Here is a 57,542-nt window from a genome sequence, read left to right on the forward strand (position 1 = left end):
ATAGACCTGCTCCACCGTGGCCGGCGTATAGCTGACATGGATCACCTGGGGTCCGTGCGGTCCCATGATGAAGGGCGGCTTCTCTACGGTGTCGTGACCGATGGCGATGATCAGGTCGGCCTGGTCGATCGCATCATGCACATAGTCACGCTCGGACAACGCGGTTGTTCCCATGTACTGGCTGGTGCCGCCGGGCACCGTCCCCTTGCCCATCTGCGTCGTGAAGAACGGGATGCCGGTGCGCCGCACGAAACCAGCGATACCGAATGTCGATCGCGGTCGGCTTGCCGCCGCACCCAGCATGATCAACGGCCGCTTTGCGGCCAGAATGATCTCAGCCGCGCGATCGAGCGCAGCGCGGTGCGCGACCGGAATATCGATCGGGTGGATCGGCACCATCGGGACCGGTTGGACCTCGTCTCCGGCAATGTCTTCAGGGAGCTCGAGAAGCACCGGTCCTGGCCGCTCCTCCATCGCAACACGGAATGCATCGCGGACCAGCGTCGGAATGCTCGCAGCGCTGACAATCTGCCGTGACATCTTGGTGAGCGGCTTCATCGACGCGATCACGTCTACAATCTGGAAGCGCGCCTGGCGGCTGCTCATGATCGCTTTTTGCCCTGTCAGCATCAGCATCGGCATGGCGCCGAGATGCGCATAGACCGCCCCAGTCGAGAAATTGAGCGCGCCGGGGCCGAGCGTCGCGATGCACACGCCCGGACGGCCGGTGAGCCGGCCATGAGTCGCCGCCATGAACGCCGCAGCCTGCTCGTGCCGGGTAAGCACCAGCTCGATCTTCGAGTTCCTCAGCGACTCCACAACATCGAGATTTTCCTCGCCCGGCACCCCGAAGATGCAGTCGACGCCTTCATGCTCCAATGCAGCGACCAACAGGTCAGAGCCTTTTGTCATTCATCCACTCCCTGCTGTCGATCGATCCGCCACGGCGAGATGCCAGCGCTCGAGCGACGGTTTCGTCCATTGCAAAAGGCGGCCCTGCGTCGTGCAGGTGCCGCGAACAGCCGCACGGGCCACGCGTTCGCACAGCCCAGGTGGTTCATGCCGCGAGGCGCTTGATAACAGCATTGGCAAAATCGGCGGTCGACACCTTGCCACCAAGGTCAGCCGTCCGCACGTTGTCGATCTGCAAGGTCTGCTCGATGGCGGTTCGCAACCTGGTTGCCTGATCGTCCCTGTTGACATGTTTGAGCATCAAGCCCGCAGCCAACAGCAGCGCCAGCGGATTGGCGATACCCTTGCCCGCAATGTCCGGAGCCGAGCCGTGCACTGCTTCGAAGATCGCGGCCTTTTCACCGATATTGGCGCCAGGTGCCATACCGAGTCCGCCGACGAGGCCAGACATCTGGTCGGACAGGATGTCGCCGAACAGATTGGTGGTGACGATGACGTCGAACTGCCAGGGATTCATCACGAGCTGCATGGCGCAGGCGTCGACGATGCGGTCGTCCATCGCGACGCGCCCCTCGTACTCCTTGGCGATCTCGCGGCCGGCCTGCAGGAACAGCCCGGTCAGCGCCTTCAGCACGTTCGCCTTGTGCACCACGGTGACCTTCTTGCGCCCGTGAGCCAGCGCATATTCGAATGCAAAGCGGACGATCCGTCGCGCTTCCGCGTGCGTGTTGACGCCGGAAGAGATCGCAACCGCATGTGGGTCATCGCCAACGGCGATGAAATGCTCGAACGCTACATAGAGACCTTCGATGTTCTCGCGGACCAGAACGAGGTCGATATCCTCGTAGCGACCGCCTGGCACCATGGTCTTCACCGGCCGCAGATTGGCGTAGAGCTCGAACTCTTCGCGTAATCGAACGTTTACCGAGCGAAAGCCGCCACCAACGGGCGTCGTCAGTGGTCCCTTCAACGCGAGCTTGGTGCGGCGGATGCTGTCGATCAATGCCCCCGGAAGGGGATCGCCGGCGCTCTGGATACCAGCCATGCCGCCCTGCTGCACGTCCCATTCGAACGGCGAGCCCATTGCATCGAGAATGCGCGTCACCGCTTCCGTGATCTCTGGACCAATCCCGTCACCGGGTATCAACGTCGCTGGAATTTTGCCTGACATCTTTGTTTCCTCAGAGTTATCGAGGTGCGTTCGATAGGATCAGCGGCTTATCACGCCGCAAGCTGACGCAGCACGTAAGGCAGGATGCCGCCGTGCTTGTAGTAGTTGAGCTCGTCCAGCGTATCGATGCGGCAGGTGACCGGCACCCGCATCACTGAGCCGTCGCCCGTCGTGACGTCGACCGTCATGCGCTGGCCGGGCGCGATGTCGGAGAGCCCTGTGATCGAGACCTGTTCGCTGCCGGTCAGGCCGAGGCTCTTCCAGGAGGCACCCTCGTCCAGCACGAACGGCAGGATGCCCATCCCCACCAGGTTGGAGCGATGGATGCGTTCAAAGCTCTGCGCAATCACGGCGCGGACACCGAGCAGCTTGGTGCCCTTCGCGGCCCAGTCACGCGACGAGCCATTGCCGTATTCGACGCCAGCGAACACGACGAGCGGAACGTTCTCGCGCTGGTAGCGCATCGCAGCATCGAAGATCGACATCCGCTCGCCGGACGGCTGATGCACGGCCCAGCCGCCCTCGGGCGTGTTGCCGCCCTCGTCCTTGACGGAGAAATTCCTGATGCGGATATTGGCAAAGGTGCCGCGCACCATCACTTCGTGATTGCCGCGCCGCGTCCCGTACTGATTAAAATCCTCCTGCCGCACCTGGCGGCCGCGCAGGAATTCGCCAGCCGGCGATGACGCCTTGATCGAGCCGGCCGGAGAGATATGGTCGGTCGTGATCTTGTCACCGAACAGGCCAAGGATCCGCGCGCCGACGATGTCACCGGTCGGCACCGGGGTCATCGTAATGCTCTCGAAATAGGGTGGGTTCTGCACATAAGTCGACGACATGTTCCAGCGGTAGGTCATGCCGGTGGCGACCTTGACGGCCTTCCAGTTGGCATCCCCCTCGAAGACGTCTGCATATTTGCTCACGAACATCTCGCGGGTGACATTCTCGCGAATGAACTGCTCGATCTCGGCATTTGAGGGCCAAATGTCCTTCAGATAAACCAGCGTACCGTCCGATCCCGTCCCTAGGGGCTCGGTCGCGAGATCGATCTGCATTGAGCCTGCCAGCGCATAGGCGACCACGAGCGGCGGCGATGCCAAATAGTTCGCCTGCACGTCAGGCGAGACGCGCCCTTCGAAATTGCGGTTGCCGGACAGCACCGCGGCGCCGATCACGCCGTTGTCGTTGATCGACTTCGATATCTCGCGCGGCAGCGGGCCGGAATTACCGATGCAGGTGGTACAGCCGAAGCCGACAAGATAGAAGCCGAGGGCGTCGAGATCCTTTTGCAGCCCGGACTTTTCGAGATACTCGGCCACGACCTGCGAACCCGGCGCGAGCGAGGTCTTGACCCAGGGTTTTGCGGTGAGACCCCTCTGCGCCGCGCTTCGTGCCAGGAGACCGGCACCGATCAGGACCGACGGATTTGACGTATTGGTGCAGGATGTGATCGCCGCGATGACGACGTGACCGTGGCCAAGCTTGAAATCCTTGTCTTCGACGCCAAATTGCTTCGCCGCCTGCCCCTGCTTGCCATACTCGCTCTCGAGCGCCGCAAGGAAATTGGCCTTGGCGACGCTGAGGCCGACCCGACCCTCTGGACGCTTCGGACCGGCGAGGGACGGCACGACATCGTCGAGATTCAATTCAAGCGTATCGGTGAAGACGGGATCCGGCATGCCCGGCGTCCGGAACAGGCCCTGCGCCTTGGCATAGGCCTCGACCAGCGCGATGCGGTCGCTGGAGCGGCCTGAGAGCTCGAGATAGTTCAGCGTCTCCCGGTCGACCGGGAAAAAGCCGCAAGTCGCGCCATATTCCGGCGCCATGTTGCTGATGGTGGCACGGTCGGCGAGCGTCATATGGTCGAGGCCTGGCCCGAAGAACTCGACGAACTTTCCAACCACCCCCTTCTTGCGCAGCATCTGGGTCACGGTGAGGACGAGATCGGTTGCGACCACGCCCTCGCGGAGCTTGCCCGACAGCTTGAAGCCGATCACCTGCGGCACCAGCATCGACAGCGGCTGGCCAAGCATCGCCGCCTCGGCCTCGATGCCGCCGACCCCCCAGCCAAGCACAGCGAGGCCATTGGCCATGGTGGTGTGGCTGTCGGTGCCAACCAGCGTATCAGGATAGGCGATGGTCTCGCCGCCCCGTTCCATGGTCCAGACCGTCTGCGCCAGATATTCGAGGTTGACTTGATGACAGATGCCGGTGCCGGGCGGCACCACGCGGAAATTGGCGAAGGCGCCTTGTCCCCATTTTAGGAAATTGTAGCGTTCGCCGTTCTGCTCATATTCCCGGGTGACGTTGTCCTGCAACGCATGCGCATTGCCAAAGTGATCGACCACGACTGAATGATCGATCACGAGATCAACCGGCACCAGCGGATTGATCCGTGACGGATCGCCGCCGAGCCTCTCCATGCCGTCGCGCATCGCGGCAAGATCGACGACGGCGGGCACGCCGGTGAAATCCTGCATCAAGACCCGTGCGGGGCGAAAGCCGATCTCGGCGCCGGCCGATCCACGATCCTCGGTCCATCGCACCAGCGCCTCGATGTTGGCGCGCGTGACCGAGCCGCCGTCCTCGAACCGCAGCAGGTTCTCGAGCAGCACCTTCAGCGAGAACGGCAAGCGCGACATGCTCGCGAGGCCGTTCTTTTCGGCGTCAGGCAAGGAAAAATAGGTGTAGGTCTGGCCGCCGACGGTCAACGTCTTCCGGCATTTGAAGCTGTCAAGACTGTTCATGGGTCAACCAACCTTTCACGCAGACGAACTTCGACGAGAGCCGCTTGATGCGGCGCACGAGTTATTTCAGGTAGCCCATGATAAGCAGGACCACCGTGACGGTAACCGCGCCGCCGATCCGGGTGGCGATCTGGGCAAACGGCATCAGCTGCATGCGGTTGGCTGCGGTCAGAATGGCGACGTCGCCGGTGCCGCCCTGCCCGCTGTGACAAGCATTCACGATCGCCGTTTCGATCGGATACAAGTTCATGAACTTGCCGACCGCAAATCCGGTCGCCATGATCGTAACCACGGTCGACACGATCGTGACGATATTGGCGAAATGAAACGCCGCGACCAACTTGTCCCATGGCGTCAACGCGACACCGATCGCAAACAGCAGCGGATAGGTCATGTTGGTCCGTACGAACTCGTAGACCACCAGTCCGCCGCGCTGCAGCTCCGGCGACACCGCACGGGTCAGCTTGGCCAGCACCGCCAGGAACAGCATCGCGACCGGCGCCGGCAGGCCGAACAGATGATGGCAGAGCACGCCGAGCAGATAGAGCATGATCGCGGTCAGGCCCGCCGCAGCAATCGTGCTCACGCCGACATGGCCGACACCCTGCTCGGTGCCGCCCTCCTCGTGCACCGCCTGCACATCGATGTCATCGTCGTGATGCGGCTGGAGGCGGCCCTCACCGGTGAGACTCGGGTATTTCTTGCCGACGAAATTGAGCGTGCCGGCGAGCAGGATGGCCGTCAGGCTCCCCAGCATGACCGGCGGAAGGACCTGCGCAAAGACCTCGCCCTGCGGTATGCCCGTCAACGCCGCATATCCGATCGACAGCGGAATTGCGCCCTCGCCAACCCCGCCTGCCATGATGGGCACGACCACGTAGAAGAATGTGTGCGAGGCGCCAAGTCCGAGTGCCGTCCCAACTGCGGTCCCGACAGCTGCGGCTGCGACGGAGCCGACCGCGAGCGGCACGAAGATCTTCAGAAAGCCACGGATCAAGACCTCACGGTCCATCGCAAAGATGCTGCCGACGATGATCGACGCGATGAATAGGTAAAGGAAGTTGGTCGACTTGGTGAAGTCGATGATGGATTTTTCGACCTGCGCCGGGATCAGGTGATAGAAGGCCAGCGCCGACGGGATGAAGGTGGCGAAGATCGCACCAGCGCCGATGCTACGCAGCACCGGGATCCGCTTGCCGATCTCGGCGCAGGTGAAGCCGCCGAGCACCAGCACCACGATCATCGTCGGCCCGTCCGGCTTGATCTCACCGGTGTAGACCAATGCGGCAACGAGAACGATGAGCAAGGCATAGATCGGAACCGGCACTATTCCGATCCGGATATCGGTCAGGCGCCACCATCCCTCAGGCCAGAAACGGTGCACAGGGTCCGCCGAACTCTCGGCGACCGACCGCACTGTGCTCTCATGGTGCGAAGCAATTCCGCCTGCGTCCTGCGAGGCCATGTCCGCTCTCCTCCCGGTATTTTTGCCAGATATCGACGGACCCCCGCCACGCAGGGGATGAATGTCGTTCCGGTCGTGTTATCGGGCGGCAGCATAAGTCGGCCAACCTGTCAGCAAGCTGTCACGTTGCGTCATCCGCGATGGATCTGTCGTGGCATACGGAAAACCACGATCAATGCACTGCGCTCGCTGCTGGTGATCCCGACGGCGCTTACCGGCTCTGCTCAGCGCCCGTGAAGTGACTCTTTCCAGTCCTTCAGGAAGCGATGACGCTTGGCCTGATCGAGATAGGTCATGAGATCGATGCTCAGCGCGATCGGCCGCAACGCTTGGGCCCCATCGGCATAGCCGGGAATGGCGCCCTTCATGTCGCTGCGAACGGACCCCAGCGAATGCCCGGCCAACAGGGTCTGGCCACTGCGTGACAGCAAGAAATCGACGAAGCGGCGAGCCAGCTCCGGCTGCGGCGCCGATTGCGGGATCAGCGCGATCCGTGACAGCAACAGCATGTAGTCGGAGGGAAGGACGACGCCAAGATCGGGATCGCGCTTGGCACGTTCGAGCGCGTAGGAGCCTAGCACGTTGTAGGCCAGCAGCAGCTGGCCGCTGCTGACACGGTTGATCATCGGGTCAGACGATGCATAGAGCTCGACTCCAGCCTGTCCCATCGCTGTCACCAGCTTCCAGGTCTGGGTCGTGACACGCACGTCCTGGGTAATGAACAGCAGGCCGGTGCCGCTCAACTCGGGATCATAGGTCGCGATCTTGCCGCGGAACACCGCTGGATGATCGGTCAGCAGGCGCAACAGGTCGGCATGGTCTTTCGGCACCAGACCGTCCTGCAGCAGACGCTTGTTGTAAACCATCACTACCGGCTCGGCCGTGACGCCGTACGCACGATCCTTCCAACGCGCCCAGTCGAAAATCCCGTCGGCTTCAGGCGAGCGGTACTCGGCCGCATATCCATCATTGGCTAGCTTGATCTGGAGGTCCATCGCCGAACTCCAGGTCACATCGGCCGTACCTCGTGCCCCCGAATGCCTGACGACATCATCGAACAGTTCCGTCGACGACACCTTTGAATACTGAACCAGAACGTCAGGGTTCCGCTTCATGAATTCAGTCAGGAGATCGGCGACTTCGGACCTGTCGGTCGTACCTTGCACCGCAAGACGAAGCTGCGCGCGGCCGGCATTGTCGGTCGCCTTGGCACCGGTCTCGGCGCGGAGCGCGGCGGTGCCAAAAAGGAGAGACACGGCAAGCCCGCACAGGCTGGCGATTAGACGATACGCCGGCAAGCGTGGTGACAAATTCACTCGGATGATGCGCAATCTTTTGACCTCGTGACGCATCTGAACTTACATTGCCGCGTTTGGCAACGCCCGCCGCTCCGGCTCGAGGTTCATCGTCGTGCGTATTCTAATCGTTGAGGATGACACGTCGTTGGTCGAAGGCCTCAAGAAGGCCTTGGCACCTTCGGGCTTTGCCATCGATCACGAATCGAGTGGATCGGACGCAGTCGAGATCGTACCATCCGAAGCCTACTCGCTGATCGTGCTGGACCTCGGCCTGCCCGACATCCCGGGCCAGGAGGTGCTGCGCAGGCTGCGCGGCAATGGGTGCGAGGTGCCGATCCTGATCCTTACTGCGCTCGGTGAGGTAAAGGACAAAGTCAAATGCCTCAACCTTGGAGCCGATGATTACCTGACCAAGCCATTCGACCTCGATGAATTCGAGGCCCGGGTCAAGGCTTTGGTGCGGCGCGGCAAGGGCCGCCTCGATCCGATCCTGCGATGCGGGTCTTTGATGCTGGACACTTCGTCCGCGACAGCCATGATCGACGACCTGCCATTGCCGCTGCGCCGCCGCGAAGTGACGGTTCTCGAGATCCTGATGTCACACGCTGGCCGGCTCGTGCGCAAGGAACGGCTGATCTCGGAAATCTTCGGCTTTGATGAACCGGTCGCACCAAACGCCATCGAGCTCTATATCGGGCGGCTGCGGCAAAAGCTTGGGCCCAGGGGACCCACAATCAAGACGGTACGCGGCCTCGGCTATTTGATGGAGAACAAGTGATCGCCAAGCGAGCTCCCTCACTACGCCGCGCGCTGCTTCTCAACCTGCTGGTTCCGACCAGCGCGCTTGCCGTCGCATTTGGGCTCGCCGGTTTGCTGTTGATCAACAAGACCATCGAAAGTGCCTATGATCGTGTTCTCGACGGTTCGGCGAAAGCGATCGCGGAAAAGGTCGCCGTCGAAGACGAGGAAATCACCGTCGATCTGCCTCAGGTCGCGCTTGGGATGCTCGAGAGCAGGGCCAATGACAGCGTCTATTATAGCGTATCTCACGGACAGGCTCTCATCACGGGTTATCAAGATCTGCCCCGCGCGGAAGTCGCTGCGATTCCAATCGGGGACGTCAAGCATTTCGATTCCTCCTACCGTGGAATAGCGGTTCGTGTCGCGGCGACGACCCAGGCGGTCTACGGCAAGCCGCTCCCCGTTCTGATCGAAGTCGCGGAGACCATGAACGGGCGAACGGCAGTGCAGCGTCAGCTCCTGCTCGCGCTGGCCGCGCTGGAAGTCGCCATCATCGCCACAGCCGCCATCCTGGTCTGGTTTGCTGTCCGGCGCGGGCTTTCACCGCTGGTCGATCTTGGACGCGAGATCGATACGCGGCAATTCGGAAGGGGAGCAAGCCTGGACCGGCTCGACCTGGAACACATCCCCGATCGAAGCACATCCGCCGGTGCGCGCGATGAACGAGCTGTTCGCTCGTCTCGAAGTCGCGATCCAGGTGATCCGGGACTTCATCGCCGATGCCTCGCACCAGATGAAGACGCCGCTCGCTTCGCTGCGCGTCCATCTGGCGCTGCTGCAACGCGACACTAGCCAACTGCCAACCAATGTCGAGACCATCGCCGAGATCGAGAAATCGACCAAACATCTGGATCGGCTGGTTGCCCAGCTCATCGTAATGGCGCGCGTAGAGCAGGCTGCGGTTGCCGCGCCAACCGAAGATATGCCTTCCACCGATCTCGTCGCCAGCACGGGCGAGGCCATCGCCACAATGGCGCCCTTCGCGGCTGCAAAGAATGTCGAGCTGGCGTTTGACTGCGAGATCGACAATGCACCGCTCTACGCAGATCCAGCGGCGCTGCATGACATTCTTACCAACCTGATCGACAACGCGATCAGGTACAATCGCGAGGGTGGTAGCGTGGTCGTCAGTGTTGTCGCCAGCCTTGGCCGGTATGCAGTGAAGATCGCAGACAATGGCCCGGGCATTGCGCGAGAGTACCGCGAGCGAGTATTCGATCGCTTTTACCGCATACCCGCGGCCACCCGCCCTCCCGGCTCTGGGCTCGGGCTCTCCATCGTCCGCGCCTTGGTGGGGCAAAGTGCCGGTACGATAACGCTAACGGAGGGCATCGGCGGTCGCGGCCTGACTGTCACACTCAATTTTCCTGCGAACACCATGGACGACTGAGCTCACCCGCAATACTGCCCCCCTCAGCGTTACCGGCTCCAGCTGCGCTCGATTGTCTTAAACCGTTCGCCAGCTCGCTACAGACCGACGAGTTCTCTTGCAGCAAATTGCGGATCAGCGCGCGGGCGATCGTCGGCGGAAGTAGCCAGGGAACATTGCAAGAGTCCTTCTTGAGTTCGGTGGGCAGAACTGCCCCGATGCGCTGTAAAGCCACCCAACTTTCATCCACCCGCTAATTCGAGGGCGGAACGATCTTCATCACGAAGGACGTGGGCTTCTCGGTGGGTCCAAAGGGACCGGGCACCGCGTTTTTGATCGGCTTCAGCGTTTTCAGGTATTCAGCGATTGAATTGGCATCCGCCGCCGTCATTGCCGAGAACCCCCGCCATGGCATTGCCGGTGAAAGTTCTCGATTGTCCGGGGTGATGCCCCTTGTGAACGCCGCAACAATCTCAGCAACCGACCAGTTGCCGAGGCCTGTCTCCTTGTCTGGTGTCAGGTTTGAACCATAGAACACACCAAGTTGCGGGACTTCAAAACCAACCTCGGAGCCGCTGAGGGCGCGGCTGAGATCCGGCTTCCCGAAGAAGTGGCCCGGCGTATGGCAATCACCGCAGCCCACAATTCCGACCAGATATTTGCCACGCTGAACTTGACGCTCGTCCGCGTGAACCGGACAGCACGATCCAGCCAAGCCGATCATCGAGAACAGCCAGGCGGCGCCGGCGCGCGTCCAGCTGCTCTGAAGTATCCGCCTCGAAATTTGATGAGCCAGCATGCCAACCTCCCCGATCCGTTACCGGCGTTCGTGGCCGCAGCCCGCACGCCAGATCTGCTGCATATCGTTCACGCGCTTTTCTCGTCTGCCCACCACTTCCCCGCAGGCACCGCAGCTTCAATGTTCGCGTGGCACATGGTTGAGCGAATCGACCACCACCAGCAACAAGTCCATCGACGTCCCGATCCGCCGCACTCACGGGCGAAGCGATTTGACTGATCGAGCGCTGCAGTCGACACTCGGCAAATCGACACCTCCGGCAGGGCATTGCCGGAGGTGTCCTTCGTGCCGCGCGCGATCGGCTGTTGAGGTGCAGGGAGTCAGAACTTCACCGTAACGCCTGAGTACAAGGTAGACTCGACGCAGCTGCCAGCAAATTTACCGATGCACGAGGGCGAGAGGTTGTTATCGAGACCGAACTTGTTCTTCCAGTACCGATAGGCGACCCAGACATCGACAAAGTGCGAGTACTTGTCCCCCCACACCGCCTTGCTGGCATCGAGCGTCAGTCGAATGGGCTCACTGTTGAATTCAGTTTTCCTGTCAAGCGTGCCGGGTACACTGGTGCCGGGCCCCTTCGGTCCGTACCAGGCGGCGCGGCCGCTGATCGACCAGAACTGCATGTTCTGTGGCAGGAAGCCGACATCCATATAGTAGTTGGTCTCGAGCGCCCAGGTGCCGCGGAAATCCAAAGTCCCGTCGGACGGAGCCGGCAAGAAAGCACTGTGGTTTGTCTCCTTGTAGTATAACGGCGAGACGTTGAAGAATCCCTTGTAAGGCAGGTCGAATGCGAACAGCAATCCGACCACGCCGGATCGTTTGGCGGGCGACAAAGGATTGTTTTCAACCCCAGCGTCTGCTCCCACCTCAAACGAGATGTTCCTTAGCGGCCCGACAGTGAAAGCCGTGGTGTCGAATATCTGGTTGAATCCGAAAGTGCTGCGGATGTAACCATAGAAGTCGCTGGCGCCAGCGCACCCAACTCTGCCTCCAGGGGCACAGGGCGCTGCCGGATCGTTGTGATCGGATTTGTAGAGGGCAAGGTTGATCAGGTTGGTGCCGTACTGCCACGCGTCGAAATGGGTGAATGCGTACGCTTGCTTCGCGGTCGATGCCGTTACACCGGGATCAGTGCCGTTGGGCATGTAAGCGTAGGTAAGCCTGTTATCATTGACGAAGAAGAACGGCACCGGCGCCGCAGGCTTGGGAGCAGCCTTGACCGGCTGATCGTCGACGTCAGCAGCATGGCCAGAGGCGACGCCCCCAATCAATGAGAACGCCACAACAAGAGTTCGGATATTTGAACGAAACGGCATTTCAACCCTCCACACGAAGCCGCCAAACCAAAGGACATCGCCAGACTCCTGGTTCTGTCGAAATTGCCCGACGGCAAGCGCAACGCTCACCGTCTGAACCTCTTCGCTGTCCACTTCGAGAATATAATGCATTTCATTCATGAAGTACCTTCATGATTTTAATTTCTTACAATAATTTGTGAAGCCGTTGCTGAATTGTCACGCACAAGATGAGTTTTCGGGCTAGCTTTTTCCGGCTATGAAGCCGTAGCATGGCTTCAATCGAAGAGACCGCCGACGGTCCAGACACCAACACGATCGGAATTCACAATGGTCGGAAAACAACTTGATGCAGCAATGACGGACTTCGTCTGGAATATGCTGGAAATAGGTTCACTGCTCGGCGACATCCGCAAAACCTGGGCTGAGCAACTCGGGGTCAGCGAAGCTCAATGGCTCATCCTCATGGCCATCGATGATCTCGGCAAGGACGGCGGCGTCTCCGGGGTCGACATCGCGACAAAGCTGCGTACCCACGCCACGTTCATCGCGATGCACACGAAGCAATTGGAGAAGGCTGGCCTGCTGTCACGAAAATCATCGCCGATTGACGGCAGGCTGGTTTTGATGTCGCTGACGGCCAAGGCCCGCGCGGAGATCCAGAAATTGTCGGACAAGCGGGAAGCGCTCAACAGCACCATTTTTGCGAACGTCGACGCGCGGACCTTGGCGAATCTGAACTCGACACTTGCGATCATCCGGAAAAATTCGGAGCGCGCGCTGAGGAGTGCGGTCGATGCCTGAGTAACGCGCGATCGGACTTCGAACACCCCGCTACCTTGCAGGAATGACCATTCGCCTCGTGCTGACATGTCATCCCCCTCCGGCCTAGTGCCGTTCAGCCAGCTTCAAGGTGATCCAATCGAAGATGAAGTTTCGATCGGGCTCGATCCAGGTCTGTCGATCGGGAAGCGACCCGCTCAGCAGCGAGGGCTCCAGGTCGGCGCAAATACCCGACGACTTGCAGTAGTCGAACAGCCTCACGGCGGCGTCGGTATCGGGCAGACACTCCCAATTGATCGTGATGAGGAATGGGCACGCGATACTGCGCGCTATCCCATGGTGGCGCCCCCGGTCCGGCAGCCGGCCGTGAGGCCGCCCGGCAAAAGACCCGAGGACAGAATGACCATAGCTGCTGTCGAACAACCCACCGTCGCATACAGCAGCTGCAAACCGCGTATCCAGGCTCGCGGCTCGCGCGGCGTAGGACGCGCCCAATCCATCGCCGTAGATTGCGATCAGCTTTTCGTCGACGTCGCCGCGCGTCACCAGATAGTCAACACACGCGCTGATTCCTGCTTCGATCTCATGTCGATCGGAGCCGACGCCACGCCGCGCATTCGCCGGCTGGCAGGGGAGATCGACCAAAAGAAGAGACAGCCCTCTGCTGACAGCGCGAGCCGCGATCGTGAAGAGGTGTGCGTCCTTCGGCTCTCCCTCTCCATTCACGCAGATCACTGCAGGCCACTTCCGGCCACCAGATGCGCCGGGAATAAAGTAGCCGGCGATCGGTTCGTCCGCATGCGGGATCTCGACGAACTCGGCCGCCGGATCGAGAGCTCGCAGGTATTGCAGCGAGCAATTCTGCATGGCGTCGAGGACGCGCCATCGACGCTCATCGCAATCCGCGAGAAACAGTTCGGCCGATCGGTAGTAGGCTCCCGCTCTCAGAAACATGCCTTGCGCAAGCCGGACATGCCCCTCGCCCAGCATCCGCACGGCTCTTGCTCGATTGTCGTCCGCGAGCCGTTTCCACTCGCGGTACCAGCTCTCGCTGTCGCCCGGCCGGATTTGATCAGCGGCCGAGTAACACTCGCGGACGGTACTGGCCCCGGTTTCAGCGAACTGAAGGATGCGCATGAATTGAAGGCTGTATAATTCGTGTTGGGGCCATCGCATCCAGATCATGGAATTGCACCTCGGTCGCGCCGCTTCAGACCTGACTGAACGTATCCTCATACTTTGCACGGTCCCCTCCCATGCACGGCGCTCCGCGCCGCACCTGCAGGCAGTCACGGGCAAGCCGTGGGCGACGCCGCCCACGGCGTACTGTTTCACGGAATGACCACGTAGTTGCTGAACCCACCGTCCCGGTCCTTCAAGCCGGAGATCGCTTCGTTCACGCGCGCCAGCGGAAAGCGCCGGTGTTCGAGATACGACAGATCGATGGTCCCGGAGCGGACCATCTCCGCCATTTCCTGTCCCTGCGCGGTCGTGAACCAGTTCGATCCGATCAGTTGAACCTGTTCGTCCATCAGCCACTTCACGTCGATCGGCAGATCCTCTGCGACGCCACCGACGTTGACGATCCGGCCACCGCGGCGGACGCCCTTCATCGAATCGAGCATGGTCGCGGCCGGAGCCTTGGCGCCGAGCGCGCTGATGACGAAGTCGACGCCTTCGCCGCCGGTCGATGCCTTCGCCCACTCGCCGGCGGAGCCGCTTCCGAGCGTCATGACGTCGATGCGGCCAGGCGCGATCGCCTTGACGCGGCTGAGAAGCTGTTCATCACGCCCCGTCCCGAGAACTCGCGAGACGCCCATGGCGAGGCCAAGCACGGTGGCCGCCACGCCGAGCGTTCCCGTGATGCCATCGATCAACGCGACCTGGCCTGGACCTGCTCCCGCATTCTTCAGAGCGCCGTATGATGTTCCGAGGTATCCGAACCTGCCGGCCTGCTCAAAGCTGAGATTGTCCGGAATATTGACGATCGCGTACTCGGGCGCCGTCATAAGCTCGCTAAATCCGCCATACGGATACAGGTCGAAGATGCGCTGGCCGTCCCTGCTGGTGCTGAAGTAGCCGTTGAGCGTAAAATACCGGCAATAGCTGCGCTGACCGGCGCGGCAGGCCTTGCACGATCCGCAGGAGCGCAGCGGGCTCACATAGACGCGGTCGCCGGCCTTGACGTTGATGACGGCCTCACCGACTTCCTCGACGACGCCAGCCGGATCAAGCCCGAACACAGCCGGAAATTTCGGCAACGGCTGATGCGGAAACCAGGTCGGCCAGTTGTTGATGACATTCGCCATGTTCGGGACGATGCCGCACGCCTTGACGCGCACCAGCACGTCGGTTGGCCGGGGTTTCGGCACGGGGATCGTGTCAAGCGACATCGGTTGTCCAAGCGCGTGCAGCCTCGCTGCGACCATCGTCCGTTCCATGGGGACCTTCCTTTATTTCGTAGCTGTTGCCGTGATGCTCGCTATCAGGGAGCAATGAAATCGGTACCAGGCGGCCGGAAGCTGGCTGGCCATATCGCCACCCACTTGCCGTCCTGGACTTGCCTGACCTTTGTGTTCGCCGGACCGGTGTTGAACTGCCCGTCGAAGCTGCGGACGCCAAGAACCGTGTTCACGGAATTGGTCTTCAGCCAGGCGGCCATGGCCTTGTCATTGACTTGCCCGACCGCGGTTGCGGCCGCTTCGAGCACCTGCCAGGCGGCGAACTCGGCTGCGGCTTGAGATTCGGCGCGCGGCCACGGCAGGCCTGCCGCCTTCGCGCGCTCCGTGTAGAGCGTAATGAACTCCGCCGCACCGCCGTTTCTGGTGAACGGCTCGTGGTCCTCGAACCAGGTGAGACTGGTGAGCCCGTTCGCGTTCGGGTTGGCAACGGTCGGTCCCGGTGCGGGAAACAAATAGAATTGGCGCCGCGGCTTGTAGTCGATGCGGGCCATTGCATCGAGCAACTGGCTGGCTTCCAGGCCGATCGCGCCTGACCATAGCAGGTCGGGACTGGCATCCTTGATGCGCGCTGCAATCCCCCCGAAATCGCGGGTGCCGAACTCGTATTCGAGGAACAGCAGCACCTTCATGTCGCGCTTGAGCGCGACGTCCTGACCGCCCTTGGCAAGCTCGAGCGCCGAGGGGAATTTGCTGGTCACGAAAGCGATCGTCTTCGGCGGCTCGCGTGTCGCCGCATATGCATCAAGCACAACCTCGGTATCGGCGCGGAAGGGATCGGGTCCCAGCGGAAGCACGGGGAATTGCATGTCGTAGGGCGCGAGCTTCGGATCGCCGAGGCTGCTCTGGATCAGAAGCTTTCCGAAACGCTGTGCGACCCCCATCGCGGCAATGATCGAGCTAGTGCCATATGGCCCCATCAGCAAATCGACCTTGTCGGCGGTGATGAGCCGCTCATACAGCGTGCGCGCGTTCGCCGGTTGCGACTGATCGTCGAGCAGCACGAGTTCCAGCTTGCGGCCAAGCACACCGCCGCGCTTGTTGACCGTCTCGACGAACACTTCGGCGGCCAGCTTGTGGATACCGCCGACCGACGCGAGCGGTCCGGTCAGAGGAAGGGTCTGCCCGACCCTGATCGTTCCGGCGCCCTGTTCGGCAAGCGCCGGCAGGGCGACGGACATCGCAAGTGAGCCCACCCCAGCAAGGAATGTTCTGCGTCGAAATTGCATCTGCGATTGTGTCACTGGGGTCCCCTCCCTGTGGTGGTTATCTGGTCTTCCCGCCGTGCACGGCGGGGCCCGCACGTCCGCTCAGCGGTAGCCCTCTTCCAGCTCGATCGCGAGCGCTCCCATGATGCGGACACCGGAGTTGTACCAGGCGACCGTCAGCACGAGCTCGACCAGCTCGCGCTCGCTCAAAAAGGCCGCCACGCGATTCCAGCTGCTATCGCTCACGTTGACACGCAGGGTAGACTCTTTCGCGAATTCCATGACGGCGCGCTCCTCCGCGCTGAACAGGGGCGAGGTGTCGAACTTTCCGATCTCCTTGAGCTGCTCCGGGCTGATGCCGGCTTTTAACCCGTGTGACTGATGATGAGCGATCTCGTATTCGGAGGCCGTGCAGTGACCGACCGTCAGGATCGCCATCTCGCGCAGTTTCGGACTCAGTTTCGCTCCTCGCATCGCATTGGCGTAGGACAGGAACTGATCGAGAATTTGCGGCGCATGCGCCAGCGCCAGGAAGATGTTCGCCGTGGGCACCTTGCGCTCGCGCAGCAGGCGCTCGAACAGCGGCTTGCCTTCATCGCCGAGATCGGATGCTTGAAGATATTTGACCCGTGCCATCGCGGTACTTTCCTTTTCGCAGTCAGCTTTGTGACGAGAGCTTTTGAGCGTAGCTCTCGAGTGTTTCAGGGTTGGGTCGCACCGCAGGATCGACGACCGGCGAGCCGTCAAAGTCGGTCGCCTCGAAGTACCAGCGGGCCGGCGCCGGCAATCCCCAGTGCGCGCGGGTGCTGAGCGATGCCGCCTCCCAGCGCACCGGCTCGATCTCGATATCGATGGTCCGATAGTGGTCGGTGAACAGCTCGATCCGATGTCCATCCGGATCGCGCAGATAGACGAACAGCACGCCGCCGGGTCCGTGGCGGCCTGGCCCGCGCTCGACGCTATCAGCGAGCCCGTAATTGCCGGCGAGATCACAGGCCGCAAAGATCTGGTCGGCTCCCGGCACCAGATAGGCGAAGTGATGCAGCCGCGGCCCCTGCCCCTCGACGACAGCAAGATCCAGCACCGTGCCCTTGCGGTACATGAACGAGCCCAGCAACTTGTCGCCATGCGCGAGATATTCGGAGCTCCGGAAGCCAAGCTCGCCATAGAAGCCGCACAGCGCAAACGCATCGGGCGCGAGCAACTGATAGTGATCCAGCGACTGCGCCTGCGCGCCGGCGAATATCTCGCGCTTCAGATGCAGCCGCGGGCGGGTTTCCATCCGTGCGCAGAGCTCGATCTTGGTTCCGGCGGGATCTTCCACATGCAACGTACGCCCCTGGTGCGGCACCTCCGCCCATGAAGCCGGGAGATTGCGCGCTGTGAAGAACTGGTGGGCGAGTTCGAGCTCCTCATCGAAGAACACGCGCATTCCGATCCGCTTGCAGGTCGCGCCTTTGCGTGACTGGACCAGCACGAGGCTGTGGTGACAGGCTTCAGCGAGACCGCGCAGATAGCAAACGCCGTCGCTCTCATCGGAGACGACGAGCCCGGCGATCTTGACGTAGAAATCCTTGCTCCTCGCGAGGTCGGCCACGTGCAGGATGACGTGACTGGCGCGGGTGATGTTGAATGGCGGACGCAGATTGACGGGCGGCAACATCGGGGCCTCAGGCTTTTCCTCAAGTTTTTATGCTAACGTTAGCATTCACTATTGTGCAGAGCTCGACGGATTGTCAACAGCCAACTTGCCTCGATCCAGCTAAATTCCCGGTCTTCGATGCAGATCAGGCCGCACCGTGCCATTCTCGCGGGGAGACAGAATGATGACTTTTCTGCGCGAATCCTGCGAACGTTTGCGCGAAGCGCTACGCCCTCACACCGCTCGCGCCGCCACGGGAGAAACCTTGAAGGGCAGGGCGGACCAGCCACTGAACCTCGCGTCGGCGCCGAGTTCCTCCTCGATCCTCACGACCTCGTTCCACTTGGCCATCCGCTCCGAGCGCGAGAACGACCCCACCTTGAGCTGTCCCGCATCCCACCCGACGCTGAGATGCGCGATCGTCACATCTTCGGTCTCGCCGGAACGCGCCGACACGATGGTACCGAAGCCGGCTTTCTTGCCCGCAAGCAGCGCGGCATGCGCCTCGCTGACCGTGCCCGCTTGATTGGGCTTGATCAAAACCGCATTGGTGCTGGCTTCGGCCGCCGCTGCCGCGACGCGTTCGGCGTTGGTGACGAGGAAGTCGTCACCGATGATCTGGCACCGCGATCCGTATCGGCTGGTGAAGGCGCGGAAGCCATGCGAATCGTCCTCAGCTACCGGGTCTTCGATCGAAAGGATCGGATAGGCATCGAGCCATCCGCCCAGCATGTCAATCAATCCGCTGGTGTCGAGACGACGGCCATCGAGGGCGAGGACGTAGTATCCGTTCTCGCCGAACTCGGATGCGGCGATATCCAGCGAGATGCCGACCTCGGCCCCAGGCCGCAAGCCTGCATCCTGGATGGCCTGCATCAGGGTATCGAGTGCTTCTTCATTGCTGGTAAAAGCCGGCCAATAGCCGCCCTCATCGGCGACGCCCTGCAGCTTGCCGGTCCTCTTCATCAGTGCGCCGGCTGCGCGGTAGACTTCGGCGGTCCATTCGAGCGCCTCGCTGAAGCTGCGCGCGGCCGGACACATGATCATGAAATCCTGCACGTCGACACGCCGCGCCGCATGGGCTCCGCCGCCAAAGATCTGAATTTCGGGCAGCGGCAGACGAACCGCCCTGCCCTTTGCGAGATAGCGCCAAACCGGCTGCCGGCTCGCCGCCGCCGCCGCGTGCAGCAAGGCCATCGAGGTCGCGACGATGGCATTGCCGCCGAGCCGGCTTCGGTTCGGCGTCCCGTCAAGTGCGACCAGCTTCTCATCCAGTCGAAGTTGATCGCAGGCGTCCTGCCCAGCCAACGCCTGCGCGATATCGCCGTTGATCGACGCGAGCGCCTTCATCACGCCAAGACCGCCGAAAGCCGCGCCTCCGTCACGGAGTTCGAGCGCTTCGCCGCTGCCGGTCGAAGCACCGGCCGGCGCCGTGGCACGTCCAGTCGCGCCGCAAGTGAGCGTTACCTCGGCCTCTACCGTCGGCCGGCCCCGGGAATCCCAAACTCGACGCCCATGCACTCGGGCGATCGTTGTGTCAGTCATTTCAAGTTCCTGTTCTTCAATCTTGTTAATTCTTATCGCGTAATTGATTTCGACAAGGCCATCCGGCTCGCGCCGATGAGAACGAAAGCAAGCGTCGCCGGGCGATCGCTCTTGTTGCGCCAAGCGTGGCGTGTGCCATTCTGCACGACCACATCGTGCTTACGCAGGCAAGTCTGGCGCCCGTCGTCGAGTTCCAGCCAGATTTCACCGTCAAGCACGATACCGTAATCGACGCTGTCGGTCGCGTGCATCCCGTCCGGCTCGAAATGTTCGGCGAGACCTGGATTGAGGCGGAGGTTCTCCTCAGTCGCCGCTGCCGGATCGAAGTCCGGCGCCGCGAACACGCTGTCGGGCGGGAACGTGACGACGAGGAAACGGGTCTCTCCGGATGCCGGAGCAATGCTCGTCACCGACATCGTTGGGTCCACGTTCTTGACGGGCACGAGCGCCGTCTCCGCGGTCGCCCAGACCAGGCGCGAAACCATGCCGGGAATGCGCTGAAACACATCCGTACGCGGCGGCGCACCGTCCAGCACCACATCCGCCTTCCCTTCGCCATTGCACCCGGTGACGATCCGATTGATCGCAACGGGAACACCATTCCCTTGCGGGTCAGACGCCAAGATAAGCCTCTCGAATCTGGGGATCATTGAGCAGCAGTGCAGGGTCGCCCGAGGTTGCGATGCGCCCGTCCTCGATGACATAGGCATGATGGGCGAGCTCGAGCGCCTTGGTGATATTCTGCTCAACCAGCAACACCGCCACCCCGCGTTCGTTGATGGTGCGAATGATGCGGAACATGTCTTCAACGACGGCCGGCGACAGGCCGAGCGAAGGCTCGTCCAGCAACAACAGCCGCGGCCGCGCCATCAGGGCGCGAGCAATCGCCACCATCTGCTGCTGCCCGCCGGACATCGAGCCCGAAATCTGGTTGCTTCGCTCTTTCAGCACCGGAAACAGCGAAAAGACCTCGTGTAACGCCTCCTGGCGCGAGGCGTGCGCGGCCGCGCGGTAACTTCCGAGCTCAAGATTGTCCATGACGGTCATCTGGACAAACAGACGCCGCCCCTCCGGAACGATGGCGATGCCATGATCGCAGACGCGATATGCGGGAAGGCGCGCGGTGTCGACGCCCTCGATCAGGACTTCACCGCGGCTTGGCCGCAGCAGCCCTGCAATGGCGTTGATCAACGTGCTCTTCCCGGCCCCGTTTGGCCCGACCACCGAGACGATCTGGCCGGCGCCGACGGTGAGCGTCGCATCCCATAGTGCCGGCGCGTCACCGTACTTCACCTGGAGATTGCGAACCTCAAGCAGCATGGGAGGCCCCGAGATAGGCGGTGATGACGCGCGGATTCTGCATGGTCTCGCGCGGCGGCCCCAGCGCAAGCAGCGTTCCCTGGTCGAGAACTGCGATGCGATCGGCAAGCGCAACCACCGCCCGCATCAGGTGCTCGACAAAGATGATGGTGGTGCCACCGGCCCTGATCTTGCGGATCATGGCAACCGCCTGGTCAACCTCAGGCGGCGTCAATCCGCAGAGCACCTCGTCCAGCAGCAACAGGCGCGGCTGCGCGGCAAGCGCGCGTGCGAATTCGAGGAACTTGCGCTGGTGCAGGTTCAGCGTCGACGGCAGCAGATCGGCCTTCGCGGACAACCCGGTAAAGGCGAGCCATCGCCGCGCCGCATCATCAGGCGTCTCCTTGTCGCCCGGGTTGGCACCGCTGAAGCCGGCGCACAGCCGGACGTTCTCGAGCACCGTCATGCTGTCGAACAAGCGGGGAATTTGGTAGGTCCGCGCGATGCCACGACACGCGATTTCATGCGGCGGCAGGCCCGAAATGACGGCGCCGTCGAGCTCGATTCTGCCCGCCGTCAATCTGAAGTGGCCGCTGATCATGTTGATCAGGGTCGACTTTCCCGATCCGTTCGGACCGACGAGCGCGAGGATCTCGCCCTCATTGACCTGAAGATTGACCCCACGCAGCGCCCGGATGCCGCCGAACGATTTCGCGACATCGCGGCATTCCAGGATCACGTTGCCGCTCTGAAGCGGCGTCACATCGTCGGATTTCGTTTCGATCACGCGCAGCTGCTGAATGTCGGTTCGCTGCGATACCCCGCCACGAGAGAAGAGGCGCAACAGCCGAGGCGCGATCCCCTGAGGGATCGTCAGGATCACCACGATCAGCGCCAGGGCAACGACGGCCCGCCCAAGCTCGGCGTGCCCGCCGCCGACCGCGAGGCTCTGCGCCACCGTAATCAGCGTCGCACCGATCGCGGGCCCCGCCCAATGCCGCGCTCCGCCAAGGACGCTCATCAACACGACGTAGAGTGGCACGGTGACCGAGAATGTCTCGCCAACGGTGACGTACCCGACATAAATCGCCTGAATCGAACCTGCCGCCCCCGCGATCGCCGAAGAGACGGCGAAGGCGATCAGCTTGTAGCGGAGCGCCGGAACTCCCTTCACCTCTGCGACGTCCTCGTCATCGTGAATGGCGAGCAGCCCTTCGCCAAGTCTCGAGCGGAGGATTTGACGAGAAACGAGCAGTGCGATCGCGGCCAGCAGCAAGCCCATCAGATAAATCGAGCCGGACACCGAGGGCGCGATCTGAGGGACCGGGACATTGCTGAGATAGACGCCGGCGCCGCCGTCGATCGAGGTATTCGAGATGATGGCTGCGAGCACGAAGGTGACCGACAGTGTCAGCAGCGCAAAGAACTCCCCGCGCAGCCCCTTGTTGCGAAACACGACAAGCCCGATCGCCACGGCAAGAAGCGCCGCGACTGCCGCTGCCAGCGGAATGGTCAGGAGGAACGGCACCTGGAACTTTCCGCAGAGGGTCGCGGTCGTATAGATTCCGGCGCCGAAGAACGCAGCGTGGCCAAAACTCCAATAGCCCGTGTAGCCGCTCAGGATGCCCCAGCTTGTGGCGAGCGCGACCCAGAAGCAGACGACGTACAGATATGACAGGTAGAAGTCCGCGACACCGGTAAATGGCAGCAGCACCAGCAGCAAGATCGCAGCCGGGATCGCCACGCGAGCACTTTTCTCGATCAGAGCCATCGTGGCTTCCACAGCAAGAGAGCGATCAGGATCGAAAACGCGACCAGCGGCGCCCAGGCCGGATTGACGAGCGCCATCGTCACGGCCTCGGAGACGCCGACCAGCACGCCGGCGGCAAGCGCACCGAGCGGGTTCGCCAATCCTCCAATAATCACAACAGCGAAGATGACGCCGATCCACGCCTCGATCTGCGACGGCGCAAGCGTCGAGGTGAGCGCAATGAATACGCCGGCAACCCCAGCCGACGCCGCACATAGACCAGCGAGCAGATAGGACAGGCCGGCTGCATTGATGCCGAATGCGGCGGCGACCGGCCCGTCCTGCGCCACAGCGCGTAACGCTTTTCCAAGCATCGTTCGGTTCAAGCCAAGCCAGGCGCCAAGCGCGAGCGCTGCCGCGAAACCAAATGCGACCAGCTCCAGCAGCGGAATGTAGAGCGAGCCGAGCCGCAGTGTATCCTGCGTATGGCTTGTCTCATATTTGAGGTAGTCGGCCGACCAAACCCACTGGATGAACGATTCAATGAGAACCGTCAGCCCAAACGTCACGAGCATCGACGCGAACTCGCCAACCTTGAAGCGAACGAAGACCGCGTGCAACGCGACGCCGATCAGAAAAAACGCGGGCAAGATCGCCAATCCGGAAACCCAGATCGGCCACCCGAATCTCGTACCAAGGCCGTAGCCGATATAGGCGGCAAGAAACGCCAGCGCGAAGTGACTGAGATTGACCAGGCGCAGCAACCCCCAGCTCAAGCTGAGCCCCAGAGCCAGCAATCCGTATATGCCGCCGAGCAGCACGCCACCGATTGTCGACTGCGCGAGCAACGTAAAGCTCATCCCGCCCCTCTGGTTTCCGCCCTTGGCGCGCGCGACGGCAAGACGTCGACGCAGCTTGTTGAAGATCAATCCATCTTAATGCTAACGTTTGCACAACTCACACACGACTGTCAACTCGGTTAATTCCAATGAACCTGTGCCCATACCGCTTGACCAAGCTGCGGCGAGATAGCTAACGTTAGCACAAATCACGGCAAGGCGAGGATGATCATGCATATCGTCAGATACGCTCTGGACGGTCGGGCGCACTACGGAATTCTTGACGGCAACCAAATCACGCGCCTGGAAGGCTCGCCCTTCGACGGCCTCGACAAGGCGGGACCGACGGACAGCCTTGCCGACGCGCGCATCCTTGCGCCTGTCGATCGACCCCGAGTGTTCGGCCTCGCCTACAATTACAGAGCTCATTCGCAAGAGACGGGTAAATCTGATCCGCAGGCACCCGTTCTCTTCATGAAACCGAGCACGGCGGTGGTCGGCCACGATGACTCGATCATCTACCCTCACGATGGCGAGATCGTCCATTTCGAAGGCGAGTTGACGGTCATCATCGGCAAGCAGGGCCGGCACATCTCCGAAGCCGACGCGCTCGACTTCGTATTTGGCTACACCTGCGGGAATGACGTCAGCGACCGCGTGGTCCAGCGCCGCGAGAGTGCCTTCGGATGTCTACTCGCCGGCAAAGGGTATGACACCTTTGCCCCGTTGGGACCGGCGATCGTCACCGGGCTCGATCCGTCAAGCCTGCGTGTCATCACGCGCGTCAACGGCACCGTCCGTCAGGACGCAAGCACCGCGGATCTGGTCTTCTCGGTCCCCACCACCATCGCCTATCTCAGCCGGTTCATGACCCTGCTGCCGGGCGACGTGATCATGACCGGCACGCCAGCGGGCGTGGGTCCGATCAAGATCGGCGACACGATCGAGGTTGAGATTCCCGGGATCGGCGTGCTTCGTAACGACGTGAAGGCAGAGCGCATCTGACCAGCGCTTCCGGCTCGGCTTCGATCGGCGCGATTGCGCTCTAGCGGAATGATCGAAGCCAGCGCTCGCTGATATCAGACAGCTGGGTCACAGGCTGACGCAGCAGCGGCACCGCAAACGAACGGACATGATCCCGCTGTTGCTCGTCGGTGAGATATTCCACCGGCGACTTGCCATCGACCCGCGCCAGCAAGAGCCCCGGCAGCAAGTCGGCGGCCCGAGCTTCCAGCGCCGCGCGCGATTCCCAATTGAGCTCCGCGCAATAGGCTTCGGCAAGGGCTGCGAACGCCGACATCAATTCGCTGCGGCGCGCGTCGAGAGGCAGGCACTTCAGAAGCAAATGGTTGAGACAGAATGCCAGGTCGAACGCCGGATCGCCGAACCAAGCGCACTCCGCGTCAAGCAACACCGGTCCTCGCGGGCCGACAAGGATGTTTTTCGGACTGACGTCCCCGTGCACCAGCGCGATTTGCGCAGCAGCAGTGCGCTGGGCCAAGTCAGTCAGCCGCCCTGCGACCGGGGCGTGCACCTTCGCCGTCGCAATCAGGTATGGTTCGATGCGCAAGGCATAGAAGTTGTCACGAGTGTCGAACGTTTTCGCCAGACGCGCTTGCCCGGCACTTGCGGCATGAAGACGCCCGACGAGCCGGCCGACGGCCGCCGCAGTTTCGCTTGAGACCTCCCCGGCCAGCAACTGATCCTTCCAGACGTGATGCTGCGCGGGCTCAAGAAACGACATCGCAAACAGGCCGGCCTCCGGATCGTGGGCCAGCGGCCGCGGGACGTTGTCGGGACAATGCTCCACCGCGAACAGCATCCACGCCCATTCGTAGGCGTTGCGCGAAACCGGCGCCTGCCAATCGGCAGAGACCTTCAATTTCGCCAGCGCCCGTTTCACGCAAAGCGACCGGCCGGGCAAGTCGGCCCGCCAGATGTCCGAGGAAACACCGCCCGCGAGGGCGGACCAGCGCGCGGTTTCGTCGGCGCCTGCAAGCCCCTTCGAGACGAGAAAGGCATCAAGCTTCGGATCGGGGCTGGCTCCGACGACGGCTCCGATGGGGCGGCTCACGGTGTTCATGCCGCCCCCCCCCCCGCCATTGCGCGGAACGGGAGAGTTGCGCGGCTGTTGCGGCTTCTGACCCTTCAGGACGCGGACGACATCTTCGGCCGCTCGCTCGCGAAGTTCGCGCAAGGATGCATCCGACGAAAACGCGACGTGAGGGGTGATGATCGCGCCGGACTGGGCAAGCAACCGTAGAGGAACGCTCGGCTCCGTCTCGAGAACATCGAGCGCCACGCCGGAGATTCTCCCGCCCTCGAGCGCTTCGATGACCGCCTCGGTGTCGACCACTCCTCCGCGGCTGACATTGATCAGAAGGCTTCCAGGACGCATCAATGCGATGCGCTTGCGATTGATGAGATGACGCGTCGCACCGGTCAGCGGTGCGTGAACGACGACAACATCGCTCTGCGACAGCAAGGCTTCCAGACTGACCGGCTGCACACCTGAAGGCTCACCTGTTATGTGAGGATCGAAAGCGAGCAGGCGGCAACCGAACGCGGCAAGCTTGCGCGCGGTCGCGCGACCAATACGTCCGAAGCCGACAATACCACAGGTCAGTTCGGACAGACGGCGAAGCTTTGCCCCGGAGGGATTCCAGCTGCCGGCACGCACCTCCCGATCGAACAGAACAATCCCCCTGGTCCAGGCTAGCGCAAAGCCGACGGCATGATCGGAGACCTCCTCGACGCAATAATCGGGCACATTGGTGACCCATATGCCGCGGCTGGTCGCAGCTTCGACCGCGATATTGTCAAGTCCGACCCCTAGCCTTGCCACGATCTCCAGCCCGGCAGAGGCGGCGATCGCGTTGGCCGATACCGGCGCCCAGCATGTCATGATGGCGGCAGGCTGATGCTCCAGGGCAAGTGCTTCGATGGCTTCGGCGGACGAGGGCGTCGCCGGACCGCTGACCAGACGCATACCGGCGTCCTCGACGATTCCGCGCTCGATGGAATCGTCCGGCCACGCATAGTCGGTCAGTAGCACAGTGCTGTTCATCGTCGAAAACCCATTGCTATCAATGGCAGTCCGCGCGGGTCACGTCCCGCTGGATTCATCAGCCCGCGGACGCGGAAACGCCCCTCGCCGCGCGGCCATCCGGCGCCCGCGAAAACTCGCAGGTGCTGCCCCGCACGATCAGTGTCGGTGGCGTGATCGAGCTGTATGGGGCGGCGTTGACGGATTTGTGCTTGATTTGATGGACGAACCAAAGCCCGCAGGCTGTAGCCAGCTCCGATACCGGCAGGCTGATCGTTGTCAGGCCGGGGCCCCACCAACGAAAGCCGAGTTCATCGCCGAAGCCGACGACGGAAAGCTGCTGGGGTATCCGGACGCCCCTCACATGCAGCTCTTCAAGAACACCTTGGGTGATCTGGACGGAGCCGATCACAACGGCCGAGGGTGGCTTGGGCAGGGCCAGCATTCGGCGCAACGCTTCGCTACCAAACTCCATCGAGGATGGCGGCCCAAGCTCTACCAGACCATCATTCTTCGCGGACGGGTTGGCAAGAGCACTGCGGTATCCATGCAGGCGCGCGGCGCCTGTCGGCAGTTCGGCGAGGCCGCCGATATAGCCGATGCGGCGATGGCCCAATTGAACAAGGTGTCTTGTTGCTTGATGCATCGCTGCCGTGTCATCCATCCCGAACCACTGCTCTCCGAGAGTGGAGATCCTTCGCAGCAGCTGGATGTGCGGAATGGCCTTCAGGAGACGGACCGAACTGGGATGCGGCTTTGCGCTGGGCACGATGATGACGCCGGCGACATTCGCACTGGTCAGTTCGCGGATGTGACGCAACTCGGTCATCCGGTCGTCATCCGTTTCCGAAAGCGTCAGTTGGTAGCCAGCTTCCTCCAGACATTTTGACAGCCCGTGCGCGATCGTCGAATAGAAGCTGTTGCGGATATCCGGAACGACCAGACCTACGAGATTGCTGGAGACACCGCGCATGATCTGCGCGGCCCGGTTGGCGACATAGCCGATCTCGTCTGCGACCTCGGCAACCTTCTGCTTGACCGCACGGCTGATGCGGGGGTCATCCGCCAACGCCCGTCCGACCGTCGAGGGCGACACTTGCAAACGAGCTGCGATGTCCTTGATGGTGACCATGAGCCTGCTGAACGTCTCTTTCACGCGAAAAGCGCGCACGCTGTGTGACGACGATAGCACAAATCTAGAATGCGCCCAGCGCAATATCCAGCTATGCCGGCTATATATTGCAGCCGCCAGAGAACCATCGCCAACATATCGAGGAACTGGATCACTAACGTTAGCACTGCGTACCGCAATTTTCCCGATTTGACTGCTGATCAGCATGGTGACACCCGGCTCGCGGTCTAAACCGCGCGGCGCGCGCGGAGCGCGACAAGTTCCGACGAATCGATGCCAAGCCATGATTGCAACACCTCATCGGTATGCTGCCCCAGCACCGGCGGGGCGTGTCGATACGCGACCGGCGTTGCGGACAGGCGAATGGGATTGGCGACCAGCGGCACGACTCCGCCCAGCGGATGATCCATCTCGACGCGCATGCCGCGAGATTGAACCTGCGGATCTTCGAACACACGCTCCACGCTGTTGATGGGGCCACACGGCACGCTGGCCGCATCCATTGCGGACACCCAGGCACTGGTCGTGCGGGTCACGGTGACGCCTCGCATCAATTCCACCAGTTCGTCGCGGTTGGCCACCCGCTGGGGATTGCTTGCGAAGCGCGCGTCCGCGGACCAGGCAGGCCGATCCAGCACGGCGCAAAGCTTGACGAACTGGCGGTCATTGCCAACCGCGATGATCATGTGGCCGTCGGCGGTCGGAAAATCCTGATAGGGAACGATGTTTGGGTGGGCATTGCCGAGACGCCGTGGGCGCTGACCGCCGACCAGAAAATTCAGCGCCTGATTGGCAAGGGTGGCGACCTGAACATCGAGCAGGGACAGATCGATGTGCTGGCCATTGCCGCTTCGCTCGCGATGCGCCAGCGCCGACAGGATCGCGATGGTGGCATAGAGACCGGTCATGACATCGACCAATGCCACGCCGACCTTCACCGGGCCTCCCCCGTTCGCGCCGTCGGGCAAGCCGGTCAGGTCCATCAGCCCACCCATGGCCTGGATCAGGAAATCGTAGCCCGGCCGAGCCGCGTAAGGCCCTGTCTGGCCGAAACCCGTGATCGAGCAGTAGATCAGCCGCGGATTGGCGGACTTCAGGCTTTCATAGTCCAATCCATATTGCCGCAGTCCGTCGACCTTGAAGTTCTCGATGACGACATCCGCGCTGGCGGCGAGCCGCTGCACGATGAGCCGTCCATCCGGATGATTGAGATCGGCGGTGACGGATCTCTTGTTGCGGTTGGCACAAAGATAGTAAGCGGCTTCCGACGTCTCCTGCCCCTCGGCATCCCTGAGCCAGTGCGGCCCCCACAACCGCGTGTCGTCGCCGCTCTCCGGCCGCTCGATCTTGACGACGTCGGCTCCAAGATCTGCCAGCAACTGACCCGACCATGGCCCGGCAAGTACGCGCGACAGATCAAGCACCCGCAGGCCGGCAAGCGCTCCCGAGATGTTGGAGGCTGCGGTCATCGGACTAGAATGCCGCAATGCCGGTGATGGCGCGCCCCAGGATGAGGGCATGCACATCATGGGTGCCTTCGTAGGTGTTTACCACCTCCAGATTCACCAAGTGGCGCGCGACACCGAACTCATCGCTGATGCCGTTGCCGCCGAGCATATCACGCGCGGCGCGAGCGATCTCCAGCGCCTTTCCACAGGAATTGCGCTTCATGATGCTGGTGATCTCCACCGCCGCAATCCCCTCGTCCTTCATGCGACCGAGACGCAGGCAACCTTGAATCCCGAGCGAGATTTCGGCGAGCATGTCAGCAAGCTTTTTCTGGATCAGCTGATTGGCGGCGAGAGGCTTTCCGAATTGCTTGCGGTCCATTACGTATTGACGCGCCGTCAGATAGCAGTCTTCCGCAGCCCCCAGCGCGCCCCATGCGATGCCATAGCGCGCGCTGTTCAGGCATGTGAACGGCCCCTTGAGGCCGCGAACGTCGGGGAAAGCGTTCTCCTCCGGGCAGAAGACCTGGTCCATGACGATCTCTCCGGTGACGCTGCTGCGTAAGCCGACCTTGCCGTGGATCGCCGGCGCAGACAGCCCCTTCCAGCCCTTCTCGAGCAGGAAACCTCTGATCTCGCCTGCGTCATCCTTGGCCCACACGACGAAGACGTCGGCGATCGGGCTGTTGGTGATCCACATCTTCGATCCAGAGATCGAATAGCCGCCGGCGACTTTCCGGGCGCGGGTCGCCATGCTTCCCGGATCCGAACCATGATTTGGTTCCGTCAGACCGAAGCATCCGATCAACTCGCCGGTTGCGAGTTTTGGGAGATATTTTTGCTTCTGCGCCTCGGTCCCGAATTCGCTGATCGGCACCATGACGAGAGAGCTTTGCACGCTCATCATCGAACGGTATCCCGAGTCTACCCGCTCGACCTCGCGGGCGACCAGGCCGTAACAGACATAGTTCAAGCCGGCTCCGCCGTAGGCTTCCGGGATTGTCGCGCCGAGCAGACCCAACTCTCCCATCTCCCGAAAGATGGCGGGGTCAGTTCGCTCCCCTCGAAACGCTTCAGGCATACGCGCGCGCAAATGCTTCTGGCTGTAAGAGCGCGCGGAATCGCAGACCGCCCGCTCGTCTTCCGTCAATTGGACATTGAGCAGAAGCGGATCGTCCCATTGAAATGCTGGCTTATGCGAAGCAGTGTTCATCTGTTCTCTGCAATCTCGTGTCGTTGCCAATCTGCGAGAAGGCCCTGACTACCGTCAGCCTCCCAAACGGCTCCTCTCAAATCCGGCGACCCACTCGGCGTACTTGTCCATGAATGTTTGCAGGAAGGCTCTCGTACCTTCGTTCGCGATATCGCCTTCGTCGCTGATCAGTCCTTCAGTGAACCGGAGGCAAACCTCGGGCTGACCAAGGGTCGGAACGTCGAGATAGCCAAGCATTGAACGCAGATGCGCCTGCGCAACCGCGGTACCGATCGTTCCAACCGACGCTCCCGCGATGGCGGCCGGCTTTCTCGACCACAAGCTCTTGCCATATGGACGTGAAGCCCAATCAATGACGTTTTTCAGCATGGACGGGATGGAGCGGTTATGCTCCGGCGTCACGAACAGCAGTCCGCGCGCCGTCTCGATCTGCCGCCGCACCCGCACGACTTCGGATGGCATGCCCTGCTCGCGGTCCTGATTGAAGAGCGGCAGGTCGTCGAGCGCGGCGAAATCGAACTGAAGTCCCTGAGGCGCCAAACGGACCAGAGCTCTTGCGAGCTTGAGATTGATGGAAGTCTTACGCGCGCTTCCGACAAGGACGAGGATGCTTTGGCTCATGGTGGTACGGACTCGGCTTCAGATTAGATGATGAGACTTGCGCTAACGATCGCCTTATACTGTTCATATGATGCACGATCTAAGGCGAAAATCTTATGCTAACGTTTGCATAATCGGCCAAGCTTGTGGTGTCAAGCCCGCCCTCCCCACGAAAATAGCTGCATTCCGGGGAGCCCTCTTGCCAGCACCACACCGCGTTCGTTCCCAGGCGAGGGGAACGGCGGCCACGGCCCGCGCGTAGCTCGCCATTCGATCCGGCCTGTTAGAAGCCGCGATCGCGCAAATGCGACAGTCGTTCGCCGGTCTATCCGAATGAGTAATTCAGCGGCACGTAGGTGTAGGTTGTCGCGCCATCGCGTCGCACGTGGCCAAGTCCAGGGAATGATATGTGGGCCCCACCGATCAAGTAGCCGTTCCCCGCCGCCTGCGCGAAGGCGAGCTCATGGACGTGCTCGGCCTCCGACGGATTCACATCGTACCGGATTGTGACCGTGGGGTCCTCAAACTGAATGGCAGCGACGTGCACGACGTCACCCCAGAGCAACAACTTCTCGCCCCCGCTCTCGACCATGTACATCGTGTGCCCGGGCGTATGGCCATAGGCGGTTTGCGCGCGAACGCCAGCAACGAGAGCGGTGTTGCCCTCGAAAACGATCAGCTTGCCCGCTCGCTGGTATGGCGTGATCGAAATGGTTGCGGCCTGGAAGAATCGCTTCGCTTCCTCCGGCGCGGCACGCATGTTTGCGTCGCTCAACCAGAACTCCACCTCCCGTTTGTCGACGCGCACAATCGCGTTGGGAAAGGCTCGCTGGCCTTCGGCCATCAGGCCGCCAATGTGATCGGCGTGCAGATGGGTGAGATAAATCTCGTCAACCTGCTCGGGCTGATAACCCGACGCGCGAAGGTTGTCCAACAGGTGACCTGTACCTGGCCCCAGCAGTGATCCGGCGCCTGCGTCGACCAGGATCAGCTTGGCACCGGTGTTCACGAGAAACGAATTGTGAGATGTCTCGACGAGGTCGCCGAGGTAGTTGTACTTCAGCATCTCCTCGAGACGAGTGGGGTTGCCTTGCAGCAGCTTTCTGGCAGGGAGCATGTTGGTGCCGTCGGATAGCGACGTCACCTCAAAGTCACCGAGCGTCAGGCGATAGAACCCCGGCGCTTGTCTTTTCACCATTGGCGCGTCGGCCGACGCCAGCCCGGGCTGGCAGCACACGCACATAGAACCGGCCAGCAAAAATGCGCGGCGGGTTAGGCTTGGTCCGCCGCGCTTGCTGGGCCGGACCGGACCGACGGCTTTCGCCTCATCGAACCACTGCTCGACCTCCACCCGCCAAGTGGACATTTCGGCTCCGTCAGCCATGGAAACTCTCCTGCTCATATCTCAAGCTCGCTCGCGTGGGGCGAACAACAAGTCGCACACCCACCGACCGTAGGGAGCGTAACCTCTTCCGGAAGTGTCATCACTTGACGTTGCTCGCGATCCACCCGAGCACGAAATCCGCTACCTGGAGGTTATTTCTGTCCTGCATCATCATGTGGGAATTGCCCTTGATCCCCACATCGGGAAGTCGAATGAGGGTAGCCCTGCCCTCCTGCTGCTCGTTGATGCGTTCCACGACAGCCTTTCGGCCTTCGTAGCGAGGGCGACCGGTGAAGACGGGAGAGTCGACGTGATCGCCGAACAGTTCGAGCACCGGGATGCCCCGGTAAGCTTCGATCTGCGCCTCCGTCGGGACGATGGCCTGCGCGCCTTCAATGTTGACGATGGCCTTGATCAGACGAGGTCGCATCTCAACAAGCGCATCTGCGAATGGGCCAGCGAGCGAATGAACGACAACCACGGCTGGACCGATCTTGTCGAGCAGCGCCGCAAGTGCTCGGGGCGCAGTTGCCATCGCACCGCCCTCGAGCGTCGCCTCTCCGAACGGCACAGCTTGCGACCCGAAGGCGCCGAACGCCTCAACCGGGAACTGAGTGTCCGGATACGCCGTGCCGTATGCCGGCCCGAAACGAAAGAGCGGCCACGCAAGCTCACTCGTTACCATGAGGACGTTGCCTGGCAATGGAGCCACGCTGGACTCGGCCTTTGCCTGGTTGATCGCGGTTGCGTTGAACCCCGAGCGACCACGCCCGGGTGTATCCACGACGTAAACCGCGTGGCCTCTGCGCGCCAGGTAGGTCGCCCAGCCCTCGCGGCCATCCGGCGTGGTCTCATAGCTCATGCCGGTCAGTCCGCCGCCGTGCACGAGCACAATCGGCGTCGGACTGACAAGCTGGGCCGGGATCCGATAGTGCACATACATCTGGTCGACCGTCACCGTGCCAAGCTTCGACGGCCCCGCCGGGGAGGCGCCCGGATGCGAAGAGAGCACGTTCGTTCCATTGACGAAGAACATTCCTTCGTCCGCCAGATTAAGCGGCCCGCCAAGAGATGCCGCCAGCGCCCTGTCGGCTGTGGCACAGCCGGCAACCAGGATCCCAATTCCGAATAGCGCGCGCGACAGCAGGTGCATGGAGGCCTCCAATGTGTTTGATCGTCAGATTGGGACGTTCAGGCCACTTTGCTCATCGCTGGCTCTCATGCAGGGCGTTCATGCTGGACGGACTTCAGCAGATCCAGTGCGACGTCGACGATCATGTCCTCTTGGCCCCCGACCATCTTGCGTTTGCCCAGCTCGACCAGGATATCGACCGTCTTCAGTCCGTACTTGCGTGCCGCGGTCTCCGCGTGACGCAGGAAACTCGAGTATACGCCGGCGTAACCGAGCGACAGCGTCTCACGGTCAACGCGCACCGGCCGATCCTGCAGGGGCCGCACAAGGTCGTCCGCCGCATCCATCAGGGCATACAGTTCCGTGCCGTGATTCCAGCCCATGCGGTCGGCTGCGGCGATGAAGACTTCCAGCGGAGCGTTGCCCGCACCGGCGCCCATCCCGGCCAGGCTGGCGTCGACGCGGTCGGCCCCTTCCTCCACGGCAGCGATCGAGTTGGCGACGCCCAGGCCGAGGTTGTGATGGGCATGAATGCCCGTCTGCGTCTCAGGTTTCAGCACCTCCTTGAAAGCCCGGAAGCGATCCCGCACGTCGTTCGTGCTGAGTGCTCCGCCGGAGTCGACGACGTAGACGCAAGTCGCGCCGTAGCTTTCCATCAGCTTGGCCTGCTCCGCGAGCTTCCGAGCCGTCGTCATGTGACTCATCATCAGGAACCCGACCGGATCCATGCCCAACTCGCGCGCATACTCCAGATGCTGGCGCGAAACATCCGCCTCGGTGCAATGCGTAGCTACGCGCACGACGCGTGCGCCGGCATCATAGGCGTGGCGCAAATCATGCGTGGTGCCGATGCCTGGCAGCAGCAGTGTGGCGACCTTTGCCTGCGCGACCGTTTCGGCGACGGCAGAGATCCACTCGACGTCGGTGTGCGCCCCGAATCCATAGTTGAAGCTGGCCCCTTCGAGGCCTTCGCCGTGCGCTACCTCAATGCTGTCGACACCGGCTGCATCCAGCGCCGCGGAGATCGCCCTCACCTGGGCGATGCTATACTGATGGCCGATCGCATGGCTGCCGTCGCGCAGCGTCACGTCCGAGATGTAGAGCTTCTTGCTCATGCCAACACTCCCCTATGGTTCGCCGGAACTCACGCCGTTTGCTTTAACCCGCGCGCGATGCCTGCCTCGATACGCCGGCGCGCCATCATGTCGCCGCAGGCCAGGGCCGCCGAGGTCATGATGTCCAGGTTGCCGGCGTAGGAAGGCAGGTAGTGTGCTGCGCCCTCGACCTCGAGGAATACGGACGTCTTCAACCCATGCCGCGGCCCAAGCTTCGGCACGTTGAGCGGCGCAGCCGGTGGAATGATATCGAACTGCACCTGCTGCTTGAGACGGTAACCTGGCACATAGGCCTGCACGCGCGCGACCATCCCAGCGATGCTTGCCTCGATCGCGGCCTGCTCCGCAAGTTCGGACAGCACGAACACCGTGTTGCGCATCATGAGCGGCGGTTCGGCGGGGTTCAGCACGATGACGGCTTTGCCGCGTTCGGCCCCGCCGAGTTTTTCAATCGCTGCGCGCGTTGTTTCAGTGAACTCATCGATGTTGGCTCGCGTGCCCGGCCCGGCCGACTTGCTCGAGATGGACGCTACAATCTCCGCATAGTGAACTTTTGCAACGCGAGACACGGCAGCGACGATCGGGATCGTGGCCTGTCCGCCGCAGGTCACCATGTTCATGTTGGAGGCGTTCTCGGCCTCCAGATTGATCGCCGGAATCACGTAGGGACCGACAGCCGCGGGGGTGAGGTCGATCACCTGGGCGCCCAGACGCTGCAGCACCTCATTGTGATGCCGGTGAGCGCCCGCCGAAGTGGCGTCGAAGGCGACATCGATCTCCTCGAACGCATTCAGCTTGAGCAGTCCGTCGATGCCGTCGGCGGTGGTCGGAACGTTGAGCCGCTTGGCCCGCGCGAGGCCGTCCGACTTGGGATCGACACCTATCATCGCGCCCATTTCGAGGTGCTTGGCGTGCCGCATCAGCTTGATCATGAGATCGGTGCCGATGTTGCCGGATCCGATGATCGCGGCTTTGACTTTGTGATTCATGCGCTGCTCATGTCCATGGCTTGTGAGCTTATGAAGGGCGTCGATCACGCCTGCATATGGAAGCCGGCGACGCCCAGCCTTTCCATCTCGATCGAGATATACTGGCCCGGCTTCAGCCACTCCGCCGGAGTAGCACCGCCGGCCATCACCACCCAGCCTGCCTGTAGCGGCTCGCCGGCAGCTTCCGACAGGCGCGCAGCGGCAACCAGCGAGCGGAGCGGATGACCAAGGATCGCCGCTGTCGATCCCACCTGGACGACGCGGCCGTCAATGCTCATGGTGAGGCCGAGATTGCTGAAGTCATCGCGCGGGTTGCACCACGGCCCGACCACAAATCCGCTGGATGACGCGTTGTCGGCGATCACGTCGGGCAGCGTGAATTTGAAATCCTGATAGCGGGAGTCGATGACTTCGAGCGCAGGCGCGACCGCCTCCACGCTGGCAAGCGCTTCGGCGGCGGTGACATGGCCCGATAACGGCTTCTTCAGCACGAACGCGATTTCGGGTTCTGCGCGCGGATGCACGAAGCGCGCGAACGAAGTTGCCATGCCTTCCTCGATCAGCATGTCGTCGGTAAGACGGCCCCAGATGACGTCGCCGATGCCCATCTGGACCATCTTGGCGCGGCTCGTGAATCCCATCTTCACGCCGGCGCGTCGCGCGCCGCGGGAGATGCGGCGTTGGATGGACGCACGCTGGATCGCGTAAGCATCTTCCAGCGGCATCTTTCCCTCGGGGTCGATCTGCGTGACCTCACGAGAGGCGCGCGCCGCACTGTCCAGCCGCTCGGCCAATTCGTCCACTTGGATCATGTGAGTTGTCTTCCCGCTTGGTCGGCCTCAAACACAGCCTTGACACTGCCCAAACCATTGATGTGAGCATCGAAGATGTCGCCTGGGTTGACGGCGACCATGGGTCCGAGCGCGCCGGAAAGCACCAGGTGACCGGCGCGGAGCGGCTGCCCCAGAGCAGCCATCGTCCGGGCAAGCCAGACCACTGCATTGAGCGGGTTGCCGAGGCACGCCGCACCGGCACCGACGGAGACGGGCTCGCCGCGCCGATTCATCACCATGCCGCACAGCCTGAGGTCGACATCAGACAACCTCTTCGGCATGCCTCCAAGCACGTAGGCGCTGGACGAGGCGTTGTCTGCCACGGTGTCGACGAAGCGGATGTTCCAGTTTGCGATGCGGCTGCCGACAATCTCCAGTGCGGGCAGCAGGTGATCGATTGCCTGGATGACATCTACGTGTCCGGGATTATCCATGTCCAGGTCGCGTCCGAGGACGAAGGCGACCTCCGCCTCGACCTTTGGCTGCAGCAGTCCGCGCATCGAAATCGGTTCGGCGTCGCCGAACCCCATGTCGTCGAACAGCATGCCGAAGTCGGGCTGATCGACGCCGAGTTGCGCCTGCACCGCCTTCGCCGTCAGTCCGATCTTGCAGCCGACGATGCGTGCGCCCTGCTCACTCACACGATGCTCAGTGTTCAGGCGCTGGATCGCATAGGCCTCGGCCGCCGTCATCTGTGGGAATGTCTCGCGCAGCGGGGCGATGGCATTGCCCATGCGAGCAGCGCGGCGCAGAGAGCGCGCGGCGCAGGCGATATCGATGGAAGATGTGGACATGGCGTTATCGTTCGTGATCGTCAGAGGGAACGGTCGCCGAGACCCACCTTGGCGTAGATCTCGTTGACATGCTGCTTGACACTGTCGGGAGTCGTGTCGTGCTCCGGCTGGTGCGCCCAGCCCACTCGCGCGCGCGCGTGCCGGCCGATCTCCTCGTCCTGGTCGCTGGTGGCGCCGCTGATGCCGTAGGCGCCGACCATCTCGGCACCCCTGAAGATCGGCGCACAGCCGCCGGAGGCGACGATCTGGCCATTGGTGAATACCGCAGCGTTCATCAGCATCTGCGGGTTGCGTTCCTTGAACCACTGCTGGATGACCAGCCCATCCGGGAAGCGCGGGCTCATCGACCGGAAAGCGGCGACGGTGAACGCCTTGGCGCGCGCCGTGTCAGGCGTGATGAAGCCGGCATCGTCCATGCGCTCAAGCGCGATCAGGTGCCCCTCGGGCCCGACGATCGCGACCGAGATCGGAACGCCCATTTCGGCTGCCTTTTCGGTGACAGCCTGGATGAACTCGCGGCACTCCGCGGCTAGCAGCTTGGCCATGTGCAATCTCCTTCGTTGAACGGTTATTCGCGGGTGATGCCAGCGGTCTGGATGACGTTGCGCCATTTGATCGTTTCGCTGCGGATGTATTGAGCGAACTCGTCGGGCGTGGACTTGATGACCTCGATACCCTGGGCGCCGAACAGGTCCTGGACATCCGGCTGGCCGAGCACGGCATGGGTAGCGGCCTGGACCTTTGCCACCACGTGAGGCGGCGTGCCCACGGGCAGGAGGAAACCGAACCACACCGAGCTTTCGAAATCCTTGAAGCCGAGTTCCTGCAGCGTCGGCAGATCGGGTGCGAGCGCGGTTCGCTTCACGCCAGTCGCCGCAGCGCTTTCAATGTGCCGGCGCGAACATGCGGCAACACGCTCGAGACTGGCGAGAACATGATCTGCACCTGACCGCCCAGCAGGTCCGTCACGGCCGGGGTGCTGCCGCGGTACGGCACGTGCAGCATCTTGATGCCGGCCATGGAGGAGAAGAGTTCACCCGACAAATGGGGCGACGTGCCGTGGCCCGAGGAAGCGAACGTGATCTGACCCGGCTTCGCCTTCGCTGCACGAACCAGCTGGTCGACCGATGCAACGCCGAGCGAGGGGTTCACCACCAGCACGTTCGGCATGCTGCCGATCATGGTGACCGCGACAAAATCCTTGGCCGGGTCGGGGAAACCGGCGTTGGGGAATGCCGCATTGATGGAGTTCGCGACCGTTCCCACGAACAACGTGTAGCCGTCGGGGGCAGACGTCGCAACCGCCTTGGCCGCGATGTTGCTCGCGGCGCCGGGCCGGTTGTCGATGATGAAGGGCTGGCCCAGCCGACGGGCCAGCGCTTCCGCGACGGCACGAGCTGCAACATCGGTGGCACTTCCGGCTGGAAAGCCGACGACCACCTTGACCAGGCGCGAGGGGTAGCTGTCTTGCGCCCAGGCTGCGGGCGCGATGGCAGCAGCCGCTGCAAGCAGCATCGCCGCAAAGCACTGGCGCCGGTCCATGTCGTTTCCTCGTGTTGGCTGCTGCGTCCTTGTGCTCATTAGAGGCGTCCGCGAACCTTGATGCAAACGAGTAATTCCGATTGAATGATTGGGTAAACTCATCAACGAGCCCTTGCGATAGCGCTCGGCTGCGCTGATCGACGTGGTCAGCGCGCCGCGCGTCTCCGCGATATCGAAGACCTTGACACGAGCGTCGTGATGATGAGGCCCGCACGTGATGAAACATGCGACAGAGGTGGACAAGAAACCGATGGGTGCCCTCGGCTACTCGTTCTGCAGCCGCGGTTTCAGCAGAACGACCAAGAGCGCGGCGATCAGCAGAGAGCCACCCAATCCTGCCAGGCCAACCTCGAAGGACCCGGTGAGATCTTTCAGCGATCCCATCAACCAGGGACCAATGAAGCCGCCCGCAACGCCAATCATATTGATGAAGGCTATGCCGCCGGCAGCTGCGACGCCGGTCAGGAACTGCGACGGGATCGCCCAGAAGAAGCCGCGGGAGGCGTTCATCCCGACCAGCGCGATCGTGATTCCGGCCATGGAAACGAGGAAGGAACCCGGAATCAGTGCGCCCGCGAACCCGATGGAAGCCAGCACGGAGGTGATGATGACATTGCCCGCCGCGCTGCCGCGGCGACTGCCGACGGCGGACCAGATCACCATCGCGACAGTAGCGAACAGGAACGGAATCGCGCTGATGAGGCCGATTGTCAGGTTGGAGAAATGCTGCTGCTCATGCTTGATGATCAGGGGCAGCCAGATCTGCACACCGAACGAGCCGGTCGAAAGAGCCAGGAATACGCCAGCAAGCAAAAGCACCCTGGTATCCATGAGAGCCGGCAGCAGCTTGTGAAGAGAATGATGTGCCTGCTCGGATCGCTCGTTGTCCAAGCGCCTCAGGATCGCCAAACGTTCCACCCCGGTCAGCCACTTGGCTTTCTCCGGTCCGTCCGCCAGCACCTTCAGAAGAAGCAGGCCGACCAGGATGGTCGGCAAGGCCTCGATGATGAGCAGCCACTTCCAGCCTGCCAGTCCAGCGACGCCGTCCATTTCCAGGAGCAGGCCCGACAGCGGGCTGCCGATCAGCGATGAGGCAGGAATGGCGACCAAGAACCAGGTCAGGATCTTGGCGCGGCTGGCCTTGGGAAACCAGGCGGAGAGATAGAACGCCACCCCAGGGAAAAATCCTGCCTCTGCAATACCAAGCAGAAATCGAACAAGATAGAAGCTGTATGGCCCGGTGACGAAGATGGTCGCGGCGGACGCAATGCCCCACGTCACCATGATGCGAGAGAGCCAGATCCGCGCGCCGAAACGATACAGCAGCAAGTTGCTCGGAACATCAAACAGACAGTAGCCGAGGAAGAACAGGCCGGAGCCGAGGCCGAATTGTGAGGCGCTCAGTCCGACGTCCTCGTTCATCGTCAGTGCCGCCACACCGACGTTGGTGCGGTCGAGGAAATTCAAGGTGAATGAGACGACAAGTATCGGAAGCAGCCTCCAGGCTACCTTGGCGAAGGCTGCATCCTCCACTTGCACCGCGTGTTCCGGAATGCACTCAGCTTCCCTTGCCTGCGCAACCACGTCACTCTCCCCGACTGCTTCGTTCTGTTTATGCAACGGGAAAATTGAGAACCGGCGGCCTGATCTTCCCGAAGGCGTCGGCGTTGTGTGTGGCGCAGAGCGAACCTATAATGCAAACGAGTTTATTTGCTGGATCTATGAGCTTTTCCAATGAATGTGACCGTGCGCCAGCTGCGCGCCTTCGTCTTCGTGACTCAGCTGAAGAGCTTCACGAAAGCGGCGGAGCGCCTGCACCTGACGCAATCTGCTCTAAGTCTGCTCATCCGTCAGCTCGAGGACAATTTGCAGGTCCAGCTGATCGAGCGCTCCACCCGGAAGGTCGAGCTCACCGCTGCCGGACTGGAGCTGATGAGCGGCGCCGAACGGCTGCTGGACGATCTTGACACTGCGCTTGCCAACGTAGCGGAGCTAGGGGCAAAGCAACGCGGCAAGGTCGTGATTGCCGCTCCCTACATCCTCGCCACTACCTTCCTCGTCGAAGTGATCGCCGAGTTCAAGACGCGCTTTCCGACCATCTCGGTGCACCTGAAAGATTCCTTGCCTGAGCAGGTCCTGATGCAAGTCCGAAGCGGTGGAGCTGATCTCGGCATCGGCAGTTTCCGCGAGTGGGAGCCCGGACTGCAATGGAAGCCCCTGTTTCAGGAACCGCTGGTGGCGGTCTTTCCGCGCGACCATCCGATCGGCGAATTGGCGCAACTCAACTGGGGTGATCTCGCCGGCCTGCCGGTGATCTCGCTTAACCGCGACAGCATCTTCCGCGATTTAGCCGAAGATGGCTTTTCCCAAGCCGGGTTCTCCTTATCACCGGCATATGAGGTCGCCTATGCGGGGACGGCGCTCGCCCTGGTTCGGGTCGGCTTGGGCATAGCGATCCTGCCCCAATGCGTTGGCGTGCTGATTGATTCTTCCATTGCCGTCCGGCCTCTCGAGAACCCCCAAATCATGCGTTCTGTCGCGGTGATCACCCGAGACGGCCGATCCCTCTCCCCCGCCGCCGAGGCGTTCGTCGATATATTGCGCAAATCCGTGAAAGTGCCGGCCAGACTAGCTGCGATCGGATAGCCTCTCTTGCCTCCAGCGCCTGCTTTGGCGGGTGGCTCCTTGAGTGAGTGCTAAAGCAAAGACGGCCCCGTCACCCACAGCGCCCGAAGGTCAAATTCGCAAGTCGCTCCCTGGCGTGTGTCACGCCTCGTCTCAACCCTCGGGTGAAAGTATCCAGAGGCTGCGAGGACCCGCGCAGTGAGCGCTGCCGGTCTCATCGACCTTCATGCCGTCGGGCACTCCCTCCGCGGCATCATTACTCATTTGGCAACATTTCATCCGGGCGGCCAACGATTCCGCACCGTCGCAATCGCCAGCAACGCGACAAGCCACGCGCCCGGGCGAGGGAGGCGCTCGCCGGTTGAATCAGTAATCCGAACTAAAAAACCGTTTGAGAATTCAGCTTCTCAAACGGTTTCTCTCGCTAAGGCTTGATTGGTGGGCGCACCAGGGCTCGAACCTGGGACCCGCTGATTAAGAGTCAGCTGCTCTACCAACTGAGCTATGCGCCCGGAACTTGTCCGGAAATGACCCTCGCAAGAGAGCGGTCGTTTAGCAAAGCGATTCCCCGATGTCCAGCAAATGGGCGCAACTTTTCCCGACTTTTACCAGCCCTCCTCACAGCCGAAAGGCCGCCGGATTCCGGCGGCCTTTCAGTAGCTTGGTGAAGAGCCCGGTGAACGGCTCTCAGAGCCGGCCGGAGCGCCCCTGATCCGGACCGTCGTCACGGTCGAAATGGTGGTCGCGGCCGCCGCGTTCCCAGCGGTCCATGCCGCGCTCGAGGCGGTGGCGGCGCCAGCCCTCGGCGCCGAAGCCGCGCCCCTCCATGTGGGTAAGCATCGTCAGCCGCCGCTTCTGGTTGTCGTCGAGCGTCTTGTAGAGCGGGTCGGCGGCGTCGGCGATCTTCTTCAGCGACGTCGCGGTCGCCGCCATGTTGTCGGCGCGCTCGCGCAGACGGGCGACCGGATCGTCTGGCTTCTCGGCCTTGTTCCCGGGCTTGTCCGCGTCGGCCTTCTCCGCGGCCATCCGCGCATTGGCGCGATCGAGCCGCGCCTTGGCGAAGTCGCGCACCGCGGCTTCGACCGGCGGCCACAGCTTCTCCTGATCCGCCGTCAGCTTCAGCCCGGCGTGGACGGCGGCGATCCGCGCGTCGAGGAAGGCGGCCCGATCCTCGGGGCTCATCCGCATATGGCCGTGGAACCAGGGACGATGCTGGGCATAGACCACGGTCGAACCGGCAATCGTGAGCGCCGCGACGCCGGCGAGCAGAACTTTCTTCATACGAACCTCCTTTGAAGGTTGCTCGAAGATGATGCGCCCTGCCCACGCCTTCAACTTACGGATTGGACAGAGAGACCTCTCTTACCAAGATGTAATCCCCTTCTTTGCCCGCCAGAAACATCCAGAGCGCGAGGTCGCGCTTTGGATTTCTTGTTGTCGCTAGATCATTCCCAACAGCCGCGGCAGCCACAGCGAGATCTCCGGCACGTAGGTGATCAGGCCGAGGAATACCAGCATCGCGCACAGCCACGGCAGCACCGAGATCGTGATCTCGCTGATGCCCATCTTGGCGATACTGCTCGCGATGTAGAGGTTGAGCCCGACCGGCGGATGGCACAGCCCGACCTCGGTGTTGACGATCATCAGGATGCCCAGGTGCACCGGATGCACGCCGAGCTTGGTCGCCAGCGGAAACAGGATCGGCGCCATGATCAGGAGGATCGACGACGGATCCATCACATTGCCGGCGAGCAGCAGGATGACGTTGACGACCAGCAGGAACATCCAGACCGAGAAGTTCTTGTCGATGATCCAGGCCGCCATCTCCTGCGGGATCTGCTCATGCGTCATCAGGAACGAGAACAGCACCGCGTTGGTGATGATGTAGAGCAGCATCGAGCTCATGCTCGCCGCCTGCAGCAGCACCTTCGGCACCTCGGAGAGCTTCAGCTCCTTGTAGACGAACACGGTGATGAAGAAGGCATAGGTCGCGGCGACAGCAGCCGCCTCGGTCGGCGTGAAGACGCCGCCATAGATGCCGCCGAGCACGATCGCGATCAGCGAGAGGCCCCAGATGCTCTCACGGAACGCCGTGAACTGCTGGCCGATCGTCGCCTTCGGCATCTTCGGATAGCCGTTGCGCTGCGCGACGAAGAACGTCACCGCGGCCAGCATCAATGCGAGCACCACGCCCGGCACGATGCCGGCCATGAACAGCGCACCGATCGAGGTGTTGGTCGACACGCCGTACAGCACCAGGATGATCGAGGGCGGCACCAGGATGCCGAGCGCTCCCGAGGTCGAGATCACGCCGACGCCGAACCGCTTCGGATAGCCGTGATCGACCATCGCCGGCATCATGATCGAGCCGATCGCGACCACGGTGGCGACGCTCGAGCCCGAGATCGCCGCGAACATCGCGCATGCCGCGACGCCGGCAAGCCCGAGGCCTCCCGGCAGATGGCCGACCAGCGAGGTCGTGAACGCGATCATGCGCCGCGCGACGCCGCCGCGGGTCAGGAAGGTGCCGGCCAGGATGAAGAACGGGATCGCCATGATGCCGAAATTGTCGAGGCCAGAAAACAGCTTCAGGCCGACGCTCTCGATCGGCACCTCGGTCATCGTGAACAGGAAGGTCAGCACGGTCAGGCCGAGCGAAATCGAGATCGGCATGCCCGTCAGCATCAGGGCAAACAACAGTCCGAAAATAAGGGCGGCGCTCATCACGCTTCTCCAAGCGCGATCGGCGCATTCTTGCTGGTCTCGACGCCGTCGACATGGGAGGCGTCATGGTGCGGCAGCTCGTTGGTCCACCAATAGTTCCAGCACACCTGCAGGAAGCGGAAGCACATCAGATAGGAGCCGAGCGGGATGCAGGCGTAGACGATCCAGCTCGGGATCTCGAGATCGGGCGAGACCTGGTCGGTATGCATCAGTTCGAACACGAACTTGGCGCCCATGGTGCCGACGATCCCGGTGAACAGCGCGCCGCCGAGCAGGCCGAACATGATGGTGCGCTTGCGCCAGAAATCATTGAGGCGGTTGATCAGGACGTCGACGCCGACATGGACGCCGGCGCGCACGCCATAGGCCGCGCCGAACTTCGCCATCCAGATGAACATGTAGATGCAGAGTTCCTGCGACCAGGCGAGATTGATGCCGAACAGGTACGGATAGAGCACCGGCACGTCGACCAGAAAGCGGTGCACGACCGTGACGAAGGTCAAGAGCGTCGCGGCGCCCATCAGGCTCGCGATGATGATTTCCTCGAGCCGGTCCAGAATTTTCAGCAGCATTGATCTCCCCTGTCATGGCCTGATGCGGCGACCGGCCACGGCACCCAGGCCGCGGCCTCGCACGGCCGCGGCGTTTATTCGATTACCTGACGGTTCTCGGTCGAGAGACCGATCCGCAAACTCCCTTCACCTCTCCCGCTTGCGGGGGAGCGTAGGCCGCCTTCGGCGGCCGTCTTTGAAGAACGCCGAAGCAAAGCTTCGGCTACGTCGCATCGAAGATGCGATACGGGTCGGGGCTCTCTCCACCAGAATGACTCGCGGCGATACCCCCACCCCAGCCCTCCCCCCGCAAGCGGGAGAGGGAGCGCACCGCCTTCTTGGCGGCTATTAGGCGATCCGCCTCAGTTCATCGGGCCGCGGCCCGTTTCCTTGAGGAATTCGTCGATCAGCGGCTGGCCGACGCGCGACGCCACATCCTTGTAGACCGGCATCATGGCCTTGCGCATCGCCTCGTCCTGCTCCGGCGTCAGCGCGATGATCTCGGTCTTGCCGGCCTTCTTGATCTCGGCGAGCGCGTCCTCGTTCTCCTTGGCCGACTGGCCGTTGCCGAACTCGGTCGCTTCCTTCATCGCCTTGGAGAGCTGGTCGCGGACATCGGCCGGCAGGCCGTCCCAGAACTTCTTGTTCACGACCACAATGTAGCCGATATAGCCGTGATTGGTGACGGTGGCGTACTTCTGCACCTCATGCATTTTCTGGGTGTAGATGTTCGACCAGGTGTTCTCCTGGCCGTCGACCACGCCGGTCTGCAGCGCCTGGTAGACGTCCGAGAACGCCATCACCTGCGGGATCGCGCCGAGCGAGCGGAACTGGGCTTCCAGCACCTTCGACGACTGGATGCGGAACTTGAGCCCCTTGTAGTCGGCGGGCGCGACCAGCTTCTTGTTCGCGCTCATCTGCTTGAAGCCGTTGTCCCAATAAGCCAGACCGGTCATGCCCTTGGAATCCAGCTTCTTCAGCAGCTGGGCGCCGAGCGGGCCGTCGGTCACCTTGCGCAGCGATTTCAGGTCGGGGAGGATGTAGGGCAGATCGAAGACTTCGAATTCCTTGATGCCGATCGGGCCGAACTTCGAGTTCGACGGCGCCAGCATCTGCACGGCGCCGAGTTGCAGCGCCTCGAGCTCTTCCTTGTCCTTGTAAAGCGTCGAGTTCGGATAGACCTCGACCTTCACCTTGCCGCCGGTGTACTTCTCGGCAAGTTCCTTGAACTTGTCGGCCGCCTTGCCCTTCGGCGTATCCGAGGCCACCACGTGGCTGAACTTGATGACAACAGGCGACTGCGCCGACGCCGGCCCGACAAAGGTCAAGGCCGCGATCGAAGCCGCAGCCAATATGAGTTTACGCATGTTTCCTCCCGCGTAATTGCGGAGCACGTTTACCGGCCCCGAGACATCCGGTCGCACCATTACAGAGAAGCCGCGGCGATTGCCATTGCCCCTTTAGCAGGGGCTAAATGCGCCGTTGCTGCACTGCAAAATCCGATGCGGCGGTATCCCCTTCGGCTCTTGCGACCGTTCAATGACACCGCCCGCACGCTGTGCCCGGCGATCGCGATACGGTCAATGCGAGGTTTGGCAATGGCGAGTTCGCCGGGCGCGAATGCTGCGCTGTCGTCCCTGCGAAAGCGGGGAGCAAGAAAGGCCGTTGCGCGACCCAGAATTCCACCACTGTTTTTGCGAGCAACGAAGACCATGTATTCGGTGTCATCACCCGCGCATGCGGGTGATCCAGTATTCCAGAGGCATCCGTGCTTGAATCGAGAGGCCGCGGCGTACTGGATCGCCCGGTCAAGCCGGGCGATGACAGATGAGGGTGGGACACAGCTCCGCATTCTCGCGACATGATTTGTCCGAGCTTTGCATCTCGTCTCGCCCTCTCCTCGATCAGAGGGCGCAGGGAAAGCCGGGTGCCGATCGCACCCATGGGCCCCGAGCAACGGGTAGAAAGCTCGGGGGTAGGACCACAGGCGTAACCGGAGCAGTCCGGCTTTCCCTGCGCGATGGTTTTACGGCTTACTTCGTGCTCTCCCCGGCGAGACTTGGCTTTTTTGTCACCGCCTTCGCAAGACGCGATTACGTCTTACAAGGGGACACCGGCCACTGGGGCGTCAGGACCACACGACTTCACCGTCCGCCTCATGCACACTCGTCAGTCGCGCAATCGGCGTCCACCGCATCTCACCGCAACACCCGTGACGATGCGCAGCGCCCCTCGATCGGGTGAGACGGCGGATTTATAGCACTGAGTCTATTTTCGGATAAAGCGAAATATTTTCAGCGGGCGGGCTTGACAGGTTGAGTTGCCCGTCGTGTCGAACCGGCAACACACCTCGGAGCAAGATTCAGGCATTCGCAGCAATCGCTCTGCAATCAGGTCAATTGCTCGGGGGCAGCGGCACGCATGGCACGGTAGATATTCACGATTACCGAGCTTCGAACAAAGGTCGCTATGTCCGAATCCCCGAGGGGCGCTATTACGCCCGCCTCGATTGTTGACGCACTGAAAGCTGTGGCCGGCGATCCGCCAAAGGCACGCGCGAGCTTTGCCAAAGGCCAATGCGTCCACGGCACCTACATACCGTCCCATCAGGCGGAGGAAATCACGAAATCGCTGAGCTTCACGAGACCATCCCGCGTGCTGGCGCGCTTCTCCGTGGGCGGCGGCAATCCCGATGTGGCGGATACCGAAAGTCTCGTTCCGCGCGGCTTCAGCTTCAGGCTCGGCGACATCGGCCATCGCACGGATATCGTCGCGCAAAACTCTCCCGTTCATTATGCACGGACGCTCGCGCAGATGCTGGCGTTCCTGGAGGCGCGCATCCCGGGCCCCGATGGAAAGCCGGATATGGAGAAGGTCAGAGCATTCTCTGCCGCCAATCCGGAAACGCTGCATCAAGTGAACTACATCGCCACGCGGCCGCCTGGGAGTTTTGCCGGCACGACCTATTGGGGTGTGCACGCCTTTCCCGCCACCAATACGATGGACGAGACACGGTTCATCAAATTCAAGATCGCGCCGGTCGGCGGGGACGTGACGCTGACGGGACCGGAAGCCAAGGCGAGGTCTGCCGACTTCCTGCACGACGAGCTCGAACAGCGGGTTGCTACGGGCAACATTCGCTTCAGCGTGCTCGCATTGCTCGACCGCCCCGGCGACCCCACCATGGACCTGACTGTCCGATGGCCCGATGAGGATCATCGCGAAGCCGTGCGACTGGGGACGATCGTGATCACCGGCATCGAGCCAAACGAAACCTGCGATGGCTCCATCTTCGATCCGGCAAATCTCGCCGAGGGTATCGGTCACCCGCATGACGAGATCTTTGCAGCGCGCGCCACAGCCTACGCCATCTCACTGAAGATGCGTCGCTGATCAGACGGGCCGCTGCACATTGTCCGGAATTACGCATCCCCTCCGGCCACGCCGAGCTTTTCGCGACGCCACACGCCCGGGCTGATCCCGACCACGGCCGTAAACACCCGCGTAAAGTGGCTTTGGTTGGCAAAGCCGGCCGATATCGCAATCTCGGCCAGGGGCAGCTCGCGCACCGTCATCAGTTGTTGGGCCACCTCGACACGCTGGCGGAGCAGCCACCGGTGCGGCGGCAGGCCGGTGGAGATTCGAAATGCGCGCGAAAAATGGCTGACCGAGAGGTCAAACTCGGCCGCGATTTGTTGCAATGGAAGCTTTCCACCGAGGTCGGAATCCAGTCTTTCGCAGGCGCGTTTCGTCTGCCACGGCGCGAGGCCACCGCGAGCCGGCTCGGCTCTGCGCTGCATTCCGCCATAGGTCTGCGCGACATGAACTGTAAATGCGAACAGCGAGTAGTCGATGAAGAGCCGATTGGTCTCAGTCGGCCGACGCAGCGCTGGCAGGAGCGCCCCACCGATATGACGGATGATCGGGTCGTCATGGCCGACGCCGAACTGACAGGGAAGATCGCCAACGCGCGGTGCGCGGGACTGCTCCGTGATGCCGTCGAGCGCCGAGCGCGGAAGATAGAAATGGAGGGAATGGAACGGCTTGTCGATGACGAATCGCGGATCGATCTTCATGTCGTACAAATATGTTGCGCCCGCTCGGATATCGGCCTTGGTGACGCACTTGCTGCGTGCCCAGAGCTCGCAGCTCGGGTAATCGTTAAGCTTCAGGCTGACAACATAGGAATCCTCAAGGACCATCCCGCCGGAAAGGCTCCGCACCGGGGCATCATCCCGGGTTTCAGTGACGGCGATCTCGGTATTGCGCAGTGAACGCGTGATCAACGAGGGTGGTTCATGCTCGAGATGCAAGAACCGCCTGACGTTCTGACCGTAGAAACCCCTCTGCGTCATGTGGGCCGTCCCATCGTCAGGAGTTGGGCCAGGCTGCTCTCACTCGCATTGTCGCCTGCGCCATCTCATTGAAGACTCGCCGCTGATCGGACGAGCCGCCGCGCTGCCCGGAAATCACGCATCCCCTCCGGACACGCCGAGCTTTTCGCGGCGCCACACGCCCGGGCTGATCCCGACCGCGGCCGTAAACACCCGCGTAAAGTGGCTTTGGTTGGCAAAGCCGGCCGATATCGCGATCTCGGCCAGCGGCAACTCGCGCACCGTCATCAGCTGCTTTGCGGCCTTCACCCGCTGACGAAGCAGCCACTGATGCGGCGGCAGGCCGGTGGAGCTGCGAAAGGCCCGTGAAAAATGCCCGACCGAGAGGCCGAATTCAGCCGCGATTTGTTGCAGCGAAAGCTCTCCGCCCAGATCGGAGTCGAGCCTTTCACAGGCGCGTTTCAGCTGCCAGGGCGCGAGACCGCCGCGGACCGAATTGGTGACGCGCTGCAGTCCGCCATAGGCCTGTGCGATGTGCGCGCCGAACGCAAGCATCATGTGATCGATGAAAAGCTGGTTCGGCTCGTCCGGCCGGCGCAGCCCCTGCAGCAGCGCAGCGCCGATATGACGCATCACCTGGTCGTCATGGCCGGTGCCGAATTGACAGGCGAGGTCCTCGACGCGCGGCGCGCCGGCCTCTTCAGCGATACGATCGAGCGCCGAACGCGGCAGATAAAACTGGATGGAACGGAACGGCTTGTCGATGACATAGCGCGGATCCTGCCTGAGATCGTACAGCCACGTCGTGCCCGCCCTGACATCCGCCTTGGTGACACACTTGCCGTGCTTCCAGAGTTCGCAGTCCGGATAGTCATGGAGTTTCAAGCTGACGATATAGGCCTCGTCTGCCATCGACCCGGACAGACCCGGCACGGGATTATCATTCTGCGTTTCGGCGGCAGCGAGATCGATGCCGCGCATTGAGCGCGTGATCACCGCGCTCGGCGCATCCTTCAAATGCAGGTAACGCCCTACCCTCTGCCCGAAGGTGCCTGCCTGGGTCATGTGGGTCGATCTCATCGTGAGGAGCTGGGCCAGGCGGCTCTGGTTCGCCTGCGCGGTCGCCTGCATTATCCGGGATCGACGCGCTGTGGTCTAGGTCTGTGGCGTATCGCGCGGCCATTGTGACCGTCTCGTGACAGGGACGATTTCCGTAGTGATTTCAACGCACGGCATGCGATCGCGCTGATGACATCGATCAACGATGCTGACCTAACGCCCGCGGGCCCACCCGTCACACGACGCTTGCAGCAGGATCAGGCAAGGCGCGGCCGTTTTGGGAAAGAACCCGTAGTTCTCCGGGCCTAAAACGCGCAGCCAAAGCTCGCAGCATTGACCGGCAACAATACCGAACACCCGAAGCAACGACGTCACGCCAGCCCGGGACGTCGGGCCGGCGGCGCGCGCATGGCCTCGCAATACGAGTACAAGCCGATGAGCAAACCGATCCAGCACGATGCGCCAGAGCATTCGCAGGCAGCACCCGAGGCGCGTCAAACCGACGTGCCGAGCAACGAGCACCGTACCGCGGATGCCGAGATGGCGCGCGTGCTCGGGACCACGCCGTTTCACATGGCTCTGGACTCCTCGGGTGCCGGGATCGCGCACTGGAAACATGATCCATTGCACGACGTCGTCGAGCCGATGACCCATCACGTCATCATGGCCTACAACGGCACGGTACAGCACGTGGAGCGGCGGTCGGGACAATCGGTTGCGACAGGAAAGTTCCGGCCCGGCGTCGTGATCATCATTCCGGAAGGATCGAGCTCGCGATGGGATATTCCAAAACCTGTTGACGTGGTTCAGCTCTATCTTCCGCACGCCATGCTCACACGCGTTGCTGACGAAGCCGACGCGGCCGCGCCGAAGGACATCCTGGAGCGCACGGGGCATCCCGATGCCATCACGTCTCGATTGCTACTCAGCGCATCGGAGATCGTGGAGAGCAACGACGCGCTGGATACGTTGTTCAGGCAGCAACTGACCGAACTGCTGGCCACGCGTCTCCTGCTAGCGCACGCCAGTTCGCCGACCACGATCCAGCCAATCAGGGGAGGACTGGCGCCGAAGGCGCTGCTTCGCGCGATCGAGCGCCTGCGTTCGGACAGCGACGCTGACGTGTCCCTGGCCGCGCTCGCTTCGGAGGCCGGCCTGTCGCGCTTCCACTTCTGTCGCGCCTTCAGGGAGAGCACCGGGCTGTCACCCCATGCCTGGCTGCGCCAGCACCGGCTCGAGCAAGCGATGAACATGTTGCAAAACACCGATGAGCCAATCGTCTCGGTGGCGGCGGAGCTCGGCTATGCCTCGCAGACCGCCTTTGCCGCCGCGTTCAAGAAACTGACCGGCGAAGCGCCGCGCGATTGGCGGCGACGCGCGCGTTAGCCGCAATTGATCTGCAAGTACGGCAATCGCTCTGGAGCAGCCGCAATGTCGATCCGATAGATCATCACGGTACCCAAGACCCGCAACGGATGGAGACTAGCGATGAACTGGAAGACATGCGTCGCCGCCCTTCCTGCAATCGTTCCGCCACGGCGAGCCCTTGCGACCGCCCTCGTCTACGGTCTCTCACTGGGCGTCCGTTTCACCTCAGCCACGGGCGAACAGGTGGAAGTTCACTCGCTGACCACGGCGTCCATCATGACAACAGACGATACGCCATCATCCGACAATGGCTGGCCGCTGAGACTGGCGCAGCCGATCGCTCTGCGGCTCACCCAGCCACCGGCTGCCGGGCGCTGTCACGCGGGGTGTGGACGCGCCATGCCCATGGCATTGGCGCCGACATGCGGCGCGCCGTAAGCGCCGGATAGATTCCTCTCACAGCTTCGCACCGTTGGCGATCGCGCGGGTCTCTCCGAGACGCGACGATGACGCGTGCATCCGGCCGCACGGCCTGCGCCACTCACCCGTTTGAACTCTTGCGCCACAACTTTCGGAGGACAGCATGTCGACCCTTCCCTACGCCGCCGAGCAGAAAGCCGGCATCCACCCGTCTCCGTCGCGCCATGCCATCCGGCGCGCAGCATTCGCACTCGCCGCAGCGCTCGGCGTCGCCGGCACTGCCGATTTCGGCTACTACTACATCACCACCGGCCGCTACCTGGAAACGACCGACGATGCCTATGTCAAGGCCGACTCCACGATCATCGCACCCAAGGTTTCGGGCTACATCGCCGAGGTGCTCGTATCCGACAACGAGCCGGTCAAGGCCGGCCAAACGCTGGCGCGGATCGACGATCGCGACTTCAGGGCCGCGCTGCAACAGGCCCAGGCGGATGTCGCCGCCTCCGACGCCGTCGTCAAGAACCTCAACGTGCAGATCGAATTGCAGGAGCCGCTGATTCAGCAACAGGCGGCCGAAGTCGATGCGATCGATGCCAGCCTGAAATTCGCGCAGCAGGAACGCGCCCGCTACGACGAGCTGATGAAGACCGGTGCCGGCACGATCCAGCGCGCCCAGCAGACCGACGCGGCGTTGCGCGCACAGACTGCGCAGCTGCAGCAAGGCAAGGCCGGATTGATCGCGGCCAACAAGAAGATCGAGGTCCTCGCGACCCAGCGCGCGCAAGCCGTCGCGCAACTCGGCCACGCCCGGGCCGTCGAACAGCAGGCTGCCCTGAACCTCTCCTATACCGAGATCACGGCACCGGTCGGCGGTACGGTGGGCGCACGAACGCTCCGCGTCGGCCAGTATGTGCAGGCCGGAACCCAGCTGATGGCGGTCGTGCCGCTCGACGCGGTCTATGTGGTCGCGAATTTCAAGGAGACCCAGCTCACCCATGTGCGCAATGGCCAGCCGGTCGAGCTGCGGGTCGACAGCTTCCATTCGACCAGGCTGAAAGATCATGTCGACAGCCTGTCGCCGGCGAGCGGCCTGGAATTCGCGCTGCTGCCGCCCGAAAATGCCACCGGCAACTTCACCAAGATCGTGCAGCGCGTGCCGGTCAAGATCGTCCTCGACGATGCGAGTCTGAACGGCCGCCTGCGGCCGGGCATGTCGGCTGAGCCGACCGTCGATACGAAATCGGCTGCTGTCGCCGAGCGTCTCTCCGACAAGAAACGGCTCGCAACGCGCGACGCCGGCTCGACAGCCGACTGACGCATCATCCCTCGCACGCGGTGAGACCACCATGACCACACTGCAAGCCACCAGCGATGCCGTTCCCGCCAGCGCGAGTCCGCTGCCGGCCGCACCTCCCGCTATCTCCGCAAAGACCTGGCTCGCGGTGACGGGCGCGACGCTGGGCGCCTTCATGGCGGTGCTCAATATCCAGATCGTCAATGCCTCGCTTGCCGACATTCAGGGCGGAATCGGTGCAGGCATCGACGACGGCGGCTGGATCTCGACGTCCTATCTGATCGCCGAGATTGTCGTGATTCCACTCTCCGGCTGGCTCGCCCAGGTGTTCTCGGTCCGCATCTATCTGCTGACCAATGCATTCCTGTTCCTGGTGTTCTCCGCGGCGTGCGCGCTGGCACATGACCTGCCGCAGATGATCGTGCTGCGCGCCGTGCAGGGCTTCACCGGCGGCGTGCTGATCCCGATGGCGTTCACGCTCATCATCACGCTGTTGCCGAAGGCGAAGCAGCCGATCGGGCTCGCGATGTTTGCGATCTCGGCAACCTTCGCGCCTGCGATCGGTCCGACCATCGGGGGTTATCTCACCGAGAATTTCGGCTGGCAGTACATCTTCTACGTCAACGTCGTCCCCGGCGCGGTCATGATCGCCATGCTGTACGTCTCGCTGGAGGCTGCGCCGATGAAGCTGTCGCTGCTGCGCGAGGGCGACTGGGCCGGCATCATCACCATGGCGATCGGGCTCGCCGCGCTGCAGACCGTGCTGGAAGAGGGAAACAAGGACGACTGGTTCGGTTCGCCCTTCATCGTACGGCTGGCCGTCATTGCTGCGGTCGCGCTGGCGCTGTTCCTCGCGATCGAGCTGACTGCGAAGCGGCCGTTGCTCAACCTGCGCATTCTGCTCCGCCGCAATTTCGGGTTCGGCGTTCTCGCGAACTTCCTGCTTGGCGTCTCACTGTATGGCTCGGTCTATGTCCTGCCGGTCTACCTGTCCCGTATCCAGGGTTACAATTCGGAGCAGATCGGCATGGTGCTGGCCTGGACCGGCCTGCCGCAGCTCCTGCTGATCCCGCTGGTGCCTCGCTTGATGAAGCGCTTCGACCCGCGTCTGGTGATCGGCATCGGCTTCGTGTTGTTCGGGGGTTCGAACTTCATGAACATCCATATCACGAACGACTATGCGGCGGACCAGCTGCTTTGGCCGAATGTCATCCGCGCCTTTGGTCAGGCACTGGTGTTCGCGCCGCTTTCCGCGGTTGCGACCGCGGGCATCGAGCAGGAGAACGCCGGCTCGGCCTCCGCCCTGTTCAACATGATGCGAAACCTCGGCGGCGCAATCGGTATCGCGGCGCTGCAGACGTTGCTGACGAAGCGCGAGCAATACCACTCCAACGTGCTTTCGCAGCACGTCACCATGCTCGAGCAGGCGACCCGCACCCGGCTCGATCAGCTGACGCAGTATTTCATCAGCCATGGTGTGGTCGACCGGGTGGACGCCGTCCACCACGCCTATGTCGCGATCGGCAAGGTGATCCAGAAGCAAGCCTTTATTCTCGGCTTCAGCGATACTTTCTATCTGCTTGGCGTCTCGCAGATCGTCGCGCTGATCGCGGCGCTCATGCTCACGAAGCCCGATCGTCTCGACGCCAGCGGCGCCCACTGATCGTCATCCGCAACGCCTCACCGGACTGAATGACGACCTAGCTCGGCCACGGCGTATTGCGAATCCGCGTGCAGGCGTTCGGCCTGTGGATCGTCGGATCGTGCTCGCAGACAAAATCGAAGTTAACCGTGCCGAACGTAGTATGCGGCTTCTTCAACGCCGAGCAGGTCTGGACCGCGATGAACTCGTTCTTGAAATCACCGCGGGGAAACGCCGCGATGACGCCGTCGCGCTGCTCTGCCGTGTAGTCGTCGTATCCGACGCCGACGGCGTCGACCAGAACGCCGGCATTGGTGAGCGCGATTTCCGGCCGCATGTATTGCGGGATGCCGGGCGTGGTGTGCAAGGCAATCGCCTCCCACACCAGATCCGCCTTCGGCTCGGGAATGCCATGGCTTCGGAGAAATTCGCGCGCCGCATCGGCGCCGTCGACCTCGAACCGCTTGGTCTCGGTATGGAAAGCGTCGGCAAGACCCAAATCATGGAACAGCGCCGCGACATAGAGCAGCTCGGGATCGAACTTCAGGTTCTGCCTGATGCCCTTGAGCGCGCCGAACATGAACACGCGGACCGAGTGATTGAACAACATCTCGGTCTCGTGCTGCCGCACCAGCTCGGCGGCTTCGCGTGCGATCCTGCTATCCGGGATTCGAACGCCGGAAATGATCTCGGCCATCGTTGCGCTCCTGTCTGCTGCGATGAATCGTCGATCACTACCTAGCGCGCGAATGGTGGACCGGAAGCCCCGTGCCGCATGAAGATTCGACACTGGGATATTGAGCCGGATGCAGCATCCCGCGCAGGCCGCGAGCCCCGTGGCGCGACCCCTTGTCTCCGCGCGTCCACCGCGATGGCCAGCAAGAGACCACCCGAAGGCGGTCTCGCACTCAAGGAAGAAGGCGCTCCGTCAAATATCGACCTGGATGGAAAGGCTGGAGCGTACCCAATCCGATTGTCCGGCCTTCAGCCGCTTGGCTTGAAATTCTGCGAAAGCTGGATCGGCACCAAGTGAGGCCAAGGTGCGCCCATAAGCCTCTATACTGTCGAAGCGAGCGACAAAGGCGTAGTTCCCGACCTCGCCACCGATCACCGACCAATAGCTCACGTCGGCCCCGTGTTTCCTCCAGAGTACGGCCCCGTCCTTTGCAAGCTGCAAGACCGTCGCAAGATCGCCACCGGGTTTTGGATGTGAAACGAACTGCATAACAACTGCAGGCATTTTCCCCTCCATTGATAAATTATTGCGCCAAATAACTAGGTGGTCATTCAACGCCATGGAGAATTCCAAACAGGGCCGTCTCAGGCTTGATCTGGATCAATCCTTTTCCAGCAAACAGCCAACGGGCGATGAATGAAGCGGCCGTCATCACCGTCAACGCGCGGACCATCAATTTGGCGGCTCGCGCTGGATGCGATCTGGAGCACACCCGCGAAACCGGACGGAAATCGCCTGATAGCCCGGAGGTCGATCTGCCGCCCGGCAAGGTCAAGGTCACGCTCAAGGTCGCGAGCGGCGTGGCCGAGAGCCGCGAGTTCGAGGTCGCGGCCGACGAGACCTGGGGCCTGCTGGCCGGTCCGGCCGGCGTCCCCCTCCCCATGCGGCTTTACTGACACGAAATTGCGCTAAGCTGTCGGCACGCGTTGTCCTTGGTGGACCGAAAATGGTCCTCGCCCTTGATCAGGAACAGCCCATGCCGCCTGCCGTCACACCGGACTTGCAGACCATCGAGACCAACGGCATCCGCCTTCGCGTGGCGTTGGCCGGCGCGGGCCCGCTTGTGGTCCTGATCCATGGCTTTCCGGAGAGCTGGTATTCGTGGCGGCACCAGATCCCGGCGCTCGCAGCCGCCGGCTATCGCGTTGCCGCGCCTGATGTCCGCGGCTATGGCGGCAGCGACAAGCCTCATCCGATCGAGGCCTACGCGCTCAAGACAATCGCAGCCGACATCGACGGCCTGATCGCGGCACTCGGCGCGGAACGCGCCGTCGTGGTCGGCCACGACTGGGGCGCGCCGATTGCCTACGGCACGGCCTCGTTTCATCCCGAGCGCGTGCGCGCCGTGGCAGGACTGAGCGCACCGGCCCTCGGCCGGGGACCGATGCCGAGCGTCCAGCTGTTTCGCAACATCTACAAGGACCGCTTCTTCTACCAGCTCTATTTTCAGGAGCCCGGCGTGGCCGAGGCCGAACTGGAGGCCGACGTCCCGACCAGCCTGCGCAAGCTCTATTATTGGAGCTCGGGCGAAGGGCAAAGAGCCGGCGCGAAGATCGACAATCCGGCAGCGCGCGGCCTGCTCGATCGCCTGGTCGATCCCGATCCGCTTCCGACCTGGCTGAGCGCGGCCGATCTCGACTATTTCGCCAGCCAGTTTCAGAGCAGCGGCTTCCGCGGCCCGCTCAATCGCTACCGCAACTCCGAGCGCGACTTCGAGGACATGGCCGTTTTCGACGGCAAGCAGATCACGCAGCCGACCGCCTTCATGGCCGGGAGCCTCGAGCCGATCCTGCGCATGGTCCCCGGCGTCGACATGGTCGACTTGATGCGTCAGCACTGCGCCGACCTTCGCCTGGTCCGGATGGAGGACGCCGGCCACTGGCTGCAACAGGAGCGGCCGGCCGAGGTCAACGCAGCGCTGCTCGAGTTTCTGCGCGGCCTTCCGGCGGAGTGACGGGTGGCGGCATTGCCGCGCGGTCGTCGGCCGACGGCGACGGTCAGTCAGCCGGGATGAAGCGCAGCGTGCCGGCCCGACGCGTCGGCCTGCCGGTGTCGTTGGTATGATTGACGCCGTCCATGACGGGCACTTCAGGGAAATCGAACGGGCTGACCCCGTCCAGGCAAGCCACGTTCACGGCATACAGGCTCTGGTCAGATCGTCGCTGATGATGGGTGT

At 62.3% G+C, this 57,542-nt stretch carries 52 protein-coding genes, 1 tRNA gene and 1 pseudogene (2 of these 54 cut by a window edge); 12 read left to right on the forward strand and 42 right to left on the reverse strand.

The annotated features are described in order from the left end of the window. The 5 genes from V5279_RS32035 to V5279_RS32055 form a co-directional block, all read right to left on the reverse strand. A protein-coding gene (locus V5279_RS32035) for an acetolactate synthase large subunit (protein WP_338691130.1) crosses the window boundary here: on the reverse strand, positions 1-912 show its 5' portion. It extends 741 nt beyond the left edge of the window; 912 of the gene's 1,653 nt are visible here — the first part of the coding sequence; its start codon is at positions 910-912; the stop codon falls past the left edge of the window. Between the two features lie 145 nt (positions 913-1,057). Further along, positions 1,058-2,083 carry an isocitrate/isopropylmalate dehydrogenase family protein gene (locus V5279_RS32040; protein ID WP_338691131.1) on the reverse strand — a complete coding sequence of 342 codons (1,026 nt, stop codon included), beginning with the start codon at positions 2,081-2,083 and terminating at the stop codon, positions 1,058-1,060. Between the two features lie 50 nt (positions 2,084-2,133). After that, positions 2,134-4,830 carry an aconitate hydratase AcnA gene (acnA, locus tag V5279_RS32045; protein WP_338691132.1) on the reverse strand — a complete coding sequence of 899 codons (2,697 nt, stop codon included), beginning with the start codon at positions 4,828-4,830 and terminating at the stop codon, positions 2,134-2,136. Positions 4,831-4,891: 61 nt separating this feature from the next. Continuing rightward, positions 4,892-6,295, reverse strand: a complete 1,404-nt coding sequence (locus V5279_RS32050) for a 2-hydroxycarboxylate transporter family protein (RefSeq protein WP_166305276.1) — start codon at positions 6,293-6,295, stop codon at positions 4,892-4,894. 224 nt (positions 6,296-6,519) lie between these two features. Further along, complete coding sequence (locus V5279_RS32055) at positions 6,520-7,551, reverse strand: ABC transporter substrate-binding protein (protein WP_338691134.1); 1,032 nt, start codon at positions 7,549-7,551, stop codon at positions 6,520-6,522. A 154-nt stretch (positions 7,552-7,705) separates the two neighbouring features. On the opposite strand from V5279_RS32055, the gene V5279_RS32060 reads away from it, so the two are divergent. Genes V5279_RS32060 through V5279_RS32070 form a run of 3 tightly spaced genes read left to right on the forward strand, consistent with a single transcriptional unit; the run spans position 7,706 to position 9,784 of the window. Further along, the gene (locus tag V5279_RS32060) at positions 7,706-8,371 is read left to right on the forward strand and encodes a response regulator (RefSeq protein WP_166305270.1); all 666 of its coding nucleotides are present in this window, start codon (positions 7,706-7,708) and stop codon (positions 8,369-8,371) included. Then, positions 8,368-9,186: a sensor histidine kinase N-terminal domain-containing protein gene (locus tag V5279_RS32065; RefSeq protein WP_338691136.1), complete on the forward strand. Its 819-nt coding sequence runs from the start codon at positions 8,368-8,370 to the stop codon at positions 9,184-9,186. Before V5279_RS32060 ends, V5279_RS32065 begins: the two co-directional genes overlap by 4 nt. After that, entirely contained in the window at positions 9,128-9,784 is a 657-nt protein-coding gene (locus V5279_RS32070) for a HAMP domain-containing sensor histidine kinase (protein WP_338691137.1), read from the forward strand. Before V5279_RS32065 ends, V5279_RS32070 begins: the two co-directional genes overlap by 59 nt. 232 nt (positions 9,785-10,016) lie before the next feature. On the opposite strand, the gene V5279_RS32075 is transcribed toward V5279_RS32070, so the two are convergent. Then, complete coding sequence (locus V5279_RS32075; RefSeq protein WP_414645857.1) at positions 10,017-10,562, reverse strand: cytochrome c; 546 nt, start codon at positions 10,560-10,562, stop codon at positions 10,017-10,019. Positions 10,563-10,882: 320 nt separating this feature from the next. Beyond that, on the reverse strand, positions 10,883-11,878 hold the full coding sequence (locus V5279_RS32080; RefSeq protein ID WP_338701488.1) for a hypothetical protein: 996 nt from the start codon (positions 11,876-11,878) through the stop codon (positions 10,883-10,885). Positions 11,879-12,187: 309 nt separating this feature from the next. Here V5279_RS32080 and V5279_RS32085 point away from each other — a divergent pair, with 309 nt between their 5' ends. Continuing rightward, complete coding sequence (locus tag V5279_RS32085; RefSeq protein ID WP_338691138.1) at positions 12,188-12,661, forward strand: MarR family winged helix-turn-helix transcriptional regulator; 474 nt, start codon at positions 12,188-12,190, stop codon at positions 12,659-12,661. A gap of 84 nt (positions 12,662-12,745) precedes the next feature. Here the strand turns inward: V5279_RS32085 and V5279_RS32090 are convergent, their stop codons facing one another. The 10 genes from V5279_RS32090 to V5279_RS32135 all read right to left on the reverse strand — a co-directional run bounded on the left by V5279_RS32090 (position 12,746) and on the right by V5279_RS32135 (position 23,403). Continuing rightward, the gene (locus tag V5279_RS32090; protein ID WP_338691139.1) at positions 12,746-13,825 is read right to left on the reverse strand and encodes a hypothetical protein; all 1,080 of its coding nucleotides are present in this window, start codon (positions 13,823-13,825) and stop codon (positions 12,746-12,748) included. A gap of 146 nt (positions 13,826-13,971) precedes the next feature. Continuing rightward, positions 13,972-15,069, reverse strand: coding sequence for an alcohol dehydrogenase catalytic domain-containing protein (locus tag V5279_RS32095; RefSeq protein ID WP_338701490.1), 1,098 nt, complete (start codon positions 15,067-15,069; stop codon positions 13,972-13,974). A gap of 56 nt (positions 15,070-15,125) precedes the next feature. Next, the gene (locus V5279_RS32100) at positions 15,126-16,280 is read right to left on the reverse strand and encodes an amino acid ABC transporter substrate-binding protein (RefSeq protein WP_224741775.1); all 1,155 of its coding nucleotides are present in this window, start codon (positions 16,278-16,280) and stop codon (positions 15,126-15,128) included. A 129-nt stretch (positions 16,281-16,409) separates the two neighbouring features. Further along, positions 16,410-16,943, reverse strand: a complete 534-nt coding sequence (locus tag V5279_RS32105; protein WP_338691141.1) for a carboxymuconolactone decarboxylase family protein — start codon at positions 16,941-16,943, stop codon at positions 16,410-16,412. 22 nt (positions 16,944-16,965) lie between these two features. Then, positions 16,966-17,970 (reverse strand): VOC family protein, encoded by a 1,005-nt coding sequence (locus V5279_RS32110; RefSeq protein ID WP_338691142.1) that lies wholly within the window; start codon positions 17,968-17,970, stop codon positions 16,966-16,968. Between the two features lie 213 nt (positions 17,971-18,183). Further along, positions 18,184-19,617 carry a phosphopyruvate hydratase gene (gene eno, locus V5279_RS32115; protein ID WP_414645858.1) on the reverse strand — a complete coding sequence of 478 codons (1,434 nt, stop codon included), beginning with the start codon at positions 19,615-19,617 and terminating at the stop codon, positions 18,184-18,186. Further along, positions 19,527-20,117, reverse strand: a complete 591-nt coding sequence (locus V5279_RS32120) for a cupin domain-containing protein (RefSeq protein WP_338691143.1) — start codon at positions 20,115-20,117, stop codon at positions 19,527-19,529. The genes eno and V5279_RS32120 overlap by 91 nt, the downstream gene beginning before the upstream one ends. Beyond that, positions 20,107-20,814: an ABC transporter ATP-binding protein gene (locus tag V5279_RS32125; RefSeq protein WP_338701495.1), complete on the reverse strand. Its 708-nt coding sequence runs from the start codon at positions 20,812-20,814 to the stop codon at positions 20,107-20,109. Before V5279_RS32125 ends, V5279_RS32120 begins: the two co-directional genes overlap by 11 nt. Further along, entirely contained in the window at positions 20,804-22,564 is a 1,761-nt protein-coding gene (locus V5279_RS32130; protein WP_338691144.1) for a branched-chain amino acid ABC transporter ATP-binding protein/permease, read from the reverse strand. Before V5279_RS32130 ends, V5279_RS32125 begins: the two co-directional genes overlap by 11 nt. After that, positions 22,555-23,403, reverse strand: coding sequence for an ABC transporter permease subunit (locus V5279_RS32135; RefSeq protein ID WP_166308409.1), 849 nt, complete (start codon positions 23,401-23,403; stop codon positions 22,555-22,557). Before V5279_RS32135 ends, V5279_RS32130 begins: the two co-directional genes overlap by 10 nt. 204 nt (positions 23,404-23,607) lie before the next feature. Here V5279_RS32135 and V5279_RS32140 point away from each other — a divergent pair, with 204 nt between their 5' ends. Then, complete coding sequence (locus V5279_RS32140) at positions 23,608-24,387, forward strand: fumarylacetoacetate hydrolase family protein (protein ID WP_224741777.1); 780 nt, start codon at positions 23,608-23,610, stop codon at positions 24,385-24,387. 40 nt (positions 24,388-24,427) lie between these two features. On the opposite strand, the gene V5279_RS32145 is transcribed toward V5279_RS32140, so the two are convergent. From V5279_RS32145 to V5279_RS32215, 14 genes and pseudogenes are all read right to left on the reverse strand, one after another. Next, positions 24,428-26,449, reverse strand: a complete 2,022-nt coding sequence (locus V5279_RS32145; RefSeq protein ID WP_338691145.1) for an NAD(P)-dependent oxidoreductase — start codon at positions 26,447-26,449, stop codon at positions 24,428-24,430. Positions 26,450-26,507: 58 nt separating this feature from the next. Beyond that, positions 26,508-27,560 carry a LacI family DNA-binding transcriptional regulator gene (locus V5279_RS32150; protein ID WP_338691146.1) on the reverse strand — a complete coding sequence of 351 codons (1,053 nt, stop codon included), beginning with the start codon at positions 27,558-27,560 and terminating at the stop codon, positions 26,508-26,510. Positions 27,561-27,787: 227 nt separating this feature from the next. Then, positions 27,788-29,029, reverse strand: a complete 1,242-nt coding sequence (locus V5279_RS32155; protein ID WP_338691147.1) for a CaiB/BaiF CoA-transferase family protein — start codon at positions 29,027-29,029, stop codon at positions 27,788-27,790. Between the two features lie 4 nt (positions 29,030-29,033). After that, a complete protein-coding gene (locus tag V5279_RS32160; protein WP_338691148.1) occupies positions 29,034-30,221 on the reverse strand; it encodes an acyl-CoA dehydrogenase in 1,188 nt (395 codons plus the stop codon). A 54-nt stretch (positions 30,222-30,275) separates the two neighbouring features. After that, a complete protein-coding gene (locus tag V5279_RS32165; RefSeq protein WP_338691149.1) occupies positions 30,276-30,842 on the reverse strand; it encodes an NAD(P)H-dependent oxidoreductase in 567 nt (188 codons plus the stop codon). Between the two features lie 304 nt (positions 30,843-31,146). Then, positions 31,147-32,205 carry an MBL fold metallo-hydrolase gene (locus tag V5279_RS32170; protein ID WP_338691150.1) on the reverse strand — a complete coding sequence of 353 codons (1,059 nt, stop codon included), beginning with the start codon at positions 32,203-32,205 and terminating at the stop codon, positions 31,147-31,149. Positions 32,206-32,305: 100 nt separating this feature from the next. Beyond that, on the reverse strand, positions 32,306-33,358 hold the full coding sequence (locus V5279_RS32175; RefSeq protein ID WP_338691151.1) for an alpha/beta fold hydrolase: 1,053 nt from the start codon (positions 33,356-33,358) through the stop codon (positions 32,306-32,308). 65 nt (positions 33,359-33,423) lie between these two features. After that, positions 33,424-34,452 carry a 4-hydroxy-2-oxovalerate aldolase gene (gene dmpG / locus V5279_RS32180; protein ID WP_338691152.1) on the reverse strand — a complete coding sequence of 343 codons (1,029 nt, stop codon included), beginning with the start codon at positions 34,450-34,452 and terminating at the stop codon, positions 33,424-33,426. Positions 34,453-34,481: 29 nt separating this feature from the next. Then, complete coding sequence (locus V5279_RS32185; RefSeq protein ID WP_338701497.1) at positions 34,482-35,441, reverse strand: acetaldehyde dehydrogenase (acetylating); 960 nt, start codon at positions 35,439-35,441, stop codon at positions 34,482-34,484. A gap of 44 nt (positions 35,442-35,485) precedes the next feature. Beyond that, positions 35,486-36,253 (reverse strand): 2-keto-4-pentenoate hydratase, encoded by a 768-nt coding sequence (locus V5279_RS32190; protein ID WP_338691153.1) that lies wholly within the window; start codon positions 36,251-36,253, stop codon positions 35,486-35,488. Continuing rightward, the gene (gene mhpD, locus V5279_RS32195) at positions 36,250-37,068 is read right to left on the reverse strand and encodes a 2-keto-4-pentenoate hydratase (protein ID WP_166305207.1); all 819 of its coding nucleotides are present in this window, start codon (positions 37,066-37,068) and stop codon (positions 36,250-36,252) included. Before mhpD ends, V5279_RS32190 begins: the two co-directional genes overlap by 4 nt. 20 nt (positions 37,069-37,088) lie before the next feature. Then, positions 37,089-37,613, reverse strand: coding sequence for a heme-binding protein (locus tag V5279_RS32200; protein WP_338691154.1), 525 nt, complete (start codon positions 37,611-37,613; stop codon positions 37,089-37,091). Between the two features lie 23 nt (positions 37,614-37,636). Continuing rightward, a pseudogene (locus V5279_RS47115) lies at positions 37,637-38,712 on the reverse strand (tripartite tricarboxylate transporter substrate binding protein). 162 nt (positions 38,713-38,874) lie between these two features. Next, entirely contained in the window at positions 38,875-40,194 is a 1,320-nt protein-coding gene (locus tag V5279_RS32215) for an MFS transporter (RefSeq protein WP_338691157.1), read from the reverse strand. Between the two features lie 150 nt (positions 40,195-40,344). Between V5279_RS32215 and V5279_RS32220 the strand changes: the two genes are divergently transcribed. Beyond that, the gene (locus V5279_RS32220) at positions 40,345-41,256 is read left to right on the forward strand and encodes a LysR family transcriptional regulator (protein ID WP_338691158.1); all 912 of its coding nucleotides are present in this window, start codon (positions 40,345-40,347) and stop codon (positions 41,254-41,256) included. A 415-nt stretch (positions 41,257-41,671) separates the two neighbouring features. Here the strand turns inward: V5279_RS32220 and V5279_RS32225 are convergent. From V5279_RS32225 to V5279_RS32250, 6 genes are all read right to left on the reverse strand, one after another. Continuing rightward, positions 41,672-41,747: transfer RNA gene (locus V5279_RS32225), tRNA-Lys, on the reverse strand. A gap of 175 nt (positions 41,748-41,922) precedes the next feature. Next, entirely contained in the window at positions 41,923-42,516 is a 594-nt protein-coding gene (locus V5279_RS32230; RefSeq protein WP_338691159.1) for a Spy/CpxP family protein refolding chaperone, read from the reverse strand. 159 nt (positions 42,517-42,675) lie between these two features. After that, entirely contained in the window at positions 42,676-43,959 is a 1,284-nt protein-coding gene (locus V5279_RS32235; protein ID WP_166305192.1) for a TRAP transporter large permease, read from the reverse strand. After that, a complete protein-coding gene (locus tag V5279_RS32240) occupies positions 43,959-44,531 on the reverse strand; it encodes a TRAP transporter small permease (protein ID WP_338691160.1) in 573 nt (190 codons plus the stop codon). The genes V5279_RS32235 and V5279_RS32240 overlap by 1 nt, the downstream gene beginning before the upstream one ends. Before the next feature lie 341 nt (positions 44,532-44,872). Further along, complete coding sequence (locus tag V5279_RS32245; RefSeq protein WP_338691161.1) at positions 44,873-45,877, reverse strand: TRAP transporter substrate-binding protein; 1,005 nt, start codon at positions 45,875-45,877, stop codon at positions 44,873-44,875. A gap of 59 nt (positions 45,878-45,936) precedes the next feature. Continuing rightward, positions 45,937-46,224 carry a hypothetical protein gene (locus V5279_RS32250; protein WP_338691162.1) on the reverse strand — a complete coding sequence of 96 codons (288 nt, stop codon included), beginning with the start codon at positions 46,222-46,224 and terminating at the stop codon, positions 45,937-45,939. Positions 46,225-46,979: 755 nt separating this feature from the next. Between V5279_RS32250 and V5279_RS32255 the strand changes: the two genes are divergently transcribed. Continuing rightward, complete coding sequence (locus V5279_RS32255; RefSeq protein WP_338691163.1) at positions 46,980-47,903, forward strand: catalase family peroxidase; 924 nt, start codon at positions 46,980-46,982, stop codon at positions 47,901-47,903. 29 nt (positions 47,904-47,932) lie between these two features. Here the strand turns inward: V5279_RS32255 and V5279_RS32260 are convergent, their stop codons facing one another. Both V5279_RS32260 and V5279_RS32265 read right to left on the reverse strand, forming a co-directional pair. Then, entirely contained in the window at positions 47,933-48,865 is a 933-nt protein-coding gene (locus V5279_RS32260) for an AraC family transcriptional regulator (protein ID WP_338691164.1), read from the reverse strand. A 114-nt stretch (positions 48,866-48,979) separates the two neighbouring features. Further along, positions 48,980-49,909 (reverse strand): AraC family transcriptional regulator, encoded by a 930-nt coding sequence (locus tag V5279_RS32265; RefSeq protein ID WP_338701499.1) that lies wholly within the window; start codon positions 49,907-49,909, stop codon positions 48,980-48,982. A gap of 429 nt (positions 49,910-50,338) precedes the next feature. On the opposite strand from V5279_RS32265, the gene V5279_RS32270 reads away from it, so the two are divergent. The 3 genes from V5279_RS32270 to V5279_RS32280 all read left to right on the forward strand — a co-directional run bounded on the left by V5279_RS32270 (position 50,339) and on the right by V5279_RS32280 (position 54,651). Next, entirely contained in the window at positions 50,339-51,289 is a 951-nt protein-coding gene (locus V5279_RS32270; RefSeq protein WP_338701501.1) for an AraC family transcriptional regulator, read from the forward strand. Positions 51,290-51,854: 565 nt separating this feature from the next. Continuing rightward, the gene (locus tag V5279_RS32275; RefSeq protein ID WP_338691165.1) at positions 51,855-53,009 is read left to right on the forward strand and encodes an HlyD family secretion protein; all 1,155 of its coding nucleotides are present in this window, start codon (positions 51,855-51,857) and stop codon (positions 53,007-53,009) included. 31 nt (positions 53,010-53,040) lie between these two features. Continuing rightward, the gene (locus tag V5279_RS32280) at positions 53,041-54,651 is read left to right on the forward strand and encodes an MDR family MFS transporter (protein WP_338691166.1); all 1,611 of its coding nucleotides are present in this window, start codon (positions 53,041-53,043) and stop codon (positions 54,649-54,651) included. Positions 54,652-54,688: 37 nt separating this feature from the next. Here the strand turns inward: V5279_RS32280 and V5279_RS32285 are convergent, their stop codons facing one another. Both V5279_RS32285 and V5279_RS32290 read right to left on the reverse strand, forming a co-directional pair. After that, entirely contained in the window at positions 54,689-55,327 is a 639-nt protein-coding gene (locus V5279_RS32285; RefSeq protein WP_338691167.1) for an HD domain-containing protein, read from the reverse strand. A gap of 231 nt (positions 55,328-55,558) precedes the next feature. Then, positions 55,559-55,927: a hypothetical protein gene (locus V5279_RS32290; protein WP_338691168.1), complete on the reverse strand. Its 369-nt coding sequence runs from the start codon at positions 55,925-55,927 to the stop codon at positions 55,559-55,561. A gap of 29 nt (positions 55,928-55,956) precedes the next feature. Here V5279_RS32290 and V5279_RS32295 point away from each other — a divergent pair, with 29 nt between their 5' ends. Further along, entirely contained in the window at positions 55,957-56,262 is a 306-nt protein-coding gene (locus V5279_RS32295; protein WP_338691169.1) for a hypothetical protein, read from the forward strand. A gap of 80 nt (positions 56,263-56,342) precedes the next feature. Next, a complete protein-coding gene (locus tag V5279_RS32300; protein ID WP_338691170.1) occupies positions 56,343-57,320 on the forward strand; it encodes an alpha/beta hydrolase in 978 nt (325 codons plus the stop codon). A 43-nt stretch (positions 57,321-57,363) separates the two neighbouring features. Here the strand turns inward: V5279_RS32300 and V5279_RS32305 are convergent, their stop codons facing one another. Then, on the reverse strand, positions 57,364-57,542 hold the final stretch of the coding sequence (locus V5279_RS32305) for a GFA family protein (RefSeq protein ID WP_338701503.1). The gene runs 247 nt beyond the window's last position; only the last 179 of its 426 coding nucleotides appear in the window; its start codon lies off the right edge, out of view — the gene reads right to left on this strand; the stop codon is at positions 57,364-57,366.

The organism is Bradyrhizobium sp. 26S5, assembly GCF_036923295.1.
GTDB lineage: Bacteria > Pseudomonadota > Alphaproteobacteria > Rhizobiales > Xanthobacteraceae > Bradyrhizobium > Bradyrhizobium septentrionale.

What these genes read in the sequence shown, in the direction of transcription:
- V5279_RS32040 (WP_338691131.1), bottom strand. Translation starts at nt 2,083, where the DNA reads ATGTCAGGCAAAATTCCAGCGACGTTGATACCCGGTGACGGGATTGGT.
- acnA (WP_338691132.1), bottom strand. Translation starts at nt 4,830, where the DNA reads ATGAACAGTCTTGACAGCTTCAAATGCCGGAAGACGTTGACCGTCGGC.
- V5279_RS32050 (WP_166305276.1), bottom strand. Translation starts at nt 6,295, where the DNA reads ATGGCCTCGCAGGACGCAGGCGGAATTGCTTCGCACCATGAGAGCACA.
- V5279_RS32070 (WP_338691137.1), top strand. Translation starts at nt 9,128, where the DNA reads ATGAAGACGCCGCTCGCTTCGCTGCGCGTCCATCTGGCGCTGCTGCAA.
- V5279_RS32075 (WP_414645857.1), bottom strand. Translation starts at nt 10,562, where the DNA reads ATGCTGGCTCATCAAATTTCGAGGCGGATACTTCAGAGCAGCTGGACG.
- V5279_RS32080 (WP_338701488.1), bottom strand. Translation starts at nt 11,878, where the DNA reads ATGCCGTTTCGTTCAAATATCCGAACTCTTGTTGTGGCGTTCTCATTG.
- V5279_RS32085 (WP_338691138.1), top strand. Translation starts at nt 12,188, where the DNA reads ATGGTCGGAAAACAACTTGATGCAGCAATGACGGACTTCGTCTGGAAT.
- V5279_RS32090 (WP_338691139.1), bottom strand. Translation starts at nt 13,825, where the DNA reads ATGATCTGGATGCGATGGCCCCAACACGAATTATACAGCCTTCAATTC.
- V5279_RS32095 (WP_338701490.1), bottom strand. Translation starts at nt 15,069, where the DNA reads ATGGTCGCAGCGAGGCTGCACGCGCTTGGACAACCGATGTCGCTTGAC.
- V5279_RS32100 (WP_224741775.1), bottom strand. Translation starts at nt 16,280, where the DNA reads ATGTCCGTCGCCCTGCCGGCGCTTGCCGAACAGGGCGCCGGAACGATC.
- V5279_RS32105 (WP_338691141.1), bottom strand. Translation starts at nt 16,943, where the DNA reads ATGGCACGGGTCAAATATCTTCAAGCATCCGATCTCGGCGATGAAGGC.
- V5279_RS32110 (WP_338691142.1), bottom strand. Translation starts at nt 17,970, where the DNA reads ATGTTGCCGCCCGTCAATCTGCGTCCGCCATTCAACATCACCCGCGCC.
- V5279_RS32125 (WP_338701495.1), bottom strand. Translation starts at nt 20,814, where the DNA reads ATGCTGCTTGAGGTTCGCAATCTCCAGGTGAAGTACGGTGACGCGCCG.
- V5279_RS32130 (WP_338691144.1), bottom strand. Translation starts at nt 22,564, where the DNA reads ATGGCTCTGATCGAGAAAAGTGCTCGCGTGGCGATCCCGGCTGCGATC.
- V5279_RS32135 (WP_166308409.1), bottom strand. Translation starts at nt 23,403, where the DNA reads ATGAGCTTTACGTTGCTCGCGCAGTCGACAATCGGTGGCGTGCTGCTC.
- V5279_RS32140 (WP_224741777.1), top strand. Translation starts at nt 23,608, where the DNA reads ATGATCATGCATATCGTCAGATACGCTCTGGACGGTCGGGCGCACTAC.
- V5279_RS32145 (WP_338691145.1), bottom strand. Translation starts at nt 26,449, where the DNA reads ATGAACAGCACTGTGCTACTGACCGACTATGCGTGGCCGGACGATTCC.
- V5279_RS32150 (WP_338691146.1), bottom strand. Translation starts at nt 27,560, where the DNA reads ATGGTCACCATCAAGGACATCGCAGCTCGTTTGCAAGTGTCGCCCTCG.
- V5279_RS32155 (WP_338691147.1), bottom strand. Translation starts at nt 29,029, where the DNA reads ATGACCGCAGCCTCCAACATCTCGGGAGCGCTTGCCGGCCTGCGGGTG.
- V5279_RS32160 (WP_338691148.1), bottom strand. Translation starts at nt 30,221, where the DNA reads ATGAACACTGCTTCGCATAAGCCAGCATTTCAATGGGACGATCCGCTT.
- V5279_RS32165 (WP_338691149.1), bottom strand. Translation starts at nt 30,842, where the DNA reads ATGAGCCAAAGCATCCTCGTCCTTGTCGGAAGCGCGCGTAAGACTTCC.
- V5279_RS32170 (WP_338691150.1), bottom strand. Translation starts at nt 32,205, where the DNA reads ATGGCTGACGGAGCCGAAATGTCCACTTGGCGGGTGGAGGTCGAGCAG.
- V5279_RS32175 (WP_338691151.1), bottom strand. Translation starts at nt 33,358, where the DNA reads ATGCACCTGCTGTCGCGCGCGCTATTCGGAATTGGGATCCTGGTTGCC.
- dmpG (WP_338691152.1), bottom strand. Translation starts at nt 34,452, where the DNA reads ATGAGCAAGAAGCTCTACATCTCGGACGTGACGCTGCGCGACGGCAGC.
- V5279_RS32185 (WP_338701497.1), bottom strand. Translation starts at nt 35,441, where the DNA reads ATGAATCACAAAGTCAAAGCCGCGATCATCGGATCCGGCAACATCGGC.
- V5279_RS32190 (WP_338691153.1), bottom strand. Translation starts at nt 36,253, where the DNA reads ATGATCCAAGTGGACGAATTGGCCGAGCGGCTGGACAGTGCGGCGCGC.
- mhpD (WP_166305207.1), bottom strand. Translation starts at nt 37,068, where the DNA reads ATGTCCACATCTTCCATCGATATCGCCTGCGCCGCGCGCTCTCTGCGC.
- V5279_RS32200 (WP_338691154.1), bottom strand. Translation starts at nt 37,613, where the DNA reads ATGGCCAAGCTGCTAGCCGCGGAGTGCCGCGAGTTCATCCAGGCTGTC.
- V5279_RS32220 (WP_338691158.1), top strand. Translation starts at nt 40,345, where the DNA reads ATGAATGTGACCGTGCGCCAGCTGCGCGCCTTCGTCTTCGTGACTCAG.
- V5279_RS32230 (WP_338691159.1), bottom strand. Translation starts at nt 42,516, where the DNA reads ATGAAGAAAGTTCTGCTCGCCGGCGTCGCGGCGCTCACGATTGCCGGT.
- V5279_RS32235 (WP_166305192.1), bottom strand. Translation starts at nt 43,959, where the DNA reads ATGAGCGCCGCCCTTATTTTCGGACTGTTGTTTGCCCTGATGCTGACG.
- V5279_RS32240 (WP_338691160.1), bottom strand. Translation starts at nt 44,531, where the DNA reads ATGCTGCTGAAAATTCTGGACCGGCTCGAGGAAATCATCATCGCGAGC.
- V5279_RS32245 (WP_338691161.1), bottom strand. Translation starts at nt 45,877, where the DNA reads ATGCGTAAACTCATATTGGCTGCGGCTTCGATCGCGGCCTTGACCTTT.
- V5279_RS32250 (WP_338691162.1), bottom strand. Translation starts at nt 46,224, where the DNA reads ATGGTCTTCGTTGCTCGCAAAAACAGTGGTGGAATTCTGGGTCGCGCA.
- V5279_RS32255 (WP_338691163.1), top strand. Translation starts at nt 46,980, where the DNA reads ATGTCCGAATCCCCGAGGGGCGCTATTACGCCCGCCTCGATTGTTGAC.
- V5279_RS32260 (WP_338691164.1), bottom strand. Translation starts at nt 48,865, where the DNA reads ATGACGCAGAGGGGTTTCTACGGTCAGAACGTCAGGCGGTTCTTGCAT.
- V5279_RS32265 (WP_338701499.1), bottom strand. Translation starts at nt 49,909, where the DNA reads ATGACCCAGGCAGGCACCTTCGGGCAGAGGGTAGGGCGTTACCTGCAT.
- V5279_RS32270 (WP_338701501.1), top strand. Translation starts at nt 50,339, where the DNA reads ATGAGCAAACCGATCCAGCACGATGCGCCAGAGCATTCGCAGGCAGCA.
- V5279_RS32275 (WP_338691165.1), top strand. Translation starts at nt 51,855, where the DNA reads ATGTCGACCCTTCCCTACGCCGCCGAGCAGAAAGCCGGCATCCACCCG.
- V5279_RS32280 (WP_338691166.1), top strand. Translation starts at nt 53,041, where the DNA reads ATGACCACACTGCAAGCCACCAGCGATGCCGTTCCCGCCAGCGCGAGT.
- V5279_RS32285 (WP_338691167.1), bottom strand. Translation starts at nt 55,327, where the DNA reads ATGGCCGAGATCATTTCCGGCGTTCGAATCCCGGATAGCAGGATCGCA.
- V5279_RS32290 (WP_338691168.1), bottom strand. Translation starts at nt 55,927, where the DNA reads ATGGCGTTGAATGACCACCTAGTTATTTGGCGCAATAATTTATCAATG.
- V5279_RS32300 (WP_338691170.1), top strand. Translation starts at nt 56,343, where the DNA reads ATGCCGCCTGCCGTCACACCGGACTTGCAGACCATCGAGACCAACGGC.